We start from the raw sequence: 57,005 nt of genomic DNA, 5'->3' as shown, positions 1-57,005 counted from the left end.
GATTTATTTTTGACGGGTTCCCAAGAACTACTGCGCAGGCTGAAGCTTTAGATGTGCTTTTAGAAGAGAAAGGAACTCAAGTTGCAGCAATGATTGCTCTAGAAGTAGATGATGAGATCTTAGTAAAACGTCTTCTAGAGCGCGGAAAAACTTCTGGTAGAAAAGATGATGCAGACGAGGCTGTTATACGTAATCGTATTAAAGTGTATTATGATGAGACTGCCATTTTAAAAGGCTATTACCAGAAACAAGATAAATATTACGGAGTGGATGGTGTAGGTGAAATCAATGAGATCACAACACGTCTAAGCTCAGTTATAGACAAGCTGTAAATTATATAAATACAAGTTTTAGAAGCTGAGAATTCAGTTTTTAAAACTTAAAACTTTTAAATCCGGTATGACCGAAGGAAATTTTGTTGATTACGTAAAAATGCATGTGTCTTCAGGAAAGGGAGGTGCAGGTTCTGCCCATTTGCGACGCGAGAAATTCGTCACAAAAGGTGGTCCTGATGGTGGAGATGGTGGTCGTGGAGGACATATCATTGCGCGTGCAAATCCTAATTTGTGGACGTTATTACACCTCAAATTTAAAAGGCACATAAAAGCTGGTCACGGAGGTAATGGTAGTAAACAAACCAGTACCGGTGCAGATGGAGAAGATATGTATATTGAAGTTCCACTGGGAACAGTGATACGCGATACTGAAACTCAGGAAATACTTAAAGAGATCACCGAAGAAGGGCAAGAATATATCATTGCCGAAGGTGGTATGGGAGGTTTAGGAAATTCACATTTTAAGACCTCTACAAATCAAACTCCTCGCTATGCACAACCTGGTATAGGTGGCAAAGAAGTAGATGTTACATTAGAGCTTAAGGTTCTTGCAGATGTAGGTCTGGTAGGATTTCCTAATGCTGGGAAGTCTACATTACTTTCTGTAATCACGGCAGCAAAACCTAAGATTGCTAACTACGAGTTTACAACACTAAAACCTAATTTAGGGATCGTTCAGTACAGAGATTTTCAAACCTTTGTAATTGCAGATATTCCCGGAATTATTGAAGGTGCTGCTGAAGGTAAAGGACTTGGTTACCGTTTCCTTAGACATATAGAGCGCAATTCAACCTTGCTATTTATGATTCCTGCAGATGCACCTGACGTGTCTGAACAGTATCAAATTTTATTGCACGAACTCGAGAAATATAATCCGGAATTATTAGATAAAGACAAACTAATAGCTATAACAAAATGCGATATGCTTGATGAAGAGTTAAAAGCAGAACTTAAAACCGAACTGGACAAGAACTTACCCGTTGAGTATTTGTTTATTTCGTCTGTGGCTCAGCAAGGTCTTACGCAATTAAAAGATCGTTTGTGGGCGATGCTTAATCGTCCTGCAGTACAAGAATAACTTTTCTTATTTTAGGATTTTATTGACTCATAAGGTGCTTCATTTTATCTATTTTTAAAAGAAAAGATATGATGAAGCATTTTTTATTTTTAGTCCTTACAACTACGCTTTTCTCTTGCGGAAGTACCAAAGTGGCTTATGACTATGATGAGCAGATAAATTTCAGCACCTACAAGACTTATAACTACATAGGAGAAATGCAAACTGGTATGAGCCAGCTTGACGATAATCGCCTTATGGATGCAACTGATCTTGTGATGCAATCAAATGGATTTTCAAAATCTGAAACTCCAGATTTACTCATCAACATTGTCGTAGAGCAGTATGAGGCTGCACCTCAAAATTCAGTGGGAATAGGAGTAGGAGGGGGTAGTTATGGAGGCGGAGTAAGTGTAGGTGCCGGTATTCCGCTAGGCGGAAGAAAAGACCATCAGACCATCACGTTTGATCTAGTTGATGCACGTAAGGATATTTTAGTCTGGCAGGCTGTTAACGATAGTAATGTTGCCGTAAATACGAACCCTCAGGATCGGGTAGCGTATTTTACTAAAATCGTTCAAAAGGTCTTCTCAGAATTTCCGCCGGAGAAATAATAGTTCAGTTTCAAGATTCATTTACTATAGTGGTCTGCTTTTTGTTTAGATTTGACTCAAACAACCAGATATGCATTTAAGGATTCTTTTTTTTCTACTTTTTTCAGCAACAGTATTGGCTCAAAAAACAGATTTTCAAAAAGCTGAAGGATATTTTAAAGCTGAAAATTTTGATAAGGCAAAACCTATATTTTTAGCTTACTTAAAACAGCATCCTAATGATGCTAAAACGCGCGAATATCTGGGTGATATAGCTTCTTACAAAGAAAATTGGGACGATGCCATAACTTATTATGAGGAACTTTTAGAAGAGAATCCTTCTAGTGCTAATTTTAATTTTAAATATGGTGGAGCTTTGGGTATGAAAGCTTTAAATAGTAGCAAATTGCGCGCGCTTACTTATATAGACGATATCAAAAAACATTTTACCCGTGCTGCAGAATTAGATCCTAAACATATAGAAACACGCTGGGCACTTGTAGAATTATACCTTCAGCTTCCGGGAATCATCGGTGGAAGCGAGAAAAAAGCTGAAGCTTATGCGATGGAACTTCAAAATATATCTCCGGTAGATGGTTATCTCGCAAGAGGCTATGTAGCCGAATATAAGAAGGATATGAAAAATGCAGAAGCGCTTTATAAAAAGGCTATTGAAGTGGGAGGATCTCCTACCACTTATGAAAAGCTAATTAATCTGTATGAGAAAAAGAATGAGCCTAAAAAAGCCTTGGATACAGCAGCTTCTAGTCTGAAACTTCACAAGCGTAACCAGATCAATTATCAGATAGGTAAAATTGCAGCAGAATTTAATATCGAGCCCGATTTAGGGTTAGCAAGTCTTAAGCATTATATCGAAAATCATTCTGTAAAAGACGGGGTGCCGGTTAGTTGGGCACATTATCGTATGGCTCAGATCTATAAAAATAGGGGCGACAAGACTCACGCAATTCACTATATCAATCTGGCTCTTGCCGATAAGCCTGATTTTGAGCAAGCTTTAGAGGAAAAAGAACGTATTTCTAAATTATAGAATACTTGTATTTCGGTCGCTTTTGATGCTGTTGATTTCTTAACTTGCATCTTCTATTTTAACAGCAATTACAGACTATGCGTGTACATTTTATAGCAATTGGCGGTAGCGCTATGCACAATTTGGCTTTAGCATTACATCACAAAGGATATCAGATAAGCGGAAGCGATGACGCCATTTTTGAACCTTCTAAATCCCGTTTGGCAAACTATGATTTGTTGCCAGAAGAATTAGGTTGGTTTCCTGATAAAATTGAAGAGAATCTGGATGCTGTTATTTTAGGAATGCACGCGAAGCCTGACAATTCAGAATTGCTAAAAGCGCAAGAACTCGGACTTAAAATCTACAGTTATCCGGAATTTTTATTCGAGCAGGCTAAAGAAAAAACCCGCGTTGTAATTGGCGGTTCTCATGGTAAGACCACAATTACATCGATGATTTTGCACGTGTTGCATTATCACGATCGCGAAGTTGATTTTATGGTTGGTGCCCAGTTACCGGGTTTTGAGACAATGGTTCATTTAACTGAAGAGAACGATTTTATTTTGCTTGAAGGTGATGAATATCTCTCTTCACCAATAGACCGCAGACCCAAATTCCATTTATATAAACCTAACATTGCTTTGATAAGTGGTATTGCCTGGGATCACGTGAATGTGTTTCCTACTTACAAGAATTATGTTGAGCAGTTTGAGATCTTTGCAGGTTCTATTTCACGAGGCGGAATTTTAGTTTATAATGAAGAAGATGCTGAGGTTAAACGCATTGCTGAAGCTGCTACAGCTCCCACCAGAAAGCATCCTTACACCACACCAGAATATACGATTGAGAATGGAGAAACGCTGTTAGAAACTCCAGAAGGCCCCATGCCAATATCTGTTTTCGGAAAGCACAATCTGAGCAATCTTGCCGGCGCAAAATGGATTTGTCAGCATATGGGTGTTGATGAAGATGACTTCTATGAGGCTATCGCCAGTTTTGAGGGGGCGGCAAAACGTCTGGAAAAAATAGGGGAGACCGCTGATAATATTGCCTTCAAAGATTTTGCACACTCGCCTAGTAAGGTAGCGGCAACTACCCAAGCAGTTAAGAATCAGTTTCCAGATCGTAAACTTATTGCCTGCTTAGAATTACATACATACAGTAGCCTTAACGCCGAATTTATAAAAGGATATAAAGGAGCTTTAGACGCTGCTGAAGAAGCGGTGGTTTTTTATTCCCCTGAAGCAGTTGCGGTAAAAAAACTCGATGCGATCAGTAAAGAGCAAATAGCAGCAGCTTTTGAGCGTGAGGATCTTATAATTTTTACAGATTCCGCTGATTTTAAAAATTATCTAAACGAGCAGGAATTCAAAAATTCTGTGTTATTACTTATGAGTAGTGGTAATTATGGTGGGTTAGATTTTGATAGTGTGCAAAATATGCTCTAGCCCTTTTTTATGTGGTTAGCATAAACCGAATCTAGATAGGTAGGAATGACTTCTGTATAATTTGTTGCAAGCTCATGTTTAGCAGCGGTTTGATCTTTTTTGTTTTTGTCTTGCGATAATTTAAATTTCCCTTCCCAGGCTGTAATTTCTAGTTCAAAACCGGTAACATAATTTACAAAGGCTTCCATCCGGGGGTCTTCTTTTTCTAGAATATATTTTTGATCAGAGCCCTCAAGAAATTTAGTGAGTTCTATCAGCTCCATTTTAAGTTCGTCATTACTTAAAATCCGGTTTACTTTTCCTTCTAAATGTACTTTGATATAATTCCAGGTAGGTAGTTGTTTAGTGCTATAAATACTGGGTGAAATATAGATGTCAGGCCCATTAAAAACAAGTGTAGAAGTAGCTCCCTGTTTTAAATTCTTGAGTTGGGGGTTAATGTTATCTATATGTCCGCTGAGAGTCCCGAACTTTTCATTTCTAGAATATCTTAATGGCAAATGTGTGATTATAGGTTTGTTGTTATAAACTGAAATCAACTGAGCCAGAGGAAATGTTTCAATCGTTTTGATGACGTTTTCAAACTGAGATTCCTGATGGTGTTGAGGTGGATATAAACTCATACTCCGAATTGTCTAAAGTGATGATCCAGGTGTTTGTATTGCATTTTACCCCATTGCTCTGGTGTAAAGTTTCCAAAAACCGGATGTGGTGCCCAATTTTTTTTGTTTTTCAGGCTGTAGAAAGATTCAATAAGCGATTTTAAACTTTCTTTTTCAGTAGAAAAATCTTTGGATTCAGATACTTTAAATCCTTTTGGGGTTGGCATATTTTTTCGGAATGCATTATCATCATACATAGGCTTTTTGAAAAAAGTACGAATTAGAAAATTAGATTTGAGTCCAAAGTCCTTGTTGTAAATCGCAATTTCCAAAGGTTTTTGGCAATGATTGAGCATCTGCCCTACATTCATTTTTCCCCAATGGGCACTACTTTTAGGTGAAAGATTATCCATTCGTTCTAGAATAGCGTTGTAAGTGTCTGATTCAAAAAGGTTTTTCATGCTTTTTAAAAGTTTAAAGATGTGATTAAAGGTACGTTTTTTTTAATTTTGGATTTCAATACGCTCCCTTACAGCTGTTTGTTAAATTCAATCATTAAGGTCTTTTGATGAGATCTTAAACCCAACTCATTTTTATGGAGCATAAAGCTGAACATTTTTCAATTAAGAATTGGTCTTTAGATGACAGACCCAGAGAAAAATTACTACAAAAAGGTAAAGACACTTTAACCGATGCAGAGCTCATTGCGATTTTGATAGGTTCAGGAAGCCGCAATGAAAGTGCGGTGAGCTTAAGCAAACGCATTTTAGCTTCCGCAGAACATAACTTGACAGCTTTGGGAAAGTTGAGTATATCTCAGTTAATGGAGTTTAAAGGTATAGGAGAAGCGAAAGCTATAACCATTGCTGCAGCGATGGAACTGGGTCGCAGACGCCGAGCAGAGAGAACCGAAGACGTTAAGAAAATTACCGGCAGTAATGCAGTATATGAGCTTTTGAACCCAATACTAGGCGAACTCGGTCACGAAGAATTTTGGATTTTATATCTTAATAATTCTAATAAGGTGATGACGATGCATCAGCTTAGCAAAGGTGGAATGACCGGCACCTTAGTTGACGTGAGATTGGTGTTGCGCAAAGCTCTTGAGACGGGGGCGGTATCTATAATTTTAGCACATAATCACCCTTCTGGTAGTTTGCGTCCCAGTCAGGCTGATAAAGATATCACGGTAAAACTCAAAACCGCAGCAGCAAGTCTTGATATAAAAGTGCTAGACCATCTAATCATTACCGAAAATGCTTACTTTAGCTTTGCTGATGAAGGTTTGCTTTAAGATCTTCAGTGCTTGTAGTAAGAAAAAAAATTTGATGGTTAAAACCATAGGGTTTTACTTCAATGTAATTAACTGTAATTCTTGCACCTTTACTGGAAAATTGCAGAACCTGCCATTAAGAATTTGTAAATGCTCCTAATATATACTCATAAAATAACCCCGCGCTTACGTTATACGTTTAAGCATATTTGTACAAATATTTTGGGGATTCCTGTCAAGTTTACGACTGCGGTAGATGAGTTTATCGTGCATGACAGTCTTAAGCTTTCTTATACTAATAAACCGCTTGGTAAAGAATTGCATATTAAAAGTCAAGAGGTGCTCTTTGAGCAGGGAATAACAGATATAGAGGTCAAAGTACAAGAATGGCGTGATACAAAATGCTTCTTTGTTACTGGTCCTAAAAGTTTTTTACCTTTCGATATTTTTGCAGCAGCTTTTGTTCTTTTAAGCAGGTATGAGGAGTTTTTACCACACGTAAAAGACGAGCAAGGTAGGTTTCCTGCAGGAGAAAGTTTAGGGTTTCAGAACAAGTTTTTAACACAGCCTGTTATCGATATCTGGGCGTATTATTTCAAAGAAGTTCTAGAGGAAAAATATCCTGATTATGATTTCGCAAAGCGTAAATTTTCTTTTCAGGCATTAGTTGATGTTGAGCAGGCTTATGAAATGTATGGCATAGGTATAATGCGCTGGTTAACTAGTTTTTTAAGTGACTTGGTACATTTTCAGTTTCAACGTATCTGGTTACGCTTTAGGGTAAATATTGGTCTGCGAAAAGATCCGTACGATACCTTTAGTTGGTTGATAAATGTTCAGAAAAATGCCAAATTTAAGTTTGTCTTCTTCTTTATGGTAGGTAACTATTCTACCTATACCAAGAACATCAGATACAATAAAAAAACTTTCAGAGAGCTCATAAAAATGGTGGGCGATTACAGTGAGATTGGCTTGTTACTTTCTAAAGAAGCTTTGTCTAGTAAAAAACAAATGAAGCTAGAAAAGAAACGGATCGAAGGTATTACTAATAAAGAACTCAATGCTGTACGTTGCAGTGCGCATATGGGGAGTTTGCCTGCGCATTACCGGGAGATGATTCAGCAGGAAGCCAAGAATGATTATTCAATGGGGTATCCTGATGTTTTGGGTTTTAGAGCCGGTACTTGCACACCTTTTAACTTTTATGATCTTGATTATGAGAGTATAACTCCATTGGTTGTTCATCCTATTTGTGCACAAGCAAGTGCTTTTGAATCCCGAAGAGTAGATGTTAAAGAATTGAATCATGAACTAGATATTTTCTTTAAAATGAAAGAAGAAGTCGAGCGAGTAAAGGGTGATTTTGTGTTCAGTTTTAAAAATAAATCAGTCACTGGTAAAGGTCAGGATGAAGGCCAGTGGAAACAATTTTTCAGAGAATTAGTCAATGACTAAATTTAAAGGTATTAAGCACGTTTTTTTTGATCTGGATCATACCCTTTGGGATTTTGATCGCAATTCAGAATTGGCGTTTCAGGATATATTTGAGAAGAACAGCATCAGTGTGAATGTTGAAGATTTTCTGCAGGTTTACGTTCCTATCAATTTTGAATATTGGAAATATTATAGAGAAGCTCGCGTGACGAAAGAACAATTACGTTATGGGAGGTTAAAGAAATCTTTTGATGCTTTGCAGATAAACATTGATGATTTTTTGATAAATAGGCTCTCTGTAGATTATATAGATTATCTGCCAAAACATAACCATCTTTTTGATGGTGCTATCGAGCTACTTGAAGAACTCAATGAGAAGTATCATCTGCATATTATAACCAACGGTTTTGAGGAAGTTCAAACCTTAAAGCTTCAGAATTCAAAAATAGATCACTTTTTTAAGACGATGACTAGTAGTGAAGCTGCTGGTGTTAAGAAACCTGACTCTAAAATTTTTTACCATGCTTTAAATGCTGCTGCCGCAACGGTGACTGAAAGTATAATGGTGGGTGATACTTATGAGGCAGATATTATAGGGGCGCAAAATATAGGGATGCGAACAATCTGTTTTAATTATCACAAAGCAGATTTACATGTTGATGAGATTGCAGTAGATGATATCAAGTCTGTTCGCTTATTTTTGTAAATTGAGAACGATAACAAAACAAAAATTAGTTCGTTAGACTAATAGATTATAAAAACATGATGAAAAAGAATTTAATACTAGCCTTAGCATTACTATTAGGAGTTGTAAGCCTTTCGGCTCAAGAATTAGGAGATTATAAATACATCGTTGTTCCTCAAAAATTTGAGTTTCAAGATGAAGCCGGTGAATATGATGTAAATGCACTAACCCGCTTTCTATTTATAAAATATGGTTTTGATGCATATATGGAAAACGAAGAGTTGCCTGCAGATTTAAATGAGAATGGTTGTAATACATTATACGCTAGGGCTACCGTTAGTGGATTTTTAAGTATTAAAGCCTTGATTTCTTTAGTGAATTGCAGAGGTAAAGAAGTCTTTGTTTTACCCGAAGGGAAAAGTAAAATAAAAGAGTTTAAGGCAGGTCATCAGGACGCATTTAGAGATGCGTTTGAAGAGTTTGAGGAAGAATATGGTTATACGTATTCTGATGAGATTGTAGACCGCGCTGAGCTAATTGAGGAAGATGAAGATGTAGCCGCAGAGTTGGTGCCGGAAATAAGAAAAAAGCAGGAGTCTAAGGTCGTCGCTGTGACTGCTGCTGTTAAGAATACAGGCAAAGAAATAAAAGAAGAAGTAAGCACAGCTATTGATGTTGAGACTACGTCTCCCAGCACAAATGAATCTGTAATAGAAGAAGATATTACAACTGTTTTAACTAGTGAAGATGGTTCATTTAGTATGAAAGCTACAGCTTCTGGATTTGATGTTTACGAAGAGAATTCTAAAATAGGGACCGCTGTAAAAACCTCAGCAGGATCTTATTTAGTAAGTACTTCAGAATTCACAGGAGTTGGTTATTATAATGGTACAGAGTTTACTGTAGAGCGTGAAATAAAAGGAGTTTCCGGATTGGTGAAAATGATTTTCACTAAAAAGTAAATAAGAATATTTTTCAATAAAAAAACTCCATTCTAAACTTAGGGTGGAGTTTTTTTTATTGGCACTGCTTAAGTATTTAATATCTAAAGGTTTGTTGCGAAATTGAGAATTTAATTCTAAATAATGCCTCTTGACCTTGCTGTGAGATAGTTTACTGGAGTTAAAAGAATCAATCTAAAGCTTAGTAGTCGTATTTATCTCCCCAGCGATTTTTAAGAAATTTGCGAATGCCGTCTTCTCGTGCATTGTTTCCCGGTTCATAGAGCTTTTGATTTTTAATCTCTTCGGGTAAGAATTCCTGGTAAATAAAATTTCCGGCACCATCGTGAGAATATTTATACTCATCTCCATATCCCAATTCTTTCATCAACTTTGTAGGGGCGTTACGTAAAGCAAGCGGCACAGGTAGATCTCCGGTTTGTTTTACCAATTGCTGAGCTTTGTTAATCGCCATATACGAAGCGTTGCTTTTTGCTGAGGTTGCCAAATAGGTCACACATTGACTCAATATGATTCTAGATTCTGGGTAGCCTATAGTTGTTACTGCGGTAAAAGCATTTGTAGCCATAATTAAAGCGGTTGGGTTGGCATTGCCAATATCTTCTGAAGCGAGAATGATCAAGCGTCTTGCGATAAATTTGAGATCTTCTCCGCCTTCAATCATTCGGGCTAGATAGTAAACTGCCGCATTGGGATCGCTACCTCTAATTGATTTTATAAATGCCGAAATAATATCATAGTGTTGCTCGCCGGTTTTGTCATACATCACCGTGTTTTGTTGCACCTTTTGCTGAACCATTTCGTTAGTAATAACTACTTTTTCAGAATTTGTGGTAGTAACAAGCAATTCAAAAATATTAAGCAGTTTACGCGCGTCACCACCACTTATGCGCAGAAGCGCTTCAGTCTCCTCGAGTATAATTTCTTTTTTAGCGAGAATTGCATCTTGAGTCATTGCGCGTTTTAAAAGCGCTCTCAGGTCATCTGCAGAAAACGGGTTGAGTACATAAACCTGACAACGGGACAAGAGAGCAGGTATAACTTCAAAACTGGGATTTTCGGTAGTTGCACCTATCAACGTTACCCAGCCTTTTTCTACCGCTGCAAGCAGCGAATCTTGTTGCGATTTGCTAAAGCGGTGTATCTCGTCTATAAATAGTAACGGATTTTTTTGAGTGAATAACCCACCGGCATTTTTTGCTTTATCAATAACTTCACGTACATCTTTAACCCCACTGTTTATAGCACTTAAAATATAAAAAGGACGCTTTGATTCTTCCGCTATAATAGAAGCTAGAGTAGTTTTACCAACTCCCGGAGGTCCCCATAAGATTAATGAAGGGATAATGCCAGATTTTATCGAAGAAGTGAGTGAGCCTTTATCACCCACAAGATGTTCTTGACTTAGATAGTCGTCTAGAGTTTTAGGACGTAAACGTTCTGCTAGTGGTGCATTCATTCTTCAAAATTATTTATTTAGCACTGATTAACTCAAAAACTCAACTTAAAATTGAGAAATGTTTCGGCATTATTAGTAACCGGTAGTTAATGGTGCAAATTACTGCCAGTATTTCCTGTTTTCGATTTTTGGTTAAACAATTGCATATTAGAAATCATTATGCGTGTGAACGATCAAAGAACAGGTTTTCAATTTAGTACAGGTGTGGTTTTGTATCCCGTATTATTTGTGCTGTTCATGTGGCTTGTCTTTTGGTTTGAACTTCGTTTTGGATACAATTTTACAGATTTTGGTGTTTTGCCCAGAACGCTTTCTGGCCTACGAGGTGTTATTTTTTCACCATTTATTCACGCTGGTTTGAGTCATTTGTGGCATAACAGCGTTCCTACTTTAGTTTTAATGGGTGGCCTTTTTTACTTCTACAGACCAGTGGCTTGGCGCGTATTGCTTATTTTAATACTTATTTCAGGTTTAGGAACATGGTTAATTGGCAGACAGGCTTACCACATTGGAGCAAGCGGTGTAATTTATGGTTTGGCTTCCTTTTTATTTTTTAAAGGAATCTGGTCTAAACATTATAGGCTTACGGCCTTCTCGCTAATTGTTGTTTTTCTCTACGGAAGTCTTATTTGGGGAACGATGCCTATTCAGGAAGGTATGAGCTGGGAAGGACATTTGTCTGGTTTTCTGGGCGGACTTTTACTGGCTTTTGTTATTAAAAATAAAATACCGAAACCCGTTAAATATCATTGGGAAACCGAAGCTTATAATCCTGAAAATGATCCTTTTTTGCGACAATTTGACGAACACGGAAATTTTATAGATCCGCCAGAAGAATCTGATGAAGATTCGGAAGACGATTCAATTGTTTAGCTTCGTTGTCTTACAATTTCATATAAAAAAGCACCGCAAGCAACTGAAACATTAAGTGAGCTGATTGTTCCGACCATTGGTAATTTTGCTTTTTGATCTACGAGTTTTAAAACTCCTGCAGTTACACCTTTTCCTTCGCTACCCATAACTAAAGCAGTGGGAGTCGTGTAGTCTAAATCGTAAACTGAGCTTTCAGTTTTTTCTGTTGCAGCCACAACCTGAACTCCTGATCCCTGTAAGTAAAAAAGTGCATCTTTAATATGATCTACTTTACAAATGGGGATATTGAAAATAGCTCCGGCTGAAGTCTTAACCGTATCGTCAGTTACTGGTGCTCCCCCAGATTTGGGTACGATTATAGCATCAACACCTGTGCAAACTGCTGTACGGATAATTGCGCCAAAATTTCGAACATCGGTCAGTTGGTCTAATAATAAAAACAGTGCTGGCTTATCTGCTGCCAAAATAGCTTCAGCAGTAGCTTCAAATTCAGCAAACCGAATAGGGGAGATGGTAGCAATCGCTCCCTGATGGTTCTGATCTGATAATTTATATAATTTTTCCTGAGGAACGTAAGAAACTGAAATTCCGTGTTCGCGGATTAAACCTTCCAACTCTTTAGAAAGCGGGTTATTCAATCCTTTTTGAAGATATATTTTACCTATTTCTTTACCGGCATTTATCGCTTCTATAATCGCCCGTGTACCGTAAATGTGAGTGCTTTTTGACATACGGCAAAGATAGGTTTGTTTTGGTGGATGCAGAAATAAAAAAGCCATCTGTAATACAGATGGCTTTTAAATCAAATAATAACTAGAGAACTTAGTTTACATCCCAGAAAATAGGAGTATCTAACTCGTCACCACCTATTGCAGAAGCAGCAGCTGAGTAACCAGAGTTGTTTAAGTTTTGTTCAATTACAGGATATGTGAAACGTAGCGGAACGGCATCAAAAGCAGAGGCAGCTGGCGCTTCTAATTGTGGGTAATCTAAACGACGAAACTCAGTCCATGCTTCAAAACCACGATTGTAAAGACCAATCCATTTCTGGATACCTATCTTTTGCTTATAAGTGCCTTCTGCAGTTGCATAAGCAACAGATGGTTGAGCAAGATATGTTGCAGCATCCGTATCGCTTACACCCCAATAAACCATACTAGCAGTAATAGCGTCATTGTAATAATCAGCAGCAACACCCGTTATAAACCCACGTTCTACTGCTTCAGCTAATAAGAAGTTCCCTTCTGCTGCGTCAAAAATTACACCTTCTAAAGTTGGAGTAAAAAATATGTCTCCTAAGTGAGAATAGTCATCATAAGTAATAGTGCTTCCGTAAGGAGCCCCTAAATACTCACCATCAACAGGGTCAGAGAGAAAAACATCACGACGAGGATCTTCAAGATCATTTACTGTTTCAACAAATGTATCTGCTGGTACAAAATCTCTACGGTTACTCTGTACTAAATCAACCCAAAGTGGATTAGTATTTGGAGTAGATCCAAAATAAGAAATGGTAGCATTTTGATCGTTTGATATAATCACATTGTTTGCTGCTTCAGAAACTAATTGAGCTGCTAATGTAGGGTTAACATCTGCTAGATGCATACCAAGACGTAATTTTAAAGAGTTACCAAAAGTAATCCAGCTTGCAACGTCTCCACCGTAATATAAATCCTGATCACCAAAACTACCATAAGTAGGATCTAGTGCATCTAAAGCTGAATTTAAATTATCAATAATAGTAGTATAAATAGCTTCGTCATCTGTATATGCAGGATTAATATTATCTACATCTAAAGCTTCAGTAAAAGGGATATCACCAAAAGTGTCAACTAATATTTGCCAAGCTAATGTTTCCTGAATCTGAATTATAGCCAATTTATTAGATTTAACTGCAGTGTCTTCAGTAAACTGAGCTGGAGAAACATTTAAAATTTCTTCTGCTTCAATATTAATGGATGCTTCGTCAAAATCTTTAAGAATATCACGATACATTATATTCCAATGTCTTTCAGGGATAGAACGTGTGATTATATTATAGCGCGCTTCGTCAACATAAGTTGCTTCACTCCATTGCTGTGCAAAAAGGCGAAATACATTTGTATTAACATTTGTATTTACTAATTGATCAGCTAATTCACGCTGGGCATTAGACATTAAAGTCTCGCCGGGTACATCTGTAAAAGCCTTTCCATTATCGTTAAGGCCCTCTAGATCGCTAGAACATTGTGCAAGCACAAGCCCAAGACCTATTAAAATTATCTTTTTTATCATCATTATTTTTTTTAGAATTGAAGACTTACATTAAATCCATAATCTCTGGTTGTAGGTAAAACACCACTCTGATATCCTTGAAGGTTACCAGAACTTAAACCAGCTTCTGGATCAGCATAAGGAACATTTTTGTGAATGATCCAAAGGTTAGATCCTGTTAATGTAAATGTTGCTTTAGTAAAGAAAAGGTTATCTAAAAAGCGTGATGGCAAATTATAGCTCAAAGCTACTTCTCTAAGTTTTACATAAGAAGCATCATAAACAAATTCAGAATTAGGGAATGTTTGATAACCAAAAACTCCAAAAGAACTAACATCAACACGAGTTGTATTTGGAGAACCATCAGAAGTTACACCGTCAAAAATCACACCACCACCATCTGCAAGTGAATTACGTACAGGGTTTCCTAAGTCATTTGTAAATGCGGTATTAGGATATAAACCTGTTGCCTGACCATAATATTGGTCAAGAGAAAATACGCTTCCACCTTTTTGAACATCTATTAAGAAACTAAGGCTAAGATTTTTATATTTAAATGAGTTGAACACACCACCTGTATAGTCTGGGTTAACATTTCCAATAACTGAATTAGAACTTGTAGTAGTGTAGTAACCATCTTCATCAATAATTCGGTTTCCGTTATTGTCACGAGCATAGTCTGTACCTTTTATAATTCCGTAAGGCTGACCTACAGATCCATTAAGAGTTACACCACCTTGAAAAGAACCAAGTACTAGGTTGTCTGTACCTTCAAATAAAGAAAGCAACTTGTTGCGATTACGAGCAAAATTTACTCTAATATCCCAGCTAAAGTCTTCAGATAGTATTGGAGTAGCATTTAAAGAAACTTCAACACCTTTGTTCTGCAATTCTCCAGAGTTAACAATTTTTGTAGTGTAACCTGTAGAACCAGAAACGCGTAAAGGTAAAACCTGATTAGTGGTATTTGTTTTGTAAACAGAAAGATCTAAACCAAGTCTTCTCTTGAAAAAGTCTAACTCTAAACCTCCTTCATAACTCGTTAAACGCTCCTCTTTTAAGTCTGGATTACGTCTTGTGCTTGATACAGAAAAAAGATTTGCTGTTCCAAAAGGTGTTGGTTTAGCAAAAACATTTTGCAATTGAGCAAATTCAGCACCTGTACCAACTTCTGCATAGTTCAAACGAATCTTACCGAAACTTAACCAATCTGCATGGATGTCGTTAGAGAAGATATAAGAACCTGTCACAGAAGGATAGTAAAAAGAGTTATTGTTCTCAGGAAGAGTAGAAGTAGCATCACGTCTTATTGTACCTTCTAAGAAAAACTTATTGTAAAAACCAAAGCTTGCTTGTGCATAAACCCCGTCAACGCCTATTTGCTCATCTTGTTCAATTGGAGCTTCAATAGGGTTTTCAGAATTTGCCAGAGAGTAAACACCAGGAACTACAAGGCCACCGTTAGTTATTGCGTAAACAGACTTAATATCATTTCTTCTGATGTTTGTACCTAAAATACCATTGAAGGAAATGTCCTCTGTAATATCAGTGTCAAAGTTCATAATTAAGTCGTAGTTATATTCTCTAAATGTTCTGTTGAAACGAGAATATTTTGCTACAGGGTTACTTCCTACAGAAGTGCGTTCTTCTTGAAATTCATCATAAGAATCCATTGTTACACGACCTACAATGTTGAACCAATCTGTAACGTCATAAGTCAATGCAACATTACCATACACACGGTTACGTTCATCATTTTGATAGTTTTCATTACGCACATAATAGGGGTTATCCCAGAAAATAGGCGTTGAGTTATTCGCAGAAGTGTAATTCCATGTATAGTTTTGTCCTGTTCTTTCATAAGCTCTTCTTTGATCTTCAAAGTTTACGTTAGTTTGAGCCCACTGGCGGAAGTTAGATATAATGTTATCACTATACCCAGTACCGTTACGACCTAAAGTCTTCTGATTAATAAAGTTAATGTTTGTAGAAACAGTTAGCTTATCTGAAAAATCGTGAGAACCATTAAAGTTGATCGTATTCTTATTTTGCTCACTATTTGGCATAATACCAGTAGCGTCAAACTTAGAGTAATTTAAACGGAAAGCAGATTTATCTGTACCTCCAGAAACTGCGATGCTGTTTGTTAAAGTAACAGCTGTGTTAAAAAAAGAAATTGGTCCATTGTCACCAGCGAAGGTCCAAGGTGTAGCTTGACCAAAGTTTGGATTAGTAGGGTCAAAGAATGCATCCCACTGATAAACCATTAAACTAGAATCAAAAGGAGCACCATATGATGCATCTTCAGAAAGCGGAGTGATTAAATCTGTAGTGCCGTCACCGTTTACATCACCGTCAAAAAAGTATGGGTTTGTGTCGCTATAAAAAGCACCATAACCAGCACCATATTGACTTTGATATGTAGGGAAAGTCTCTTTGTTAACACGACCAATCTGAACTCCAGAATTGATAGAAACACCTATGCCTTCATTTTTAGCCCCTTTTTTTGTGGTGATAATGATTGCACCATTTGAAGCACGGTTACCATAAAGAGCTGTTGCAGCTGCACCTTTAAGTACGTTAACTGAAGCAATATTATCTGGGTTAATATCAGATGCAGCATTACCATAATCAAAACCTCCTCCAGCTTGTGTTTGAGAAGAACTGTTAGTGTTTGAGTTGTCAATAATAACACCGTCAACAACAAACAAAGCCTGGTTGTTACCTGTCAATGAGTTTGTACCACGCAGTAATACGTTTGTAGAACCACCAATATTACTGTTACGCTTAATCTGTAGACCAGAAACCTTACCTGATAAAGAGTTTGCAATGTTACCTCCTTGTGTAACAGTACTTACTTGATCTCCAGAAACTTCTTCAGTAGCATAACCTAAAGATTTTTTCTCTCTAGAAATACCTAATGCTGTTACTACAACTTCATCAAGTGCTTCACCTGCTTGTAATGTTACATTAATAGTGTTTGAAGTTCCTACTTCCTTTTCTGAGTCACCAAAACCAACATACGAGAAAACCAAAGTTTCTCCTATAGAAGCAGAAATTGCATAGTTTCCATCAAAATCAGTTTGGGTTCCTGTAGTGGTTCCTTTAATGACGATGTTAACGCCTGGAAGGGGAACTCCACTTCCATCAGTAACCGTACCGGTTACTTCTTTCGTTTGTGCAAACGAGATTTGCACTACTAACGCTAATAGTAGCGTTAGCAATCCAGTAAATTTAATTTTCATGTTATTGTTTATTTGAATTAGCCAATCGCGAATTTGTATAAATAATATTCAATAAACAATTTATTTCTCTTAAAAGTTTAACGAAGCCTTGATAATAATTTGCTTTAAAGCTTCAAATAGTAGGAATAATTCAATTTTATATGGTTTTTTAAGTGTTCAATTGCGTATTCTTAATGTAGCGTTAAATAGAATTTATAAATATCTGTACTTTAGACTTTTCTGCGTATAATTTTTGGTAATTATAGGTTTGTATATATCGATTTCGTTTTGCTGTTCGTTTTAATAATGTGTCAATTTGAATATATCGTATTAAATGAGGTTAATTTTTTATGGTATACTACTTCATTTAGAAATAAGAAAGCCTGCAATCTAGATTGCAGGCTTTCTATTCGACTATTGGCTGATAGTCTACGTGGTTAATTTTGATTGTCTATTGAGCACAAACGGTAATTGGTAGTAAACCAGATGCTTGCTCTCCAAAGTCACCAGAGTCATAAACTAAATCACCATTAGGAGCATAAACTTCAAATCTTATTTCGCCATAATTATCTCCTGGGAAATTCCATTCTGCGCTTAATGTTCCTTCTGGTATAGTGACGGTTGCTACTCCTGAAGATCCATCATTTGGTGTACAGCCTCCGGTGCTATTATTTAAAAAAGCACCGTCACAGCCACTATAAGGAGAGCATAGCCCTACTTCTAATGTGCTGTTATCAAGAACTATAGTAATACCAGATCCTCCGTTACCACAATCTGTTTGCCAGCCGTCTCCATACGAATCAAACATTCTAACTGTGTAATCTCCTGGTTCAGGGGAACAAGTTAATAGTGCATTGTATTGAAAAGGAGCCTTAAAGAAGACGCCTGTTAACACTCCGGAGCTACTCTCTGGGCCTAATGAACGTCCGTCTGTAAGATTAAGAACAAGATCTACTATAAAAACATCACCTGCGGTGTAATCACTATCAGAGATTCCCATTGCTGCAACTGCTTCTCCGAATGTAACGGTTAAAGTCGCTCTAGGTAATCCTACTGGCCCTTCTGAAAATTCTGAGGCTGCAATTGTTTTTACAAGACTTCTGTTTGGATCTGTAGTTCCGTTGTCTGGAGAAAGATCTCTAAGAGCGACATAGATGTCTACACTTTCCATAAGACCTCCATCTTGAGCGTCCTGTTCTTCAACAGTTACAGCAAAAGTGGAGCTTGGATCGCTTGAATTTAATGAGGCATTGATTACTTCAATAGTTCTCAAAGCGGCACCTTTCTCATAATCTAATACTGTGTAAATTGCATTATCAGGATCTTCGTCACATGAGATTGCATTGAAGACAAGCCCGAGCATTAATATGTATTTATATATGTTTTTCATCTTCATTAAATTTTTAGTTTGCAGGATTAGTTACTCCAGAATCCCAAAATACCTGAGTTAGGTTATCCTGTCTCTGATTTAAGTTAGGATTTGCGTTTACTTCATCAGAAGGGTAAAGTAACGTTCTGGGGAAAGGGCCTGGGTTTGGATCTATGTTTCGGGCAAGAGTTCTTGGATACCCTGTGCGTCTGATAAAATTAAAGCCGTCAGCTCCGCCACCATACATTGCGATAAAGAATTGTTCTCCTAAAATATCCAATTTTGCTTTTTCTATTGGCCAGCCTTGAGCATCTAAACCTGTTGTTCGTGGTGCATCAGTAAATTCTTGAACAGTGGCGTCAATGAAATCAGAAATTTCGTCTGCTGTAGGTTCTAGTGATAGATCAGCTGTTGTGTCTTTAAAAGAAGTTACATAATTAACTGATTCTGTAACCCCGGCTTCTATTGCACTTGCGGCTTCTGCATCTCGTTGAAGCATCGTGTAAGCTTCAGCTCTCCAAAACTCTACAAATGAAGAAAGGATAATAGGTTCTATTCCAGCACCACCTGCTCCAAGGCCTAAACCTACTGCTGCATCGTAAAAAGTTAATTCTGTTTGGGCTGCATTTAGAATAATCCAATCTAAATTATCGTCGAATCTTCCACCTGCTGGATAAACGCCAGTAGCAGTTCTACCGAATGAATCTGGTGGAATACCTTCGTTATTACCATGCACTCTTCCCCAATAGCCAAGTCTCATAGAACACCAGTAATTTTCTTCCTCAGTGAACTGAAGGTGAGCAGGTGTGTCTTGAACTGAGCAGGCTAATGTTTGTGCATCTTCAGTTGAAGCTCCTAAAGCATCAGGGTAGATATAGAATAGATTATTCCCTTCAAAAAGCATATTGGTAAAACTTCCTGGTGTAACACCGGCTTGTCTATAGAAGTAATACCTTCTGCGAGGATCATCATCTCCGGTAATATCACCTAGTTCTCCGGCCATCAAGTTCATTAGCCAATTTGATCTATAAAGATTAGCGCCACTATCTGTGTAATCACTGGCATAATCAGGGTGTCTGGTATCTGGCTGTTGAAGGTTTGTTCCGTATGCAAATGCAAAATTATCCTCTTCAGTTTCAATAACATTAGTGGCATTTATGACTCCAGTGTAATCTCCAGTTGTTAATGCTGCACGCATTTTTAAAGTGTTGATAAACTTAATCCATTTGGTAGAGTCTCCCTCGTAATAAAGGTCTGTAGCTGTACCTAAACTTGCGCCTTGCATAAGTGAGGTGGCGTCGTCTAAAAGAGCTAGAGCTGCTTGATAAACTGCTTCATCATCATCGATAGCCGGATCTGGAAATTCTAATGGCATATTTGCTTGGCTCCATACAATATCACCTAGATAGTCAACTAATAACATCATTAAGTGGGCTTGCATCGCCTTAGAGGCTCCTAGTAAATAATCATATGAACCATCTTCATTTAATTCTTCAATTACACTTATGTCTGGATTCATACTGCTGAATAAATTGTTCCAGGCACCATTCAGGGAGCCTCCTCCATAATTATTAAAATATATTCGCCCACTCATTTGATCTATTCGTGATAGCTGAGCTCCTATATTATTGAAAGAGCTTACGCCGTTTCTGTAACTCAATTGCACATTGTTGAACAATAACGTGGGATTGGCCTGGTCTGGGCTCAAAGAGTTAGGGTTTTCTAATTTTTCCAATTCAACCGTTTCACAGCTTTGAAAGACGGTTAATCCTAAAAGAAAAACTATAACTAAAATATTATATGTTTTTTTCATGTTTAAATTTTTTGAGTAGATGCTTTAATTAAATATTTGCCTCTACGTTTTCTTAGAATGTAGCTTTAACACTTAAACCATATCTTATAGAACTAGGTCCGTTTAAGTAGTCAAACCCTCGTCCATTACCAACACCAATTCCAGCTACGTTAGGATCAAAGTTTGCACGTTCTGGAGTGTTATAGGCATCATACCATAAGTTATATCCTGCAGCCGTAATTGAGAGATTTCCAAATGGAGTGCTTTCCAACCATTTCTTTGGCATATTATAACTAAGAGATAGTTCTTTTAAGCGTATAACCGATGCGTCATATATTTGTAACTCACTAGGACCAAAAAGAACATTGTCAAAATAGAATGAAGAGTTATCTAATTGTTTTCTATTTGGTGTTCCGTCAGCTAAAACTCCCGGAAGTATAAATGGCTCTCTACGATCTGGATTGATTAAACCACGGCCTAATAATGTAGCAATGGTTTGAGAATAGATATCTCCACCGCTCACATGGCTTATTTGAAAACCTAATGTTAAGTTTTTATAAGAAATAGAATTGATGAAGTTCATTACATAATCCGGGTTGGGATTACCGATGATTGGAGCAATTGCACGTGAACCTTCAGTTCCTACAGGAACTTCATTGTTATTAGCATCAATTGCGATTTGTGTCTCAGATACATAAAAGCCGTCATTACCAACAACAAAATTGCCATTATCGTCTCTTAATACTCGACTACCTACAATTACACCTAACTGTTCTCCTTCAATAGCGGCATTACCTAAGTCAGAAAAGCCTGCATAGACTATTTGATCACTAGCTTGTTCTGTTACGATCTGTTTGTTTGTGGTGAAATTTACACGAGAATTCCAATTAAAGCCTCCAGCTTCAGAACTTTTAAAGATGTCAATGCCTAAATCAGCTTCCCAGCCTGTGCCTTCAACTTTTCCAATATTATCACTTGTTCCAGTATATCCTGATGACGGAGATAATGGTCTACCTACAATCAGGTTTTTTGTTGTGCGATCATAATACGATAAGCTAATATCTAAGCGATTTTTTAATAATCGAGCATCAAAACCAACTTCCCATTCGCTGATAAGTTCTGGTAGCAATTGTGGGTTTGCTAAGCTGTTACTAACAGTATTGGTTACAATTCCTGAAGGTCCGCCTATGGCCCCACCTCCAACTTGAGTTGACTGACCTATTGTGTTAACGGTAGGGTATCCAGAAGGGAAGCCAGCCGAAGAGCCAAGACCTGCTCTTAATTTAAGGTAGTTAAGTCCTATACTATTACCATTTCCAAAACCTTCAAAAGCTGATGTGGGAATAAAAGAGGCGCTTACACTTGGATAGAACTGACTGTTGTTTTCTGCAATTAAGTTTGAAATCCAGTCATTTCTTCCTGATAAAGAAAGATATAAGAAACTGTCATATTCAAACGACAAATCACCGAATAAACCTATAGTATTTCTCTCTACAGTACTTTGAATAGGAAGTTGGTTTTCAAAGTTGAAATGTCTTTGAACATTGTATACTATCTGGCTTGAGCTTGCAACACCTTGTTGGTCAAAATACTCTCCTAAAGAACTTCCTCCCAAAAGAAAGCTAACGTTTAGCTTTTGATCTGCAGTTAAATCATAGTTACCAGATATAGCAGCATAATGATTAAATGTTGTTGAGTTATTATCCCAAGTGTTATAATATCCAAATCTATCTGCGTCACTATTTACACCACCTTTGTTTGAATATGAGTGGTTTCTTTCATTATAGATATCAATACCTCCGCGATATAAAACACTTACATTATCGTTAAACTCATAAGATAACTGAGCATTACCAAATACACGGTTGGTTAGCTGCCCGTTCTGAGCATTAGCAACAATCCATCGTGGATTTACAATATCATTACCATTACGATAATAAATACTTCCTCCTGTTTCAGGAATTTCAAAAGGAAGGTTCATTAAGTCAACACTAATAGGGGTAAAGAATACTTGGCCAAAAACTGAAAGACCATAGTTGGCATTACCATCACTTGCAGCCACTGGTGGGGTTACAAAATTACTTCTAGAGTAGTTTAATATACCGGTTACTGTAAATCTATTACTTAGTTTAGCGCGACCACCTACTGAAAGCGTATTTCTTGTAAGGCTGTTTCCGGGTGTAAACCCTTCGTCGTCAGTATGACCAAAGTTTACATTGAAAGACATATTGCCGTCATCAGAACCTCCCCTAATGTTTAAAGAGGTGTTACTTACGCTTCCTGTTCTGAAGAAATTTTTAACACTCGCATATGGTTTATAAGCGTAATCTACGCCTTGAAAAGATTGGAATAGTTCATTGTCTCCGCCAAGAAAGTTACTTAGAAATGAGTTTGTAGAATATGGATGAGGAACATTCCCGTTAGCGTCAACTATTCCTGCAGGATCATTTAGATAGCCATCAACTCCATTAGGACTGAAATTTGGACCATAGTTACTAAAGAACCACCCAAAAGACTGATTGAATCCCCCTCCATACGATTGTTGATAATCCGGGAGAGAAGCAATTTCATTGAAAAAGAAAGATTGATTTAAAGTGATTTCAGTCTTCTTTTTGCTTGCTTGCCCGCTATTTGCTTTTGTTGTTATCAATATGACACCATTTCTACCGTCTGTTCCATAAAGCGTTGCAGCAGCAAGTCCTTTAAGAACGGTTATGCTGGCAATGTTGTTAGGGTCGATGTCTAAGAATCGACTTGAACCTACGTTACCGTTAACAAAGTTGTCTTGAGAGTTTGTTCCACTGCTAAAAGGAACTCCATCTACAACAAAAAGTGCTTGATTGCTCCCATTGATAGAAGTGTAACCCCTAATTACAACGTTAGTTGCGGATCCTGAGGTTCCGTTTTGAGCAGTAATCTCAACCCCGGAAGCTTTACCGGAAAGAACCCTTGCGACATCAGATTCAGGCCTTTGCTCTAAATCCTCAGAAGCAACCTCGCTAACTGCATAACCAAGAGCTTTCTTTTCTCTCTTGATACCTTGTGCAGTAACTACTACTTCTTCAAGAGATTCTCCAGCTTGCATCTGAATATTCACCGTAGATGAAGCTCCAATTTTTGCATCCTGTGGTGTAAATCCAACATAACTAAAAGTAAGCACATCACCTGTTGATGCTTCAATAGAATACAATCCGTCAAAGTCAGTTTGAGTTCCGGTAGTTGTTCCAGAAATTAGGACATTAACACCAGGTAGTGGAACACCACTATCATCGGTTACCGTTCCAGAGATTGTTCTGGTTTGTGCAAAAGAAAACTGCACAACTAATACTAAGAATAGCATTAGAAATCCTTGTAATCGTTTTTTCATGTTTAATATTTATTTGAATTAGCCACGCTAAAAATGATTAAAAAAAAGAATCAAAACAAATAAATAGATGTTATTTTTTAAATTTTTGTTAATTTAATGAAGCTAAAGTGTTAATTAAAGATATTTTTAAATTTTAGCATATTAAGTTGAGAATGTATTAATATTAACGATTATTAACGTATTTTTTACATTAAAAATGGTTATTTAACTAATTATTTAGTTGGGGTGTTTTTTTAATTAATAATGCTTTTTTAGTTAAAAATTAGCGATTAATGTTAAGTGTAGAATTGAGTTTGATAACTCGAATTTTTGATTATTGTGAATGCCGGTAGCTAAGTTTAGTTTTAATATTCCAGCTTTTGTTAAAAGAGAAGTTCCTAACCCAAAACTGTATAATATAGCTTCTTGATTGTTGAGGTTATTTTCGTAGTACGCGGCATCAATGATCGTGTTTACGTAGATTTTTTGATTTGGGGAATATCTGTACTCTGTTTGAAGGGTTGTGTATAAATTTGCAGATAGGCTGTTTTCTTTAAATCCTCTAATGTTGTTGATTCCGCCAAATCGAAATAATTCATTATCAAGGTAATTAGTGGATTTTAATATCGCTGTTTGATTGTTTAGGTAAAGGCTGTGGCTTGAGTTTAATTTGAAATTATATGCTGCATTTAAACTGGCGATAATTTGATTGGTGGTGTTGCGGGCTTGTGTTTTTCTAAAAGCAGTTCCTGTGATAAATTCTAGGTAAGCTGATTGTGGTTGCAGGGGTGAGTTTCTTTTTTTGCTATAGCTGAGTTTTCCTGAATAGATTTGTTTTTTGTAAGGTTCAGTATATGTATTCTCTGTGTTTTGTGATGTCGTTGATTGTTCAAGCTCTAGTGAGGTTGAGATGAATGTGTTTTTAGTGATGCTTAATGAGGTTTCTAAAGTTTGTGATGCGTTAGAAAATGTGCTGTCTTGTCTGAAGATGTTAATTCCTGCAGAAAGGCTGATTGGGCTTTTAAAAAGAAAGGGGAGGTTTGTGTTTAGGTTTAAAATTTGTTGGTTCTCGCCATTGCTTTTGTAAGTTAGGTTTATTCGTTCTCCTTGATTGAAGTTGTTTAGTAGGTTTAAGTTTAAGTAGCCGGCGAGTCTCAAAATTGATTCATCTTCGTTAGAGCTAAAACCTAAAAATCCCTCAAGTGTATTTGCGTTTTTTTTGTCTATATATAGGTATAATGATGTGCTGTCTTTTTTGAATTGTAACTCAGGGGCTTTGCTGAATAATATAAAGTCTAATTCTTCCAAGGTTTTTGTCTTGTCTAGGATTTTCTTTTTTTGAAAAAGAACTGGGGTTTTTAGTTTGGCTTGGTGTTTAATAAAGCTTTGCGGGAACTTGGTGTATCCTTTGATGACGACCTTTGTAAGGTTTCTGTTGTCTTTTCTGTTGACTTTTAGCTCTGCAGAAATGCCTTTTTTTGATGCTAAAATATTTATTACTTGAAATGTGGTTAGCGGGTTGCCTGTTTCTGCGGCGTTTTGCGTTAGTCTGGGGAGGATTTCGCGGATTTCTTGAGGATTTATTTCGATTGAGTTTTTAGAAATAGTGTAATCAAGATCTGATAAATAATCCAATGTTTTTATGTCATATATATATAAGGTAATCTGGTTAGTTTTTTTTTTGCTTAAAAATTCTACACTATAGTTCTCTTTTGACTTCTTTTTTAGGTTGTAGAACTTATGTTGAAGATAGCCTTCTAGGTAAAGTTTATTCTTTGTTTGGTTTATTTCTTCGGTCATCTCAATAAAAGAGGCAAATTCAATATTTTGAAAATATTTTGAGATGAGGCTGTCTTCTGATTTAGAATTAGTGATAATTTCTAAAGAAATATTCTGTGAAAAAGCCGAACATAGGCTTAATAGGTAGGTAGCTAAAAGTAGATTGCGTGAAAATTGCTTTTGCTTCAAGTGTTTATTTTGGATTTGGTTTGTAGTGTTTTTTGGTAAATACCTATTATAATAAAATACCTTTGAAAATTAATGATTTATGTGTTGAATTACTCAATTTATTTTATACCTTTGCGAGCCCTTAGAAAAGGGGCTATTAGAATAACTATAATTTAGGTAAAGGAAATTATGCCAACAATTTCACAATTAGTACGAAAAGGAAGAGCCAAGATAACCAAGAAGAGTAAATCGGCTGCTTTAGATTCGTGCCCACAACGCCGCGGGGTTTGTACCCGTGTGTACACTACTACACCTAAGAAACCTAACTCTGCGATGCGTAAAGTAGCGCGTGTTAGATTGACTAACGGTAAAGAGGTGAATGCATACATTGGTGGTGAGGGTCACAATTTACAAGAGCACTCGATAGTATTGGTTAGAGGCGGAAGGGTAAAAGATTTGCCAGGTGTTAGATATCACATTGTACGTGGAGCTTTGGATACCGCAGGTGTTCAGGGAAGACTACAGCGTCGTTCTAAGTATGGAGCAAAACGCCCTAAGAAGTAATTAAAAACTTTTAAAGAGAAGAAATGAGAAAAAGACAGGCCAAAAAGAGACCACTTTTACCAGATCCTCGTTTTAACGATCAGCTGGTTACGCGTTTTGTAAACATGATGATGTGGGACGGTAAAAAGTCGGTAGCCTTTAAAATCTTTTACGATGCAATGGATATCGTAGAGGAAAAGAAAAACAACGACGAGAAAACAGCTTTAGAAGTTTGGAAAGATGCGTTATCTAATGTTATGCCTCACGTAGAAGTGCGTAGTCGTAGAGTGGGTGGAGCAACCTTTCAAATCCCAATGCAGATTAGACCAGATCGTAAGATTTCTACTGCAATGAAGTGGTTGATTAGCTTTTCAAGAAAGCGTAATGAAAAATCGATGGCTTCTAAATTAGCTGCAGAAGTATTAGCTGCTGCTAAAGAAGAAGGTGCTGCTGTTAAGAAGCGTACAGATACTCATAAAATGGCAGAAGCAAACAAAGCATTCTCTCACTTTAGATTCTAAAAAAAAATGGCACAAAGAGATTTAAAATTTACTAGAAATATAGGTATTGCGGCTCATATTGATGCGGGTAAGACCACAACAACAGAGCGTATACTTTATTATACCGGTGTAAGTCATAAAATAGGTGAGGTGCACGATGGTGCAGCTACTATGGACTGGATGGAGCAAGAGCAGGAGCGTGGTATTACAATTACTTCGGCTGCTACAACTTGTACGTGGAAGTTTCCTATGGAAAATGCTCAGCCGCTTCCAGAGACTAAAGATTATAACTTCAATATTATTGACACTCCGGGACACGTTGATTTTACTGTAGAGGTGAACCGTTCTTTACGTGTTCTTGATGGTTTAGTGTTTTTGTTTAGTGCGGTTGATGGTGTTGAGCCACAGTCTGAAACAAACTGGAGACTTGCAGATAACTACAAAGTCCCTCGTATGGGCTTTGTGAATAAAATGGATCGTCAGGGGTCTAATTTTCTTGAGGTTTGTAAGCAGGTAAAAGAGATGTTAGGTTCTAATGCGGTGCCTATCGTTTTGCCTATTGGTGATGAAGCGGATTTTAGAGGGATTATTGACCTCGTTAAGAATCGTGCTGTAGTATGGCATGATGAGACTCAGGGTGCTACCTTTGATGTTGTTGAAATTCCTGAAGAGCTTAAGGCTGAAGTAAAGAAATACCGTGGTATGCTAATCGAAGAGGTTGCTGCTTACGATGAGAATTTACTTGAGAAATATATGGAAGATGAAGATTCTATTACTGAAGATGAAGTGCATGCTGCTCTTCGTGCTGCTGTAATGGATATGTCTATCATTCCAATGATTTGTGGTTCTGCCTTTAAGAATAAAGGTGTGCAGTTCTTGTTAGATGCTGTATGTCGTTATTTGCCATCTCCAATGGATAAGGAGGGTATTAAAGGTGTTAATCCAAATACTGAAAAAGAAGAAATCCGTAAGCCAGATGTGACTGCTCCATTTGCTGCTCTTGCATTTAAAATTGCTACAGATCCTTTCGTGGGTCGTTTAGCATTTTTCCGTAGCTACTCAGGTAGGTTGGATGCTGGATCTTACGTATTGAACAATCGTTCAGGAAATAAAGAGCGTATCTCTCGTATTTATCAAATGCATGCTAATAAGCAAAATGCAATTGACTTTATCGAAGCTGGAGATATAGGTGCTGCAGTAGGGTTTAAGGACATCAAGACCGGTGATACTTTGTCTGATGAAAAGCATCCAATCGTTCTTGAAAGTATGGACTTTCCTGATCCTGTAATTGGTATTGCTGTTGAGCCTAAAACTAAGGCGGATGTTGATAAGTTGGGTATGGCTTTAGCTAAATTAGCTGAAGAGGATCCTACTTTCCAGGTTCGTACGGATGAGGCGTCAGGTCAGACTATTATTTCTGGTATGGGCGAGTTGCACTTAGATATTATTGTAGATCGTCTTAAGCGTGAGTTTAAGGTGGAAGTGAGTCAAGGTCAGCCACAAGTAGAATATAAAGAAGCTATTACAAGAGTTGCTGATCATAGAGAGGTTTACAAGAAACAATCTGGTGGTCGCGGTAAATTTGCTGATATTGTATTTACTCTAGAGCCTGCAGAAGAAGGTAAAGTAGGTCTTGAATTTGTGAATATGGTAAAAGGTGGTAACGTTCCTAAAGAATATATACCATCTGTAGAGAAAGGTTTTAAAGCTGCGATGATCAATGGTCCTTTGGCTGGTTTTGAAGTTGATGCAATGAAAGTTACACTTAAGGATGGTTCTTTCCACCCTGTGGATTCTGATGCATTGTCTTTTGAGCTTGCTGCTAAAATGGGATTCAAGGCTGCTGCTAAAGCTGCTGGTGCTGTTGTGCTTGAGCCTATAATGAAAGTTGAAGTTATTACTCCTGAGGAAAATATGGGTGATATCGTAGGTGACCTTAACCGTCGTCGTGGTCAGATGAGTAGTATGGGTGACCGTGCTGGTGCAAAAGTTGTGAAAGCAACTGTACCATTGTCTGAGATGTTTGGTTATGTTACTACATTACGTACGCTCTCTTCTGGTCGAGCAACTTCTACTATGGAATTTTCACATTATGCAGAAACTCCTTCTAATGTATCTGAAGAAGTTATCGCTGCGGCAAAAGGAACTGCTAACGCTTAATTTACTAAGAAATGAGTCAGAAAATCAGAATAAAACTTAAATCTTACGATCATAACTTAGTAGATAAGTCTGCTGAAAAAATCGTAAAAACGGTAAAAAGTACCGGTGCTGTAGTGACTGGGCCAATCCCACTCCCTACTCACAAAAAAATCTTTACTGTATTGCGTTCTCCACACGTAAACAAGAAATCTCGTGAGCAGTTTGAGCTTAGCTCTTATAAGCGCTTACTTGATATCTACAGTTCATCTTCAAAAACCATTGATGCGTTAATGAAGCTTGAATTGCCTAGTGGGGTTGAAGTAGAGATTAAAGTATAGTTTGATTTCCGCATGGCGGAATAAACATGTCCTAAGCTGCGGGCGAGGGAAAAACGGATAAAAATACATTCAGGGTCGAACGTATTTTGACCCTGTTTTATTTCGGCGAAAGCCAAACAATAAATAAGTAAACTAGTAATAATCAATATTAATTAATATGTCTGGGTTAATTGGAAAAAAAGTAGGTATGACCAGCATCTTTGACGAGAATGGGAAGAACATTCCTTGTACTGTGATCGAAGCAGGTCCCTGCGTTGTTACCCAAGTCAGAACCGAAGAGGTTGACGGGTATAGTGCCCTTCAGTTAGGTTTCGATGACGCAAAGACTGCAAATAAAGCTGCTCAAGGTCACGCCAAGAAAGCAGGTACAGTTGCAAAGCGCAAAGTTGTCGAGTTCCAAGAATTTGAAGGTGAGTACAAATTAGGAGATGCAGTAACTGTAGAAGTCTTTAAAGAAGGTCAGTTTGTAGATATAGCTGGTACCTCTAAAGGTAAAGGTTTTCAAGGTGTAGTAAAGCGTCATGGATTTGGTGGTGTAGGTCAGTCTACCCACGGTCAGCATAACCGTTTGAGAGCTCCTGGTTCTATCGGTGCGGCATCTTACCCAGCTCGTGTATTTAAAGGTATGCGTATGGCTGGTCAAATGGGGAATGAGCGAGTAAAAGTTCAAAATTTAAGAGTTTTAAAGGTGGTTGCTGAAAAGAACCTGCTTGTGGTGAAAGGTTGTGTGCCAGGTCACAAAAATTCTTATGTAATTATTGAAAGATAATGAAAGTAGCAGTAGTTGATATCAAAGGAAAAGAAATAGGGAGAGAGGCAAACCTTTCTGACGCTATTTTTGCAATAGAGCCTAATGACCATGCTATTTATTTAGATGTAAAGCAACACCTTGCCAATAAAAGACAAGGTACGCACAAATCTAAAGAGCGTGCAGAGATCGCAGGTAGTACACGTAAGATAAAGAAACAAAAGGGTACGGGTACAGCTCGTGCTGGTAGTATCAAATCTGGTGTGTTTAAAGGTGGTGGTAGAATGTTCGGTCCTAGGCCTCGTAATTATTCATTCAAATTGAATAAAGGTCTTAAGCGTTTAGCCCGCCGTTCTGCTCTTACATTGAAAGCAAATGATAAAGCGATTTTAGTAGTTGAGGATTTCAATTTTGATGCTCCAAAAACTAAAGATTTTGTTGACGTTGTAAAAGCCTTAGGCTTAGATAATAAAAAGTCTTTGTTTGTGTTGGGCGCTTCAAATAATAATGTATATTTGTCGTCACGCAATTTGAAGACCTCTGAGGTTATAATGAGTTCAGAATTAAGCACTTACAAAATTATGAATGCAAATAATGTGGTGTTTTTGGAAGGATCTCTAGAAGAAATTGAGCAAACTTTAAGTAAGTAACAACATGAGTATTTTAATAAAACCCGTGATTACCGAAAAAGCTACATCGGATAGTGAGCTTAACAGCCGTTATACCTTTGAAGTAAATCCCGGTTCGAATAAGATCGAAATTAAAAACGCTGTAGAGGCGACTTATGGTGTTTCGGTAATTAAAGTAAGAACAATGAACGTTCGCCCAGATCGTAATACCAAGTTTACAAAATCTGGTATGATCACTGGTAAAACAAAAGGCTTTAAGAAGGCTATTGTACAGGTGGCGGAAGGTGATGTGATTGATTTTTATAGTAACATTTAAGACAAACAAATGTCAGTAAGAAAATTAAAACCGATCACTCCAGGACAGCGATTTAGAGTAGTTAATGGGTTTGACGCCATTACTACTGATAAGCCGGAAAAAAGCCTATTGGCTCCGATTAAAAAGTCTGGAGGGAGAAACAGTCAAGGAAAAATGACCATGCGCTATAAGGGTGGTGGTCATAAAAAACGCTACCGCGTTATTGATTTTAAAAGAAATAAAGAAGGTGTTCCTGCAACTGTAGCGAGCATTGAGTATGATCCTAATCGTACTGCTTTTATTGCGCTTTTGAATTATCAAGATGGAGAGAAGCGTTACATTATCGCGCCAAATGGTTTGCAGGTGGATCAGAACGTTGTTTCTGGATCTGGTTCGGCTCCTGAGATAGGGAACGCTATGCCTTTGTCTGATATTCCATTAGGTACTATTATTTCTTGTATAGAATTACGTCCGGGGCAAGGAGCTATTATGGCTCGTAGTGCTGGGGCGTTTGCACAGTTAATGGCTCGTGACGGAAAATTTGCAACTGTTAAGTTGCCTTCTGGTGAAACAAGATTGATTCTTGCTAACTGCATGGCTACTATTGGTGCAGTTTCTAACAGTGATCATCAGCTTATCGTTTCTGGTAAGGCTGGTAGAAAGCGTTGGTTAGGTAGACGTCCACGTACAAGACCGGTTGTAATGAACCCTGTTGATCACCCAATGGGTGGTGGTGAAGGTCGTGCTTCTGGAGGTCACCCACGTTCTAGAAACGGTATACCTGCTAAAGGTTATAGAACCCGTACTAAGACGAAAGCGAGTAATAAATATATTGTAGAACGTAGAAAGAAATAATAAGATATGGCACGTTCATTAAAAAAAGGACCTTACGTTCACTATAAATTAGAGCAAAAAGTTGCTGCTAATGTAGAGGCTAATAAAAAGACAGTAATCAAAACTTGGTCAAGAGCTTCAATGATTACTCCTGATTTCGTTGGTCAAACTATAGCTGTTCATAACGGTCGCCAGTTTGTTCCAGTTTATGTAACTGAGAATATGGTAGGTCATAAGTTAGGAGAATTTTCGCCAACACGATCTTTTAGAGGTCATGTAGGGTCAAAAAATAAAGGTAAAAAATAATTGAAGCTATGGGAGTTCGTAAAAAAGAAAGAGCAGAGCAGAGAAAAGAGGCTAAGAAAACTGTAGCCTTTGCAAAACTGAACAACTGCCCTACTTCTCCTCGTAAGATGCGCTTAGTTGCAGATCTTGTACGTGGTCAGAAAGTAGAAAAGGCGCTTCAAATATTAAAATTTAGTAATAAAGAGGCTTCTCGTCGTGTAGAAAAGTTGGTTCTTTCTGCTATATCAAACTGGCAAGAGAAAAACGAAGATGCGAGTATTGAAGATGCTGATTTAGTTGTTAAAGAGATCCGTGTAGATGGAGGTAGTATGTTGAAAAGACTTCGTCCGGCACCACAAGGTCGCGCACATAGAATAAGAAAACGCAGCAACCACGTTACAGTTGTGCTTGGTGCTAAAGATAACACACAAAGCAAATAATAAATGGGACAGAAGACAAATCCAATCGGGAATCGCCTAGGTATTATCAGAGGATGGGAATCTAACTGGTATGGTGGTAACGACTACGGTGATAAACTTGCCGAAGACGATAAGATTAGAAAGTATATTCACGCTCGTTTATCTAAAGCTAGTGTGTCTAGAGTAATTATTGAGCGTACGCTTAAGCTTGTAACCGTTACTATCACTACTGCTCGTCCTGGTATCATTATCGGGAAAGGTGGTCAAGAGGTAGACAAGTTGAAAGAGGAACTTAAACAAATTACAGATAAGGAGGTTCAGATCAATATCTTTGAGATTAAACGTCCAGAACTTGACGCATTTTTGGTTGCTTCCTCAGTAGCCCGTCAAATTGAAAATCGTATCTCATATCGTCGTGCTACTAAAATGGCAATTGCGGCTGCAATGCGTATGAACGCAGAGGGGATTAAGATACAGATTTCAGGTCGTCTGAATGGTGCTGAAATGGCGCGTTCAGAATCTTACAAAGATGGTCGTATTCCATTATCAACATTCAGAGCTGATATAGACTATGCTTTGGTGGAAGCTCATACTACTTATGGTAGATTGGGTATTAAAGTATGGATTATGAAAGGTGAGGTTTACGGTAAAAGAGAATTATCTCCTTTAGTAGGTCTTGCTAAGAAGCAAGGAAAGGGCGGTCGTGGATCTGGTGCTCCAAAATCACGTCGTAGAAAGTAATTTTTTAAAGTAAAACAAGATGTTACAGCCTAAAAAGACAAAATTCCGTAAGCAACAGAAGGGTCGTATGAAAGGTAATGCCGGAAGAGGGCATCAGCTTTCTAATGGTACTTTTGGTATCAAATCATTAGATTCTAACTTTCTTACGTCAAGACAAATAGAAGCTGCACGTATTGCTGCCACACGTTTTATGAAGCGTGAGGGTTCATTATGGATTAGAATATTTCCTGATAAGCCTATCACAAAGAAGCCTCTTGAAGTACGTATGGGTAAAGGTAAAGGTGCTGTTGAATATTGGGCAGCTGTCGTTAAACCTGGCAGAATGCTTTTTGAAATAGGGGGTGTTGCTGAGCCTGTAGCGCGTGAGGCGTTACGTTTAGCTGCTCAGAAGCTTCCGGTTAGAACAAAATATGTAGTGGCTCGGGATTATCAAGCTGACTAAATTCTAGAAAAATGAAACAATCAGAAGTAAAAGAACTATCTGTAGCAGAATTACAGGAAGAGTTAGTAAAAGCTAAGAGAGCTTATTCAGACTTAAAAATGGCTCACGCTATTTCTCCTTTGGAAAATCCCATTCAGCTTAGAGGTCTAAGAAGATCTGTAGCGCGTATCGCTACTGAGCTTACAAAACGAGAATTACAATAATGCTGCTTAAGATGGAAAAAAGAAATTTAAGAAAAGAACGTATAGGTGTCGTTACCAGTAATAAAATGCAGAAATCTATTGTGGTTTCTGAGGTTAAGAAAGTAAAGCACCCTATGTATGGTAAATTCGTTTTAAAAACGAAAAAATACGTAGCACACGACGAGCAAAATGACTGCAATATTGGAGATACAGTAAAGATCATGGAGACTAGACCTTTAAGTAAATCTAAGAGTTGGAGACTTGTAGAAATCATTGAAAGAGCTAAGTAATTATGTTACAACAAGAATCAAGGTTAAGAGTAGCTGACAACACCGGGGCAAAAGAAGTTTTGACTATCCGTGTGTTAGGAGGTACAAAGAGAAGATATGCTTCTGTAGGTGATAAGATTGTTGTTTCTGTAAAGGATGCAACTCCAAACGGCCAAGTTAAAAAAGGTGCTGTTTCTACTGCAGTAGTTGTGCGTACACGTAAAGAAGTGCGTCGTCCTGACGGATCTTACATCCGTTTTGATGATAATGCTTGTGTACTTTTAAATGCTCAGGGAGAAATGCGCGGTACTCGTGTATTTGGTCCTGTTGCAAGAGAGCTTCGTGAGAAACAATTCATGAAGATTGTATCATTAGCACCAGAGGTGCTTTAATACAGTATTAAGATGACAAAGCTTAAAATAAAAGTTGGAGATACCGTTCGTGTTACTGCAGGTGATCATAAAGGTCAGGAAGGTAAGGTGCAGCGTGTATTTAAAGATAAGAACAAAGCGATCGTTGAGGGGATTAATTTAGTTTCTAAACACGAGAAGCCAAGTGCTTCTAATCCTCAAGGTGGTATCGCAAAGAAGGAAGCTGCTTTACATATTTCTAACCTGTCATTAGTTGATGGTAATGGTGATGCTACTCGTGTAGGTTATCGTGTGGAAGGTGATAAGAAAGTGCGTTTTTCTAAAAAATCAAATGAAGTAATTTAGTTATGGCTTACATTTCAAGACTAAAGACAGAATATAAAGAGCGCGTTATTACGGCTCTTACTGAAGAATTTGGGTATAAGAATGTTATGCAAGTACCTAAATTGAAAAAGATTGTAATCTCTAGAGGTGTTGGTGCTGCTGTTGCTGACAAGAAGTTGATAGATTATTCTGTAGAAGAATTAACTACTATCGCTGGTCAACGTGCAGTTGCTACAATGTCTAAGAAGGATGTTGCTGCTTTTAAACTTAGAAAAGGTATGCCAATTGGAGCTAAAGTTACTTTGCGTGGTGAGCGTATGTATGAGTTCTTAGATCGTTTGATCACATCGGCATTACCTCGTGTAAGAGATTTTAACGGTATAAATGCAACGGGTTTTGATGGTCGTGGTAACTATAGTTTAGGTATCGAAGAGCAAATCATATTTCCTGAAATAGATATTGATAAAGTGCGTAAAATTGAAGGTATGAATGTTACCTTTGAAACTTCTGCTGAAACCGATAAAGAAGCAAAAGCATTATTAACTCAATTGGGGCTACCCTTTAAAAAGAAGTAATTATGGCAAAAGAATCAATGAAAGCTCGCGAGAGAAAACGTGAGAAACTTGCAGCCAAATATGCTGAAAAAAGAAAAGCCTTAAAAGAGGCTGGTGATTATGAAGCATTGCAAAAGCTGCCTAAAAACGCATCTCCTGTACGTCAACATAACCGTTGCAAACTAACAGGGCGTCCTAAGGGATATATGAGAACTTTTGGTATTTCACGTGTTATGTTTCGTGAGATGGCTAATCAAGGTCTTATACCAGGTGTTAAAAAAGCCAGCTGGTAAACTAAGAATAAACTGGTTTTAGGTTCGTTATTAAATAGTTTAGTGATGAAAACCAAAACCGCAATCTAATATAAATGTATACAGATACTATTGCAGATTTTCTAACTAGGATTAGAAACGCAGCGGCAGCAAACCACAGAGTTGTGGAGATACCTGCTTCAAACTTAAAAAAAGAGATAACTAAGATCTTATTTGATCAAGGTTACATTTTGAGTTACAAATTTGAAGACAAAACGGCTCAAGGCACAATTAAAATTGCTTTGAAGTATGATAAAGAGACTAAAGAGTCTGTTATCAAAAATATTCAGAGAATAAGTAAGCCTGGTTTACGTAAATATTCATCTTCTAAAGATGTGCCACGTATTCTTAACGGTTTAGGAATCTCTATTGTTTCTACTTCAAAAGGAGTAATGACAGGAAAGCAAGCTCAAAGTGAGAATGTTGGAGGCGAAGTACTTTGCTACGTATATTAATCAGTTAAAAGAACAGAGCAATGTCAAGAATAGGAAAAAACCCAATTACAATACCTTCTGGAGTTACTGTAGAAGTAGCTGAGGGTATGATTACTGTAAAAGGAAAGTTAGGAGAGCTTAAGCAAGAGTATTCTAACATAGATATTAAGATTGAAGAAGGTGTTATTACGTTAGAGCGTTCTTCTGAGAAAAAAGATGATAAAGCTAAGCATGGTCTTTATCGTGCACTTATTGCTAATATGATTGAAGGTGTGGCTAATGGTTATACTAAATCTTTAGAATTAGTAGGTGTAGGTTATAGAGCTAGCAACCAAGGTCAGAAATTAGATATGGCTCTTGGATTCTCTCACAATATTGTGTTAGAGGTAGCTCCTGAGGTTACAGTCGAAACTGTAACTGAAAAAGGAAAAAATCCGATAGTAAAATTAACTTCTTACGACAAACAATTAGTTGGTCAGGTTGCTGCTAAGATTAGAGGCTTCCGTAAGCCAGAGCCTTATAAAGGAAAAGGTATCAAGTTTGTAGGAGAACAAATTAGAAGAAAAGCAGGTAAGTCTGCATAATATATAGCGATATGGCATTTTCAAAATACACAAGAAGAAATAAGATACGTCGCAGAATTCGTAAGTCACTTACTGGTACTGCAGAGCGCCCGAGACTTTCTGTATATAGAAGTAATAAAGAGATTTACGCACAAATTATAGATGATACTACTGGTAAGACTTTAGGTGCTGCGTCTTCAAGAGATAAGGATTTTTCTGCAGAAGGAAATAAGGCAGATGTTGCTAAGCTGGTAGGTAAGGCGATTGCGGAGAAAGCTAAAGAAGCTGGTATAGAAGCTGTAGCTTTTGACAGAGGTGGGTATCTATATCATGGAAGAGTAAAACAATTAGCAGAAGGAGCCCGAGAAGGCGGATTAAAATTCTAAGAAGTTATGTATCAAAAATATAAAAACGTAGAGTTAGTAAAACCAAGTGGATTGGATCTTAAAGATCGTTTAGTTGGTGTTCAACGTGTTACTAAGGTAACAAAAGGTGGTAGAGCTTTTGGATTTTCTGCTATTGTTGTTGTAGGTGACGAGAGTGGTGTTGTAGGTCAGGGTCTTGGTAAATCTAAGGATGTTGCTAGTGCAATTGCTAAGGCAGTAGAAGACGCTAAGAAAAACTTAGTACGTATCCCTCTAAATAAGAGTACTATTCCTCATGAGCAAAAAGGAAAATATGGTGGAGCTCGTGTTCTGCTGATGCCAGCTGCTCCTGGTACCGGTGTTATTGCTGGTGGTGCAATACGTTCAGTTCTTGAATCTGTAGGTATTCATGATGTACTTTCAAAAAATCAAGGATCTTCTAACCCGCATAATGTGGTAAAAGCTACCTTTGATGCTTTATTGCAATTACGTAGTGCAGAGACTGTGGCTAAACAAAGAGGGATTTCTCTTGAAAAAGTTTTTAAAGGATAATTTTTAAGACAATGGCAAAAATTAAAGTAACTAAGGTAAAGAGTGCTATTAATCGTACTCAAAACCAGAAGAGAACTCTAGAGGCGTTAGGTCTTAGAAAAATGGGCCAGGTTGTTGAGCATGAAAACACTCCGAACATCTTGGGAATGATTAATAAAGTAAGTCATTTAGTTTCTGTAGAAGAAGCTTAAATATAAATAGAAATGGGTTTAAACAGTCTAAAACCGGCAGCAGGCTCGGTAAAAAAGAACGACAGCAGGCGAGGTCGTGGTGAAGCTACAGGAAATGGTGGAACCGCTGGCCGTGGGCACAAAGGTGCGAAGTCAAGATCAGGATATTCTAAAAAAGTAGGTTTTGAAGGTGGGCAAATGCCCCTTCAAAGACGTGTTCCTAAGTTTGGTTTTACAAACATTAACCGTAAAGAGTTTACAGGAGTAAACCTTGATACACTACAAGAATATGTTGACGCTGGTAGAATCAAAGATGAAGTTACCATTGATGTTTTAGTACAAAACAGACTTGCCGGGAAAAATGATCTTGTGAAGATATTAGGTCGTGGTGAGTTAAAAGCTAAATTGAAGATTACAGTTCATAAATTTACAGCCTCAGCACAAAAAGCTATAGAAGCGGCAGGCGGAGAAGCAGTAACTTTATAACACAATCAGCATGAAGGCTATAGAAACGATTAAAAATATTTGGAAGATTGAAGAGTTAAAGAATCGTATTCTTTTAACCCTAGGTTTACTTTTAGTATACCGTTTTGGGGCTCAAATCGTACTTCCGGGTATTGATGCATCTCAGTTAGCCAATTTGTCTGCTCAAGCAGACGGTGGATTACTTGGATTATTAAACGCATTTACAGGAGGGGCATTTTCTAATGCCTCTGTATTTGCATTGGGTATTATGCCTTACATATCTGCCTCAATTGTAGTGCAGCTTATGGGTATAGCGGTACCTTACTTACAGAAACTTCAAAAGGAAGGTGAGAGTGGCCGTCGTAAAATTAATCAGATTACACGCTGGTTAACCATTGCGATTACGCTTATTCAGGGTCCTGGTTATATTACAAATTTGTTCAACATTCTTCCTCCGGAAGCATTTGTTATGGGAAGTAATGTAACTTTTATAGTTTCTTCGGTTATTATTCTTACTACAGGTTGTATTTTTGCAATGTGGTTAGGGGAAAAGATCACTGATAAGGGTATTGGTAATGGTATCTCACTATTAATTATGGTGGGTATTATTGCGCGTTTACCTCAGTCTTTTCTTCAGGAATGGGTTTCAAGAGTTTCAGAATCTAATGGAGGATTAATTATGATCCTTATAGAATTAGTGATTTGGTTTGTAATCGTTTTGCTATCTGTACTCCTTGTAATGGCCGTACGTCAAATACCTGTGCAATATGCTCGTAGAACTGCTAGTGGTAGTTACGAGCGTAATGTTTTTGGTAGCCGTCAGTACATTCCTTTAAAATTGAATGCTTCAGGAGTAATGCCTATCATTTTTGCTCAGGCAATTATGTTTATTCCTGGTGCGGTTATTGGACTTTCAGAATCTCCAATGGCTCAAAGCATAGCATCTCAATTTACTAACATCTTTGGATTTTGGTACAACTTAGTATTTGGTTTATTGATAATCATTTTTACGTATTTCTATACGGCGATTACAGTGCCAACTAATAAAATGGCTGATGATCTTAAAAGAAGCGGAGGTTTTATCGCGGGTATTAGGCCGGGTACTGAGACTTCTGAGTATTTAGATCGAATTATGTCTCAGATTACACTTCCGGGTTCTGTGTTTCTAGCCCTTATCGCTATTTTCCCAGCAATTGCAGTTAGTGTTTTAGGGATGCAACAAGGATGGGCTTTGTTTTACGGTGGAACGTCATTGCTTATCTTAGTAGGTGTAGCTATCGATACTATGCAACAAGTGAATTCATACTTGTTGAATAGACATTATGATGGCTTAATGAAAACTGGTAAAAACAGAAAAGCAGTAGCATAATGGCAAAACAACAAGCAATAGAACAAGACGGTTCAATTATTGAAGCATTGTCTAACGCAATGTTTCGCGTTGAGCTAGAAAATGGTCACATCGTGACTGCGCATATCTCAGGTAAGATGCGCATGCATTATATAAAATTACTACCTGGGGACAAAGTAAAACTTGAAATGAGCCCATACGATTTATCTAAGGCTCGTATAACTTATAGATACTAGTAAGATGAAAGTAAGAGCATCAGTAAAGAAAAGAAGTGCAGACTGCAAAATTGTGCGTCGCAAAGGAAGATTATACGTTATTAATAAAAAGAACCCTAAGTTCAAACAAAGACAAGGTTAAGGATTATGGCTAGAATTGCAGGGGTAGATATCCCAAAACAAAAAAGAGGTGTAATCGCTTTGACGTACATCTTTGGAATCGGAAAAAGTAGAGCTGAGAAAATATTATCTCAAGCTGACGTTGATGAGAATTTAAAAGTAAACGAGTGGGATGATGATCAAATAGGTCGTATTCGTGAAGCTGTAGGTACTTATAAGATTGAAGGTGAACTTAGAAGTGAAGTTTCTATGAGCATCAAACGTCTTATGGATATTGGTTGCTACCGTGGAATCAGACATCGTTCTGGTTTGCCATTACGTGGACAACGTACTAAGAATAACTCAAGAACCCGTAAAGGGAAGCGTAAAACGGTTGCTAACAAGAAAAAGGCAACTAAATAATAAGTAACAATGGCAAAGCAAAACACTAAAGGTGGAGGAAAAAACGCGAAAGCTGGTAAAGGAACCAAAAAGCGTAAAGTAATTGTTGAGTCTGTAGGTGAAGCACATATTGCGGCATCTTTCAACAACATATTGATTTCTTTGACTAATAAGAAAGGTGATGTTGTTTCTTGGTCTTCAGCCGGTAAAATGGGTTTTAGAGGTTCTAAGAAAAATACTCCTTACGCTGCACAGCTAGCTGCGGAAGACGCTAGTAAAGTAGCTCACGAAGCTGGTTTACGTAAAGTAAAAGTTTACGTTAAGGGGCCAGGTAACGGTCGCGAATCTGCAATACGTTCTATCCACAATAGTGGTATCGAAGTAACGGAAATTATTGATGTTACTCCATTACCGCACAACGGATGTCGTCCTCCTAAACGAAGAAGAGTTTAATTAATTTTTTTATATCACTCGGGGAATATTGATTTTGCGAAGGACTAGACCTTAATTCCTTAATCACCCCACTAATAAACATTATAATGGCAAGATATACCGGTCCCAAGACTAAAATCGCTCGTAAATTTGGTGAAGCGATTTTTGGAGATGACAAATCTTTTGAGAAAAGAAACTATCCTCCAGGTCAACACGGAAACAACAGACGCCGTGGTAAAAAGTCTGAATATGCTATACAGCTTCAAGAGAAGCAAAAAGCAAAATACACTTATGGAATTTTAGAAAATCAATTCCGTAATATGTTTGAAAAAGCAACACGTGCTACCGGAATTACTGGGGTTGTATTATTGCAACTTTGTGAGTCTCGTTTGGATAACGTTGTTTTTAGAATGGGTATTGCTCCATCAAGAAGAGCAGCTCGTCAATTTGTTTCACACAGACATATCACTGTTAATGGTGAATTAGTGAATATCCCATCTTATCAAATTAAGCCTGGAGATGTTGTTGCTGTACGTGAAAAATCTAAATCATTAACTGCAATCCAAGATTCTCTTGCTAATGCAAGTCACGTTTATGAGTGGATTACTTGGAACAATGATTCAAAACAAGGTACTTTCGTTTCTATACCTGAGCGTATTCAGATTCCAGAAAATATCAATGAGCAGTTCATTGTAGAATTGTACTCTAAATAATAATAACAACTCTTAGAAAACATAATATGGCATTACTAAATTTCCAGAAGCCTGATAAGGTCATAATGATTGACTCTACTGACTTTGAAGGTAAGTTTGAATTCAGACCTTTAGAGCCAGGTTACGGTTTAACTGTGGGTAACGCGTTACGTAGAGTTTTGCTTTCTTCATTAGAAGGGTTTGCAATTACTTCAGTACGTGTTGAAGGAGTTGACCATGAGTTTTCAACTATTGCAGGAGTTGTAGAAGACTTTACAGAAATCATTCTTAATCTTAAACAAGTACGTTTTAAAAGACAAATTGATGAGATTGATAATGAAACTGTAACTATTTCGGTTTCTGATAAAGAACAATTAACTGCAGGAGATTTTCAGAAATTTATTTCTGGTTTCCAAATTCTTAATCCTGACTTGGTGATTGCCAATATGGAGAAGAAAGTTAATATCAATATGGAGATCACGGTAGAAAAAGGTCGTGGTTATGTTCCTGCGGAAGAGAACAAAAAGCAAAATGCACCTGTCGGTACTATTTTTACAGATTCAATTTATACTCCAATAAAGAATGTAAAGTATAGTATAGAAAATTATCGTGTTGAACAAAAAACTGATTATGAAAAATTAGTTTTTGAAATCATCACTGACGGTTCTATTCATCCTAAGGATGCTTTGACTGAAGCTGCAAAAACTTTGATTCACCACTTTATGTTATTCTCTGATGAGCGTATCACCCTTGAGGCTGATGAAATTGCTCAGACTGAAACATATGATGAAGAGTCATTACACATGCGTCAGTTGCTTAAGACAAAATTAGTTGACATGGATCTTTCTGTTCGTGCTCTTAACTGTCTTAAAGCTGCAGAAGTAGAAACTTTAGGAGACTTAGTTTCTTACAACAAAAACGATTTGATGAAGTTCCGTAACTTCGGTAAAAAATCTCTTACAGAGCTTGAAGAGCTTGTAAATGTAAAAGGTTTGAATTTCGGAATGGACCTATCAAAATATAAATTAGATAAAGACTAGTAATACTCCATAATTTGCTCCTCAAAAAGGGTTGAGCAAGATGGATGTTAAATTTTAAAATGTCATGAGACACGGAAAAAAGAATAATCATTTAGGACGTCAGACAGCACATAGAAAATCTATGCTAGCTAATATGGCTTGTTCACTAATTGAACACAAGCGTATTAATACAACTGTGGCAAAAGCAAAAGCTCTTAAGCAATTTGTTGAGCCTTTAGTTACAAAATCTAAAGAAGATACTACTCACAATCGTCGTATTGTAATGAGTAAATTGCGTCAAAAGGATGCAGTTGCAGAACTCTTTAGAGATGTTGCTGTCAAAGTAGGTGACCGTCCAGGTGGTTATACTAGAATTATAAAATTAGGAAATCGTCTAGGAGATAACGCTGATATGGCGATGATCGAATTGGTTGATTATAATGAAATTTATAACTTAGGGAAAACTAAGAAAAAATCAACTCGTAGAGCAGGTAAAAAAGCTGCAACATCTACAACAACTGAAGCTCCTGCTAAAGAAGTAAAAGCTAATGACGAAGAAGAATAAAAACATATTTGTTTTTTAACTTTAAAAAAAGGATAAGCCTTAGGGCTTATCCTTTTTTTATTTTATATAACCTTAAAATCTAACTATTATGCGCAAAAGTTTTTTTATCGTTTTTGTATGTCTATTCTCTTATTCGCTGGTACTTGCTCAAGAAGAAGACCAAGCTAGATTAGTAAATAATCCAGATCAATTACTTTCTGTGTCTAATGGTGTTAGAAACTCATATGGATCTTTACGAAGTATACCTCCTGTAACCCGAGTTGAAGGTTCTCCTTATCTTTTTGATGACTGGCTTCATACTGCAAGAGTATATGCTAAAAATGGGCAATTGTATATGGTTGAGAATGTTAATTTAGATATGCAAAATCAAGCTTTTGTAACTAAAGTTGCAAAAGACTCCCTTTTTACTTTTCAATTTAACGAGATCAATTTTTTCGAAATTAACGGGAAAAAGTTTGAAAGTATTTTTACAAAAGATGGTAGAAGAATTTATGAGATAGTATCAGATAATGGAGAAGAGCGTTTATTAAAAGCTTACTCGGTGAAGCTCGTACCCAGTTCTCCAGATCCTATGAAAAATAGACCATTTGATAAATATGTTCAAAGAGAAAACTACTATTTTGAAAAAGATGGTAAGGTTTCTATGCTTTCTTTGAGGAAAGGAAAGGTTTTAAGAACTTTTGATTTAGAAAAGAACAATCAAAAAACATTAGAAAAATTTGTTGAGAAAAATGATTTATCCTATAGTGATGAAAAAGATGTCATAAAAATGATAGATTTTATTAGCACGTTGTAGGTGTATAATTTTTCTTTTTATCACACTTGAATTAATTTTGCCAAAAATTTATAGATGAAATACCAAACCAATAGAAAAGCCCTTTTGATTTTAGCTGACGGAACAATATTCTACGGAAAATCTGTGGGTAATAAAGAAGGAACTGCCTTTGGAGAAGTTTGTTTTAATACCGGTATGACCGGTTATCAAGAAATATTTACAGATCCTTCTTATTTTGGTCAGCTTATGGTGACTACAAATGCTCACATAGGTAACTATGGAGGTAATAACGAAGAGACAGAATCTGATACTGTAAAAATTTCAGGACTAATCTGTAAGAATTTCAGTTATAACTATTCAAGAATTCGTGTTGACGAATCTTTAGAAGATTTTCTTAATAAGAATAAGTTATTTGTAATTTCAGATGTAGACACCCGCGCCCTTGTTTCATATATAAGAGACCATGGAGCTATGAATGCTGTAATCTCAACAGACGTTAATAATATTGAATCGCTTAAAAAACAATTAGCATCTGTGCCTAATATGCACGGTCTTGAGTTAGCCTCAAAGGTTTCAACTAAAGAGCCGTATTATTTCGGAGACGAAAATGCTAGTTATAAAGTAGCAGCGATAGATCTTGGTATTAAGAAGAATATTTTACGCAATATGGCTAAGCGTGATATGTATATCAAAGTATTCCCTTATAATGCCTCTTTTGAAGAAATGAAAGCTTGGAATCCTGATGGTTTCTTTTTATCTAATGGACCTGGAGATCCAGAACCTTTACACGAGGTTATTGAGACAGCAAAGCAAATATTAGATGCAGATATGCCATTATTCGGCATATGTCTGGGGCATCAAATTATTGCTTTGGCAAACGGAATAAGCACTTTTAAAATGCATCATGGCCATAGAGGTATTAATCACCCTGTTTTAAATCATGGTACAGGCAAAGGAGAGATTACTTCTCAGAACCATGGTTTTGCTGTAAATTATGAAGAAGCAATTCAGAATCCTAATATTGAAGTAACCCATAAACATCTTAATGATCAGACCGTAATGGGGCTGAAAATGAAAAATAAAAATTGTTTTTCTGTTCAGTATCATCCTGAAGCTGGTCCCGGACCAAACGACGCTACATACTTATTTGATGAGTTTGTGCAACGTATGACTATAGAAACTGTTTAAACAAAAAATCCCGACTACTTGCCGGGATTTTTTTTGTGTTAATTCTAATGCATTTCAATCAATTTGTTGAATTCCTTTCTGTGATTTAGTAGGAGGGTAGATGCATTTTAAATAATCATTAAAATAATCCAAAAGGGGCTTAGCTTCCTTATAAATAGTCAAGTATTCCTTATATTGCGGGAGCTAAATGAACTAATCAATTTTTAATAATAATGAGTATAATTATCAATATCCACGCACGTCAAATTTTGGATTCCCGTGGAAATCCCACAGTTGAAGTAGATGTTTTAACCGAAAACGGTGTTTTAGGAAGAGCTGCGGTTCCTTCTGGAGCATCAACTGGAGAGCATGAAGCTGTTGAATTGCGTGATGGTGGTTCTGATTATATGGGTAAAGGAGTTTTAAAAGCTGTTGAAAATGTAAATGCGGTTATAGCTCAAGAACTTTTAGGAGTTTCTGTTTTTGAACAAAATCTAATCGATCAAACTATGATTGATCTAGATGGTACTCCAAATAAATCTAAGCTAGGAGCAAATGCGATTTTAGGTGTTTCTTTAGCGGTTGCTAAAGCAGCAGCAAATGAATTGAATATGCCATTATATCGTTATGTAGGTGGTGTAAGCGCAAATACCCTTCCGGTACCAATGATGAATATCATTAATGGAGGTTCTCATAGTGATGCTCCTATCGCTTTTCAGGAATTTATGATTATGCCTGTAAAAGCTGAAGATTTTACTCAGGCTATGAAAATGGGTACTGAAATTTTTCACAACCTTAAAAAAGTACTTCACGATCGCGGTTTGAGTACAGCTGTAGGTGATGAAGGTGGTTTTGCACCAACATTAGATGGTACTGAAGATGCTATTGAAAGCATTCAAAAAGCTGTTGAAAATGCAGGATACAAGTTTGGAGATGAAGTAATGATCGCTTTAGACTGTGCTGCAGCAGAATTCTACGTAGATGGTAAATATGATTATACCAAATTTGAGGGTGATAAAGGTGTGGTGAGAACTAGCGAAGAGCAGGCTTCTTATTTAGCTGAATTAGCAGGTAAATACCCAATTATTTCAATTGAGGATGGTATGGATGAGAACGACTGGGATGGTTGGAAATCGTTAACTGAAAAGATTGGAGATAAAGTACAATTAGTAGGAGATGATTTATTTGTTACTAATGTAGAACGCCTTTCAAGAGGTATCGAAAATGGTATAGCTAATTCAATTTTGATTAAAGTAAATCAAATAGGTACGTTGACTGAAACTATTGCAGCTGTGAATATGGCGCATAATGCAGGTTATACTTCTGTTATGTCTCACCGTTCTGGAGAAACAGAAGATAATACTATTGCAGATTTAGCTGTAGCATTAAATACAGGACAGATCAAAACAGGTTCTGCTTCACGTAGTGATCGTATGGCAAAATATAATCAACTGCTTCGTATTGAAGAAGAATTAGGTACTGTTGCTTATTTTCCTAAGCTTAAAGCTTTTAAAGTGAAATAATCAGCTTTTAATAGTTCAAATAAAAAAGGCATTGTTTTCAATGCCTTTTTTTATTTGAGTAATGTTCAGATAAAAATCGATTTTTAATTCTTAATTTTTTTACTTGTATAATGACATTAAAATGTTATATTTTAACGATTAAATGCTTAAATTGTTTCTTTAATTTATTCTTAGTAAGAAAAAAACTATTAATTTAGCTTTAATATTAAGAAGATTTTTACCACGCTTCAAATTAGATAGTTAACCTGACGAAATCTAATTTAACAGATTTGAAAATTTGAAGTTGGGTGAAAGAGCGATTCTGAATTAAGTAGGTGTCGCTCTTTTAGTCCAAATAAAGATATCTAAATTTTGAAGTTGGGTGAGGGGTGACATGCTGCTAGGTATGCACCCCTTTTTATTTGTATTTTTTTAACCTTGGTAAAGCCCGAATTCCTTTATAAATTCCTTTGTATTTCGTAATTTAGCAACTCTTGAAAATTTTGATAATCAGCTAAAACATATTTGAAAAATGGCAGATAATGCTAAATTAATAATAGGTGAGAAATCCTACGAATTTCCTATAATTACAGGTACTGAAAATGAAAGTGCAATCGATATCGCCAGTTTACGAGCTGTAACAGGTGGAATTACCACAATTGACCCGGGTTTTAAAAATACGGGTAGTTGTGAGAGTGCTATAACTTTCTTAAATGGGGAAGAGGGAATTTTGAGGTATAGAGGGTATTCTATAGAAGATTTAGCTGAGAAAGCTTCATTTTTAGAAGTTGTTTATCTTTTAATATTTGGTGAGTTGCCTACAGAAGAGCAGTTGACTAAATTTCATAACGATATAAAAGAAGAGAACCACGTTGATGAGGATGTTAAAAAGATCTTAAATGGTTTTCCTAAGTCTGCTCATCCTATGGGAGTGTTAGCTTCTTTAACCTCTGCATTAACAGCATTTAATCCAGATGCAGTAAATGTAGATTCTGAGGAAGATATGTATGCAGCCATTGTTAAACTATTAGGTAAGTTTCCGGTTCTTGTAGCTTGGACTATGCGTACAAAAATGAGTAAGCCCCTTGATTATGGTGATGACAGTTTAGATTATGTGCAGAACTTACATAAAATGATGTTCTCGAAGCCTAACAGTGAGTATAAAGTTGATAAAACTATTATAGATGCTATTGATAAGCTTTTAATCTTACATGCTGATCACGAGCAAAACTGTTCTACTTCAACTGTACGAATTGTGGGCTCTTCTCACGCCGGACTGTTTGCTTCAATATCTGCTGGTATTTCTGCATTATGGGGGCCACTTCACGGTGGAGCTAACCAAGCGGTGATCGAAATGCTTGAAGCCATTAAAGAAGATGGGGGTGATACTAAAAAATATATGGCTAAGGCAAAGGATAAAGAAGATCCTTTCCGTTTAATGGGTTTTGGCCATAGAGTTTATAAGAACTTTGATCCTCGAGCTAAAATCATTAAAAAAGCTGCTGACGAAGTTTTAGAACAGCTAGGTGTAGAAGATGAAGTTTTAGCTATAGCTAAAGGATTAGAAAAAGAAGCTTTAGAAGACGATTATTTTGTTAAACGTAAACTATATCCTAACGTAGATTTTTATTCAGGTATTATTTACAGAGCATTAGGTATTCCTGTTGAAATGTTTACTGTGATGTTTGCGATGGGGCGTGTGCCGGGATGGATTGCTCAATGGCGTGAAATGCGTTTACGTAAAGAGCCTATAGGAAGACCTCGCCAAGTTTATATTGGTGAAACCTTGAGAGCCTTTAAACCTATGAAAGAACGATAGAAATCCTAAAGATTTTAAATAATGAAGCGGGTTTTTGGCAATAGTTCAAAAACCCGCTTTATGTTTTTATATTTGCGACAACTTCAATTTTATGATAAAGCTGAATATTAACGATGAGACGTCTCGACTTCGCTCTGTGATTCTAGGAACAGCAAAAACAAACGGTGGTACTCCTGCTGTAGAAGAGGCTTATGATCCTAAATCTTTATTACACATCAAAGCGAATACATATCCTAAAGAAGAGGATATGATTCAAGAGATGGAAGCTGTTGAGGAGGTTTTTAATAAATATGGTGTTCAGGTTTTTAGACCTAAACTGATCGATAATTATAACCAGATTTTCACAAGAGACATTGGTTTTGTAATTGATGATATTTTTATAAAAGCAAATATTTTACCAGATCGCGAGCAGGAAATAGAAGCTATTGAACATGTACTGACTCAGATTGATCCAGAAAGAATCATAAGATTTCCAGAAGAAGCACATATAGAAGGTGGTGATGTGATGCCTTTAGGAGATTACATTTTTGTAGGTGTTTATCGTGGCCCTGATTATGCAGATTATATAATTGCACGAACAAATATGCTTGCTGTAAAATATCTTCAAGAGACATTTCCTGAAAAGCAGGTGAAATCTTTCAACTTGAGAAAGTCAAATACAAATCCTTACGAGAATGCTTTGCACTTAGATTGCTGTTTTCAGCCGGTAGGAGAAAAATACGCTATTCTGCATAAAAATGGATTTCTTGAAGAGGAAGAGTATCAATGGCTTGTAGATCACTTTGAGCCTGAAAACATTTTTGAGATCACCTCAGAAGAAATGTTTAGTATGAATTCTAATGTCTTTTCCATTTCACCTAAAGTAGTCATTTCTGAAAGGAATTTCACGCGATTGAATACTTGGTTACGCAGTAAAGGAATTACAGTTGAGGAAGTGCCATATTCTGAAATCTCAAAGCAAGAAGGTTTATTACGTTGCAGTACGCTGCCTCTTGTACGTGAGTAATTATTCAATTATAATAGTCCGGAATTTCTCTTTTTATTCAATCTCAAAGAATCCCTATGAAACAAGTTACAGATACTGTATTAATGGTACGCCCTGCTGCATTCAGAATGAATGAGCAAACCGCTGTAAATAATTATTTTCAGGAAGATGTTTCCCTGAAAAATGATGAAATTAATCTTAAGGCTCAGCAAGAGTTTGATACGTTTGTAGATAAATTAAAAGCTGCTGGTGTCGGGGTTTTGGTACTTCAGGATAAAAAAGAACTGGATACACCAGATTCAATTTTCCCTAATAATTGGGTGAGTACTCACGCAAATGGAGATGTGGCAGTCTATCCTATGTATGCCGAAAACCGAAGGAGAGAGCGCAGGAACGAGTTCTTTGAGTTGCTTGAAGATTCTGGTTTTGAAATCAAAAATGTTGTTGATTATACTGAGGCAGAGGAGGAAGGTGTCTTCTTAGAAGGAACTGGGAGTATTATTTTAGATAGGGAGAACGAAAAAGCGTACTGCGCACTTTCGGCTCGTGCAGATGAAGATTTGTTTATTGAGTTTTGCGAAGACTTTGGGTACCTACCGGTTATTTTTACAGCCTATCAGTCTGTAGCAAGTAAACGTTTGCCTATTTATCACACCAATGTGATGATGTGTATTGCAGAGGAGTTTGCGGTAATTTGTCTGGAAAGTATAGATGATAAGAAGGAGCGTAAACTTGTTATTAAACAGTTGAAAGAATCAGGCAAAGAAGTGATAGCAATTTCAGAAAAGCAAATGCATCAGTTTGCAGGTAATATGCTTCAGGTAAAAAATAATGCTGGAAAAAAGTATTTAGTAATGAGTGCCAGCGCGCACAATGCTTTAAAAGAAAATCAGGTAGAAGCTATTACTAAATATTGTGATATTTTAAGCAGTGATCTGGAAACTATCGAAACCTGTGGTGGTGGAAGTGCCCGTTGTATGATGGCAGAGATTTTTCTTCCTAAACCCAATTAGTTTTCTTTTTTATTGAGATTTTGAATCCATTTAAAACTCATCAAGATCATAAAGAAACTTAGTGGTAGAGATGTGATGATTAAAAGCTTTTGCACAGCGCTCAAAACATCTTCCTCTTTTTTAGCAAGACTTAGCAGCACTATTCCAATAGCGCAAATTGTAAGTAAGGTGCTCCAGACTATTCGATGTTTTTTAGAAGGGGTGTCGGTATTTTTTGAAGTAAACAGGCTCAAAACCAAGATCGCTGAATCTAGAGATGTAACTAAAAAGCTTACTAATAAGATCACAACAATTGTGTTTACAATACTTTGAGCAGGATAGTGAGAAAGAAATATAAATAGCGAAGTAAAAACATTGTCAAATTCCCCTTTGTATTCTCCTGCGGCATTAATCATTTCAAAAGCAGATTGCCCAAAAACGGTAAACCAAAAGAAACTGCCCAGAGAGGGAACAAGTAAAACTCCCAGTATAATCTCTCTGATTGTTCTTCCTCTTGAGATTCGGGCAATGAATATTCCGGTGAAAGGAGCCCAAGCTAACCAAAAAGCCCAGTAATAATAGGTCCAGTCAGTAAGGAACTTTTTACCGGGATCAAAAGCTCCCAACGCTAAGCTCATGGGTATAAAGTCTATAAGATACCTATACAATGCATGAACATACTGCTTCAGTATTAAAAGCATATCTGTTTGTAGAAATACAAAAATCAGTAAGGCAAGTGTTAGATAAATATTTGCAGTAGATATTATTTTTATTCCTTTTTCTACTCCACTTAATGCGGAAAGCAATGCCAAAAAGCCAATAAAGAGTATCAGCATAATACTGTAATTTGCATTTAAAGTCAGCCCCAATAAATGATCCATACCGCCTTTTATTTGACTAGAGCCTAGAGCTACCGCAGCTACTAGACCAAAAACTGTAGTAAGAATGGTTAATAGGTCCGTCAGCGCAATTCCGAGATTTTTAAATCTACTTTTTGTAGAATATTTTTTGGTATCAAAAACAGTACTGCTTGTAATTAATGGTCTCCCGTACTTAAAAGCTACCGTGCCTATTGCGAGTGCAAAAAGTGCATAAAATGCCCAAGCTGTAAAACCCCATTGATAAAAAGTAAATTCTAGTGCTCTGATTTCTGTAGAAACATTGTTTTGAATTGGAGGGTTTTGTTGCATAAAAACGGGTTCTTGTGCCGCTCGTAATAAGATGCCCGCGCCCATACCTGCGCTATACAACATCGAAATCCAAGCAATGTTAGAGAAAGCTGGTTTTTCATCAATTTTACCCAATTTATAGGTTCCCCATTTTGAAAAGGCAACGACAACAAGAAGCACAACCGAAAGAAGACCGAGGACCAAATAAAACTGACCAAACCATTCCCTAACCCCTATTGAAAGTGTTTCAATAAGCTGATAACTTTCAGCGGTAAAGGCATAAAACATTGTAGAGATGCTCAATAGGAGCACTCCGGAAGAAAAAAGCAGAAGGTTTTTATTTATAAACTTTAGGTGTTTAATAGCTTTTTTCTTTTGGTTGGTAACTCACAATATTGCGTATCATTCCGCCGAAAATAAAATAATGAAAGGGTAACATACTAAACCAATACAATCGTCCCCAAAGCCCTCGAGGTCTAAAAGTTGCTGTCTGATGTAATATATTATTGTTATCTATTTCCCAGTCTAGCCAGGCTTCTCCGGGCACTTTCATTTCAGCGAAAAGGAGCAATCTTTTTTCTTCTTTATCCGCCAGTAATACGCGCCAGAAATCAAGAGAGTCTCCTTCGTATAATTCATTGTCATGTGTACGGCCACGTCTGAGGCCTACACCGCCAGCAACTTTGTCCAGAAATCCACGAATTTTCCACAACGTATTTGCGTAATACCAGCCGCGGTTGCCGCCGATTGACCAGATGTTTTTGAGCGCCTGCTCCGGGTTTTCCAATTTGATGGATTGCCTGTCTTTAAGACAGCCATATTCTGGTACTTTGATATAATGGTTGAGATCTTTTCTAAAACGACCACTCACCATAGAATCTTTCCAGCTAGAAACAACCTGATTTTGTTCAATTTTCTCAAAAGCCAGACGTATCGCATCCATGTAATTTATGGGCTTTACCTGAAGCATTTTTTGCAAGCGCGTGTCTTTGCTTATAACCTCAATACGCATACTGTCTACCAAATTCAAAGCCAGTTTATAGCTCGTGGAAGTTACAAAATACAACCAGTAAGAAGAAACTTTAGGTGTCATCACCGGGACATCGATAATCGTGAGTGAAAGTTCTCGCACTTTTGCATACAATAACATCATTTGTTTATAAGATAAGATGTCTGGGCCGCCTATATCAAAAGATTCGTTATAACATTTTTCATTTCCTAAAACGCCGCTTAGGTATTGCAGAACATTACGTATCGCAATAGGTTGACACCTTGTTTTTACCCATCTCGGTGTGATCATAACGGGTAATTTTTCGCATAAATCTCTTATGATTTCAAAAGAAGAACTACCAGAACCTACTATAATTGCAGCTCTTAAAACGGTAAGATTAAACCTTCCTTTATAGAGCGTATCTTCAACTTTTTTGCGGGAACTTAAGTGTTTGCTTAAATTTTCTTCATTTACAATGCCGCTTAAATAAATGACCTGTTTGCAATTAGTTTCAGCCAGATATTTGTTAAAATTTTTAGCGGAAAGTTCTTCTTTCTCATCAAAATCAGAGGTGGAAGAAGTCATCGAGTGAATGAGGTAATACGCAGCATCCAGATTTTCAGGAAGCTTACAAGTGTCAGGTTCCGCAAGAAAATCAATTTCTAAAATTTGAATTTTCTCTCGTATTTTAGGACTTACGGAAAGACGTTTAGAGTCTCTGACGGCGCAAATAACTTTGTGTCCCTGCTCCAAAAGAAGAGGAAGCAGCCGCATACCGATATACCCGTTAGCTCCGGTTAATAATATTTTCATAGCGCTTTTCTTTAAAGATAGCCATTTGAAAGATTTTTTAGGTGAAACAAATACTAAAGGGTTAACTTATCCCTTCTAAAAGTTGAAATACTATGAATAAAACAATGCGTACGATAACTCTTGTAGTAGGAGTGGTTTTAATAGGTCTGGGTATATATCAAGCTTTTGTGCCACAAAAAGTTGTTGACTTTGCAGGTCTTAGCGTTAGTGCAAAAGACGGACTCACAACAGAATCTTTACTTCTAATCGGTATTGGTGTAGTTGCACTGATCGCGAGTTTTTATAAACGCAATTAAAGGTCTTTTGGGCCTAGTGGTAGATTTTCGGCTTTATAATCCATTATTTTTTTAATGAATTTATGGGTTGATTTATCGTTAGCTTTTGCACGTATTTTGATAAAATAATGATCCCGGTAAATGCCGTATTCTTCGGCTTTGCCTTTATAAAGGCTTAATTTATAGTAGGGAATAATCAGCGCATACGATTCTAGAAGCGACCTAAAACCTATAATAATTCCATTCGGACGCATTTCTATAGTACAGGTATTGATATAACTGTCAAGAATAAGCAAGTTATGAATTTCTACACTTGTGCCGGTAATAATGAGTTTAGAAGAACCAATACCTTTCCTTTTGAGGCGCTCTCGTATGGTAAAAGGTGGGCCAACTTCGGTGTCTATTTTCCGTTTAACTTCAGGATTATTGTATGAGACATTGAGCAGCATTTTTTTCTTTTAAAGATAAACTTTTTATCAAAGATCAATTTTGAAGCCTCTGTGGTATTTTAGCTTTGTCAACGCTAGGTTTTACGTATCTTTGCGCCTTCAGAAAAAGCACTCATGAATTTATCAGATAAACTTACACAAGCCGTAAAAGATGCGGTGCAACGTATTTTTAATGCCGAATTAGAAACCGTTGAGATTCAACCTACCCGGAAGGATTTTGAAGGTGATCTTACAGTTGTTGTTTTTCCGATTCTGCGCGTTGCCAAAGGTAATCCTGCTGTGATTGGAGAGCAAATAGGAGCTTATGTGAAAGAGAACCTCGCTGAAGTTTCAGATTTTAATGTGGTTAAAGGTTTTTTAAATCTGGTGATTGCAGACTCTTTTTATATTGATTTTTTTGAAAGTATACGTACACAGGAAAACTTTGGTCACGAAGCAGCGTCTGGTAAAGCTGTGATGGTTGAATACTCTTCGCCTAACACAAATAAGCCGCTTCATTTAGGACATGTGCGCAATAATTTATTAGGGTATTCGGTTGCTGAGATATTAAAAGCTTCCGGGAAAAAAGTTTACAAAACCCAAATCATCAACGATCGCGGGATTCATATTTGTAAGAGTATGTTAGCTTGGCGAAAATTTGGTGATGGTGAAACTCCAGAGTCCACAGGAATGAAAGGTGATAAGCTGGTAGGAAACTACTATGTGAAATTTGATAAAGCCTACAAAGAAGAGCAATCGTATTTAATTGCACAAGGAAAAACCAAAGAAGAAGCAGAAAAAGAAGCTCCGTTGATTTTGGAAGCTCAGGATATGTTACGCAAATGGGAAGCTGGTGATGCAGAAGTAGTAACGCTTTGGGAGAAAATGAACGGCTGGGTTTATGAGGGGTTTGAACAAACTTATAAAAGTCTGGGTGTTGATTTTGACAGTTATTATTATGAGAGCAATACCTATTTATTAGGAAAAGACAATATTGAAGAAGGCCTTAAAAAAGGTGTTTTTTACAGAAAAGAAGACGGGTCCGTTTGGTGTGATTTGACCGAAGATGGTCTTGATGAAAAAATAGTTTTGCGCAGCGATGGCACAGCCGTTTATATGACTCAGGACATAGGTACCGCGATTCAGCGTGTGAAAGATCACCCAGATGTAGGTGGAATGATTTATACGGTAGGTAATGAGCAAGATTATCATTTTAAAGTTTTGTTTTTAATACTGAAAAAACTGGGCTACGACTGGGCAGAAAATCTGTATCACCTGAGTTATGGGATGGTAGACTTACCTAGTGGAAAAATGAAAAGTCGTGAGGGTACTGTAGTTGATGCTGATGATCTTGTTGAAGAGATGACAACAACTGCCGGAAACATCGCTAAAGAACTGGGGAAACTTGATGGGTATAGCGAAGCAGAAAAACAGGAGCTCTATAAGATCATTGGTCTTGGAGCGTTAAAATATTACATTCTTAAAGTAGATCCTAAGAAACGCATTCTGTTCAACCCTGAAGAGTCTGTAGATTTTCAAGGAAATACGGGGCCGTTTATTCAGTACACTTATGCGCGAATTCAATCTATTTTAAGAAAAGCTGCAGATACGGGTGTGCCAGAAAGTGTTCCGCATAAAGAACTGCATCCTAAAGAAAAGGAACTTATCAAGCAAGTTGCGCTGTATCCTGAAACGGTTCAGTTGGCAGCAGAAAATCACAGTCCAGCGTTAATCGCAAATTACACCTATGATATGGTAAAAGAGTTCAACTCATTTTATCAGCAGGTTTCGATATTAGGGGCAGATACAGAAGAGGAGAAAAGTTTCCGCGTAGCGCTATCTAAAAAGGTGGGGGATGTTATTGCCTCTGCATTTAGTTTGTTAGGAATTCAGGTTCCTGAACGTATGTAATTATTTGGAGCATTTTAAAAGAAGAAAATCATCAACCGAACTAAATTGGATTAAATGAATATCTTCTGATTTGAAACTATTATTCTTGTATTCAAATCATTAAATTTGCAACCTTGAATCCATAAAGTGGAAGATTGAGTTCAGGTATAAAACCTGATACATTAAAAGAATACAAAATCCCTCGCGATTGATTCACGAGGCTGTTTATTATAAGATCTATGTTTGATAATTTAAGTGATAAGTTAGATAAGGCGATGCACGTGCTTAAGGGGCACGGTCAAATTACCGAAGTTAATGTTGCCGAAACCCTTAAAGAAATACGTCGTGCGCTTGTTGATGCAGATGTTAATTATAAAATAGCCAAAGATTTTACCAGTACGGTTAAAGAAAAAGCGTTGGGTCAGGATGTATTGACCGCGTTAAAACCGGGTCAATTGATGACTAAATTGGTAAAAGATGAACTAACCGAATTGATGGGTGGTGAGGCAGAAGGTCTCAACCTTTCGGGAAATCCATCAGTTATTTTGATGTCTGGTTTGCAAGGTAGTGGTAAAACTACATTCTCTGGTAAACTGGCAAACTTTCTTAAGACTAAAAAAACTAAAAAACCGCTTCTTGTTGCTTGTGATGTTTATCGTCCAGCGGCGATAGATCAGCTTCACGTTGTAGGTGATCAGATAGGAGTTGAGGTTTACTCTAATAAAGAAGAGAAAGATCCAGTAAAAATTTCAGAAGCAGCAATTGCACACGCAAAAGCAAATGGTTTTAATGTAGTGATCATTGATACCGCCGGTCGTCTTGCAGTTGACCAAGCGATGATGAATGAGATTGCTGCGATACATAAAGCTATTGAGCCACAGGAAACCTTGTTTGTAGTAGATTCTATGACGGGTCAGGATGCTGTTAATACGGCAAAAGCTTTTAACGATGTTCTTAATTTTGATGGGGTAATCTTAACCAAATTAGATGGTGATACACGCGGTGGTGCGGCACTTTCTATTAAAACGGTTGTAGATAAACCCATTAAATTCATTGGTACCGGTGAGAAGATGGAAGCGATAGATGTGTTCTATCCTTCTCGTATGGCAGATCGTATTCTTGGGATGGGGGATGTAGTGTCTCTTGTAGAACGTGCTCAGGAACAATTTGACGAAGAAGAAGCGCGTAAGCTGCAAAAGAAAATCGCTAAAAATCAGTTTGGTTTTGACGATTTTTTAAAGCAGATTCAGCAGATTAAGAAAATGGGTA

At 37.1% G+C, this 57,005-nt stretch carries 64 protein-coding genes (2 of these 64 cut by a window edge); 51 read left to right on the top strand and 13 right to left on the bottom strand.

Going from position 1 to position 57,005, the window contains the following annotated elements:
* From DSM03_RS13595 to DSM03_RS13575, 5 genes are all read left to right on the top strand, one after another.
* A protein-coding gene (locus tag DSM03_RS13595; protein ID WP_128763237.1) for an adenylate kinase crosses the window boundary here: on the top strand, positions 1-332 show its final stretch. The gene continues 775 nt to the left of window position 1, outside the view; 332 of the gene's 1,107 nt are visible here — the last part of the coding sequence; its start codon lies off the left edge, out of view; the stop codon is at positions 330-332.
* 67 nt (positions 333-399) lie between these two features.
* A complete protein-coding gene (gene obgE / locus DSM03_RS13590; protein ID WP_128762298.1) occupies positions 400-1,413 on the top strand; it encodes a GTPase ObgE in 1,014 nt (337 codons plus the stop codon).
* Positions 1,414-1,481: 68 nt separating this feature from the next.
* Positions 1,482-2,006 carry a DUF4136 domain-containing protein gene (locus DSM03_RS13585; RefSeq protein WP_236643951.1) on the top strand — a complete coding sequence of 175 codons (525 nt, stop codon included), beginning with the start codon at positions 1,482-1,484 and terminating at the stop codon, positions 2,004-2,006.
* A gap of 70 nt (positions 2,007-2,076) precedes the next feature.
* Complete coding sequence (locus tag DSM03_RS13580; RefSeq protein ID WP_128762297.1) at positions 2,077-3,036, top strand: tetratricopeptide repeat protein; 960 nt, start codon at positions 2,077-2,079, stop codon at positions 3,034-3,036.
* 77 nt (positions 3,037-3,113) lie between these two features.
* Positions 3,114-4,466: a UDP-N-acetylmuramate--L-alanine ligase gene (locus tag DSM03_RS13575; RefSeq protein ID WP_128763236.1), complete on the top strand. Its 1,353-nt coding sequence runs from the start codon at positions 3,114-3,116 to the stop codon at positions 4,464-4,466.
* Here the strand turns inward: DSM03_RS13575 and DSM03_RS13570 are convergent.
* Positions 4,463-5,089, bottom strand: coding sequence for an FMN-binding negative transcriptional regulator (locus tag DSM03_RS13570; protein ID WP_128763235.1), 627 nt, complete (start codon positions 5,087-5,089; stop codon positions 4,463-4,465). The genes DSM03_RS13575 and DSM03_RS13570 overlap by 4 nt on opposite strands.
* Complete coding sequence (locus DSM03_RS13565) at positions 5,086-5,529, bottom strand: DUF1569 domain-containing protein (protein WP_128762294.1); 444 nt, start codon at positions 5,527-5,529, stop codon at positions 5,086-5,088. The genes DSM03_RS13570 and DSM03_RS13565 overlap by 4 nt, the downstream gene beginning before the upstream one ends.
* A 134-nt stretch (positions 5,530-5,663) precedes the next feature.
* On the opposite strand from DSM03_RS13565, the gene radC reads away from it, so the two are divergent.
* The 4 genes from radC (at position 5,664) to DSM03_RS13545 (ending at position 9,422) form a co-directional block, all read left to right on the top strand.
* Positions 5,664-6,362: a RadC family protein gene (gene radC / locus DSM03_RS13560; protein WP_128762293.1), complete on the top strand. Its 699-nt coding sequence runs from the start codon at positions 5,664-5,666 to the stop codon at positions 6,360-6,362.
* 129 nt (positions 6,363-6,491) lie between these two features.
* Complete coding sequence (locus tag DSM03_RS13555; RefSeq protein WP_128762292.1) at positions 6,492-7,796, top strand: polysaccharide deacetylase family protein; 1,305 nt, start codon at positions 6,492-6,494, stop codon at positions 7,794-7,796.
* A complete protein-coding gene (locus DSM03_RS13550; protein WP_128762291.1) occupies positions 7,789-8,481 on the top strand; it encodes a YjjG family noncanonical pyrimidine nucleotidase in 693 nt (230 codons plus the stop codon). Before DSM03_RS13555 ends, DSM03_RS13550 begins: the two co-directional genes overlap by 8 nt.
* Positions 8,482-8,540: 59 nt before the next feature.
* Positions 8,541-9,422, top strand: a complete 882-nt coding sequence (locus DSM03_RS13545) for a hypothetical protein (RefSeq protein WP_128763234.1) — start codon at positions 8,541-8,543, stop codon at positions 9,420-9,422.
* A gap of 181 nt (positions 9,423-9,603) precedes the next feature.
* Here DSM03_RS13545 and DSM03_RS13540 read toward each other — a convergent pair whose 3' ends face one another.
* Positions 9,604-10,881, bottom strand: a complete 1,278-nt coding sequence (locus DSM03_RS13540; RefSeq protein ID WP_128763233.1) for a replication-associated recombination protein A — start codon at positions 10,879-10,881, stop codon at positions 9,604-9,606.
* Positions 10,882-11,040: 159 nt separating this feature from the next.
* Between DSM03_RS13540 and DSM03_RS13535 the strand changes: the two genes are divergently transcribed.
* A complete protein-coding gene (locus tag DSM03_RS13535; protein WP_128763232.1) occupies positions 11,041-11,754 on the top strand; it encodes a rhomboid family intramembrane serine protease in 714 nt (237 codons plus the stop codon).
* On the opposite strand, the gene rlmB is transcribed toward DSM03_RS13535, so the two are convergent.
* The 7 genes from rlmB to DSM03_RS13500 all read right to left on the bottom strand — a co-directional run bounded on the left by rlmB (position 11,751) and on the right by DSM03_RS13500 (position 25,706).
* Positions 11,751-12,485 (bottom strand): 23S rRNA (guanosine(2251)-2'-O)-methyltransferase RlmB, encoded by a 735-nt coding sequence (rlmB, locus tag DSM03_RS13530; protein WP_128762287.1) that lies wholly within the window; start codon positions 12,483-12,485, stop codon positions 11,751-11,753. The two genes, DSM03_RS13535 and rlmB, sit on opposite strands and share 4 nt — an antisense overlap.
* Positions 12,486-12,576: 91 nt before the next feature.
* Positions 12,577-14,028, bottom strand: coding sequence for a SusD/RagB family nutrient-binding outer membrane lipoprotein (locus DSM03_RS13525; RefSeq protein WP_161568064.1), 1,452 nt, complete (start codon positions 14,026-14,028; stop codon positions 12,577-12,579).
* Positions 14,029-14,039: 11 nt separating this feature from the next.
* Positions 14,040-17,252, bottom strand: a complete 3,213-nt coding sequence (locus DSM03_RS13520; RefSeq protein WP_128763230.1) for a SusC/RagA family TonB-linked outer membrane protein — start codon at positions 17,250-17,252, stop codon at positions 14,040-14,042.
* A 430-nt stretch (positions 17,253-17,682) separates the two neighbouring features.
* On the bottom strand, positions 17,683-18,621 hold the full coding sequence (locus DSM03_RS13515) for a hypothetical protein (protein WP_128762284.1): 939 nt from the start codon (positions 18,619-18,621) through the stop codon (positions 17,683-17,685).
* 13 nt (positions 18,622-18,634) lie between these two features.
* Positions 18,635-20,413: a SusD/RagB family nutrient-binding outer membrane lipoprotein gene (locus DSM03_RS13510; protein WP_128763229.1), complete on the bottom strand. Its 1,779-nt coding sequence runs from the start codon at positions 20,411-20,413 to the stop codon at positions 18,635-18,637.
* Between the two features lie 52 nt (positions 20,414-20,465).
* Positions 20,466-23,759, bottom strand: a complete 3,294-nt coding sequence (locus DSM03_RS13505; RefSeq protein WP_236643950.1) for a SusC/RagA family TonB-linked outer membrane protein — start codon at positions 23,757-23,759, stop codon at positions 20,466-20,468.
* Between the two features lie 255 nt (positions 23,760-24,014).
* On the bottom strand, positions 24,015-25,706 hold the full coding sequence (locus DSM03_RS13500) for a BamA/TamA family outer membrane protein (protein ID WP_128762282.1): 1,692 nt from the start codon (positions 25,704-25,706) through the stop codon (positions 24,015-24,017).
* 168 nt (positions 25,707-25,874) lie between these two features.
* Here DSM03_RS13500 and rpsL point away from each other — a divergent pair, with 168 nt between their 5' ends.
* The 38 genes from rpsL to ctlX all read left to right on the top strand — a co-directional run bounded on the left by rpsL (position 25,875) and on the right by ctlX (position 50,191).
* The gene (gene rpsL, locus DSM03_RS13495) at positions 25,875-26,249 is read left to right on the top strand and encodes a 30S ribosomal protein S12 (protein ID WP_009779177.1); all 375 of its coding nucleotides are present in this window, start codon (positions 25,875-25,877) and stop codon (positions 26,247-26,249) included.
* 23 nt (positions 26,250-26,272) lie between these two features.
* Positions 26,273-26,749, top strand: a complete 477-nt coding sequence (gene rpsG / locus DSM03_RS13490; RefSeq protein ID WP_073100077.1) for a 30S ribosomal protein S7 — start codon at positions 26,273-26,275, stop codon at positions 26,747-26,749.
* Positions 26,750-26,755: 6 nt separating this feature from the next.
* Positions 26,756-28,888: an elongation factor G gene (gene fusA / locus DSM03_RS13485; RefSeq protein ID WP_128762281.1), complete on the top strand. Its 2,133-nt coding sequence runs from the start codon at positions 26,756-26,758 to the stop codon at positions 28,886-28,888.
* Between the two features lie 11 nt (positions 28,889-28,899).
* Positions 28,900-29,205, top strand: coding sequence for a 30S ribosomal protein S10 (gene rpsJ, locus DSM03_RS13480; RefSeq protein WP_009779180.1), 306 nt, complete (start codon positions 28,900-28,902; stop codon positions 29,203-29,205).
* Positions 29,206-29,362: 157 nt separating this feature from the next.
* A complete protein-coding gene (rplC, locus tag DSM03_RS13475; RefSeq protein ID WP_128762280.1) occupies positions 29,363-29,974 on the top strand; it encodes a 50S ribosomal protein L3 in 612 nt (203 codons plus the stop codon).
* On the top strand, positions 29,974-30,603 hold the full coding sequence (rplD, locus tag DSM03_RS13470; protein ID WP_128762279.1) for a 50S ribosomal protein L4: 630 nt from the start codon (positions 29,974-29,976) through the stop codon (positions 30,601-30,603). Before rplC ends, rplD begins: the two co-directional genes overlap by 1 nt.
* Positions 30,604-30,607: 4 nt before the next feature.
* Positions 30,608-30,898, top strand: coding sequence for a 50S ribosomal protein L23 (rplW, locus tag DSM03_RS13465; RefSeq protein WP_128762278.1), 291 nt, complete (start codon positions 30,608-30,610; stop codon positions 30,896-30,898).
* Positions 30,899-30,907: 9 nt separating this feature from the next.
* Positions 30,908-31,732 (top strand): 50S ribosomal protein L2, encoded by an 825-nt coding sequence (rplB, locus tag DSM03_RS13460; protein ID WP_128762277.1) that lies wholly within the window; start codon positions 30,908-30,910, stop codon positions 31,730-31,732.
* A gap of 6 nt (positions 31,733-31,738) precedes the next feature.
* On the top strand, positions 31,739-32,017 hold the full coding sequence (gene rpsS, locus DSM03_RS13455; protein ID WP_128762276.1) for a 30S ribosomal protein S19: 279 nt from the start codon (positions 31,739-31,741) through the stop codon (positions 32,015-32,017).
* A gap of 8 nt (positions 32,018-32,025) precedes the next feature.
* Positions 32,026-32,436 (top strand): 50S ribosomal protein L22, encoded by a 411-nt coding sequence (gene rplV / locus DSM03_RS13450; RefSeq protein ID WP_073100084.1) that lies wholly within the window; start codon positions 32,026-32,028, stop codon positions 32,434-32,436.
* Positions 32,437-32,439: 3 nt separating this feature from the next.
* Complete coding sequence (rpsC, locus tag DSM03_RS13445; RefSeq protein WP_128762275.1) at positions 32,440-33,156, top strand: 30S ribosomal protein S3; 717 nt, start codon at positions 32,440-32,442, stop codon at positions 33,154-33,156.
* Between the two features lie 19 nt (positions 33,157-33,175).
* Positions 33,176-33,598 carry a 50S ribosomal protein L16 gene (gene rplP / locus DSM03_RS13440; RefSeq protein WP_072984087.1) on the top strand — a complete coding sequence of 141 codons (423 nt, stop codon included), beginning with the start codon at positions 33,176-33,178 and terminating at the stop codon, positions 33,596-33,598.
* 11 nt (positions 33,599-33,609) lie between these two features.
* Positions 33,610-33,801 carry a 50S ribosomal protein L29 gene (rpmC, locus tag DSM03_RS13435; protein ID WP_009779189.1) on the top strand — a complete coding sequence of 64 codons (192 nt, stop codon included), beginning with the start codon at positions 33,610-33,612 and terminating at the stop codon, positions 33,799-33,801.
* Positions 33,802-33,812: 11 nt separating this feature from the next.
* Positions 33,813-34,070 (top strand): 30S ribosomal protein S17, encoded by a 258-nt coding sequence (gene rpsQ / locus DSM03_RS13430; protein WP_040533212.1) that lies wholly within the window; start codon positions 33,813-33,815, stop codon positions 34,068-34,070.
* 2 nt (positions 34,071-34,072) lie between these two features.
* Positions 34,073-34,441, top strand: coding sequence for a 50S ribosomal protein L14 (gene rplN / locus DSM03_RS13425; RefSeq protein WP_009779191.1), 369 nt, complete (start codon positions 34,073-34,075; stop codon positions 34,439-34,441).
* A 12-nt stretch (positions 34,442-34,453) separates the two neighbouring features.
* Positions 34,454-34,765 carry a 50S ribosomal protein L24 gene (rplX, locus tag DSM03_RS13420; RefSeq protein ID WP_128762274.1) on the top strand — a complete coding sequence of 104 codons (312 nt, stop codon included), beginning with the start codon at positions 34,454-34,456 and terminating at the stop codon, positions 34,763-34,765.
* Between the two features lie 2 nt (positions 34,766-34,767).
* Positions 34,768-35,319 carry a 50S ribosomal protein L5 gene (gene rplE, locus DSM03_RS13415; protein WP_128762273.1) on the top strand — a complete coding sequence of 184 codons (552 nt, stop codon included), beginning with the start codon at positions 34,768-34,770 and terminating at the stop codon, positions 35,317-35,319.
* 2 nt (positions 35,320-35,321) lie between these two features.
* Complete coding sequence (gene rpsN, locus DSM03_RS13410) at positions 35,322-35,591, top strand: 30S ribosomal protein S14 (RefSeq protein ID WP_128762272.1); 270 nt, start codon at positions 35,322-35,324, stop codon at positions 35,589-35,591.
* Between the two features lie 74 nt (positions 35,592-35,665).
* Complete coding sequence (gene rpsH / locus DSM03_RS13405; RefSeq protein WP_073100089.1) at positions 35,666-36,064, top strand: 30S ribosomal protein S8; 399 nt, start codon at positions 35,666-35,668, stop codon at positions 36,062-36,064.
* 20 nt (positions 36,065-36,084) lie between these two features.
* Entirely contained in the window at positions 36,085-36,627 is a 543-nt protein-coding gene (gene rplF / locus DSM03_RS13400; protein WP_128762271.1) for a 50S ribosomal protein L6, read from the top strand.
* 11 nt (positions 36,628-36,638) lie between these two features.
* Entirely contained in the window at positions 36,639-36,992 is a 354-nt protein-coding gene (rplR, locus tag DSM03_RS13395; protein ID WP_128762270.1) for a 50S ribosomal protein L18, read from the top strand.
* A 6-nt stretch (positions 36,993-36,998) separates the two neighbouring features.
* Positions 36,999-37,523: a 30S ribosomal protein S5 gene (gene rpsE / locus DSM03_RS13390; RefSeq protein ID WP_073100092.1), complete on the top strand. Its 525-nt coding sequence runs from the start codon at positions 36,999-37,001 to the stop codon at positions 37,521-37,523.
* 11 nt (positions 37,524-37,534) lie between these two features.
* Positions 37,535-37,714: a 50S ribosomal protein L30 gene (rpmD, locus tag DSM03_RS13385; RefSeq protein WP_128762269.1), complete on the top strand. Its 180-nt coding sequence runs from the start codon at positions 37,535-37,537 to the stop codon at positions 37,712-37,714.
* Positions 37,715-37,726: 12 nt separating this feature from the next.
* Positions 37,727-38,179, top strand: a complete 453-nt coding sequence (gene rplO, locus DSM03_RS13380; RefSeq protein ID WP_128762268.1) for a 50S ribosomal protein L15 — start codon at positions 37,727-37,729, stop codon at positions 38,177-38,179.
* 10 nt (positions 38,180-38,189) lie between these two features.
* Positions 38,190-39,527: a preprotein translocase subunit SecY gene (gene secY / locus DSM03_RS13375; RefSeq protein WP_128762267.1), complete on the top strand. Its 1,338-nt coding sequence runs from the start codon at positions 38,190-38,192 to the stop codon at positions 39,525-39,527.
* Entirely contained in the window at positions 39,527-39,742 is a 216-nt protein-coding gene (gene infA, locus DSM03_RS13370) for a translation initiation factor IF-1 (RefSeq protein WP_028376332.1), read from the top strand. Before secY ends, infA begins: the two co-directional genes overlap by 1 nt.
* A 4-nt stretch (positions 39,743-39,746) precedes the next feature.
* A complete protein-coding gene (gene ykgO / locus DSM03_RS13365) occupies positions 39,747-39,863 on the top strand; it encodes a type B 50S ribosomal protein L36 (RefSeq protein ID WP_009779203.1) in 117 nt (38 codons plus the stop codon).
* A 5-nt stretch (positions 39,864-39,868) separates the two neighbouring features.
* Positions 39,869-40,243 carry a 30S ribosomal protein S13 gene (gene rpsM, locus DSM03_RS13360; protein ID WP_128762266.1) on the top strand — a complete coding sequence of 125 codons (375 nt, stop codon included), beginning with the start codon at positions 39,869-39,871 and terminating at the stop codon, positions 40,241-40,243.
* A gap of 9 nt (positions 40,244-40,252) precedes the next feature.
* Positions 40,253-40,675 (top strand): 30S ribosomal protein S11, encoded by a 423-nt coding sequence (gene rpsK / locus DSM03_RS13355; protein ID WP_073100097.1) that lies wholly within the window; start codon positions 40,253-40,255, stop codon positions 40,673-40,675.
* Positions 40,676-40,761: 86 nt separating this feature from the next.
* The gene (rpsD, locus tag DSM03_RS13350) at positions 40,762-41,367 is read left to right on the top strand and encodes a 30S ribosomal protein S4 (RefSeq protein WP_128762265.1); all 606 of its coding nucleotides are present in this window, start codon (positions 40,762-40,764) and stop codon (positions 41,365-41,367) included.
* 26 nt (positions 41,368-41,393) lie between these two features.
* Complete coding sequence (locus DSM03_RS13345; RefSeq protein ID WP_072984068.1) at positions 41,394-42,386, top strand: DNA-directed RNA polymerase subunit alpha; 993 nt, start codon at positions 41,394-41,396, stop codon at positions 42,384-42,386.
* Positions 42,387-42,450: 64 nt separating this feature from the next.
* Positions 42,451-42,930 (top strand): 50S ribosomal protein L17, encoded by a 480-nt coding sequence (gene rplQ / locus DSM03_RS13340; RefSeq protein ID WP_128762264.1) that lies wholly within the window; start codon positions 42,451-42,453, stop codon positions 42,928-42,930.
* An 88-nt stretch (positions 42,931-43,018) separates the two neighbouring features.
* A complete protein-coding gene (locus tag DSM03_RS13335; RefSeq protein WP_128762263.1) occupies positions 43,019-43,726 on the top strand; it encodes a hypothetical protein in 708 nt (235 codons plus the stop codon).
* Positions 43,727-43,780: 54 nt separating this feature from the next.
* Complete coding sequence (carA, locus tag DSM03_RS13330; RefSeq protein ID WP_128762262.1) at positions 43,781-44,893, top strand: glutamine-hydrolyzing carbamoyl-phosphate synthase small subunit; 1,113 nt, start codon at positions 43,781-43,783, stop codon at positions 44,891-44,893.
* 212 nt (positions 44,894-45,105) lie between these two features.
* The gene (gene eno, locus DSM03_RS13325; protein WP_128762261.1) at positions 45,106-46,395 is read left to right on the top strand and encodes a phosphopyruvate hydratase; all 1,290 of its coding nucleotides are present in this window, start codon (positions 45,106-45,108) and stop codon (positions 46,393-46,395) included.
* A gap of 511 nt (positions 46,396-46,906) precedes the next feature.
* Complete coding sequence (locus tag DSM03_RS13320; protein WP_128762260.1) at positions 46,907-48,193, top strand: citrate synthase; 1,287 nt, start codon at positions 46,907-46,909, stop codon at positions 48,191-48,193.
* Between the two features lie 91 nt (positions 48,194-48,284).
* Positions 48,285-49,199 (top strand): dimethylarginine dimethylaminohydrolase family protein, encoded by a 915-nt coding sequence (locus DSM03_RS13315; RefSeq protein WP_128762259.1) that lies wholly within the window; start codon positions 48,285-48,287, stop codon positions 49,197-49,199.
* Between the two features lie 56 nt (positions 49,200-49,255).
* Entirely contained in the window at positions 49,256-50,191 is a 936-nt protein-coding gene (gene ctlX / locus DSM03_RS13310) for a citrulline utilization hydrolase CtlX (protein WP_128762258.1), read from the top strand.
* Here the strand turns inward: ctlX and DSM03_RS13305 are convergent.
* Positions 50,188-51,651, bottom strand: a complete 1,464-nt coding sequence (locus DSM03_RS13305; protein WP_128762257.1) for a BCCT family transporter — start codon at positions 51,649-51,651, stop codon at positions 50,188-50,190. The two genes, ctlX and DSM03_RS13305, sit on opposite strands and share 4 nt — an antisense overlap.
* Positions 51,652-51,697: 46 nt before the next feature.
* The gene (locus DSM03_RS13300; protein WP_128762256.1) at positions 51,698-53,143 is read right to left on the bottom strand and encodes an SDR family oxidoreductase; all 1,446 of its coding nucleotides are present in this window, start codon (positions 53,141-53,143) and stop codon (positions 51,698-51,700) included.
* A gap of 92 nt (positions 53,144-53,235) precedes the next feature.
* Here DSM03_RS13300 and DSM03_RS13295 point away from each other — a divergent pair, with 92 nt between their 5' ends.
* On the top strand, positions 53,236-53,439 hold the full coding sequence (locus DSM03_RS13295; protein ID WP_128762255.1) for a hypothetical protein: 204 nt from the start codon (positions 53,236-53,238) through the stop codon (positions 53,437-53,439).
* On the opposite strand, the gene DSM03_RS13290 is transcribed toward DSM03_RS13295, so the two are convergent.
* On the bottom strand, positions 53,436-53,867 hold the full coding sequence (locus tag DSM03_RS13290) for a hypothetical protein (RefSeq protein WP_128762254.1): 432 nt from the start codon (positions 53,865-53,867) through the stop codon (positions 53,436-53,438). The genes DSM03_RS13295 and DSM03_RS13290 overlap by 4 nt on opposite strands.
* Before the next feature lie 114 nt (positions 53,868-53,981).
* Here DSM03_RS13290 and argS point away from each other — a divergent pair, with 114 nt between their 5' ends.
* Together argS and ffh are read left to right on the top strand one after the other, a co-directional pair.
* On the top strand, positions 53,982-55,757 hold the full coding sequence (gene argS, locus DSM03_RS13285; protein WP_128762253.1) for an arginine--tRNA ligase: 1,776 nt from the start codon (positions 53,982-53,984) through the stop codon (positions 55,755-55,757).
* Positions 55,758-55,975: 218 nt separating this feature from the next.
* Positions 55,976-57,005, top strand: the 5' portion of a protein-coding gene (gene ffh / locus DSM03_RS13280) for a signal recognition particle protein (protein ID WP_128762252.1). The gene runs 299 nt beyond the window's last position; 1,030 of the gene's 1,329 nt are visible here — the first part of the coding sequence; it begins with the start codon at positions 55,976-55,978; its stop codon lies beyond the right edge, outside the window.

This window comes from Leeuwenhoekiella aestuarii (genome assembly GCF_004104055.1).
GTDB classification, from domain to species: Bacteria; Bacteroidota; Bacteroidia; order Flavobacteriales; family Flavobacteriaceae; genus Leeuwenhoekiella; species Leeuwenhoekiella aestuarii.
This window is presented reverse-complemented; position numbering and strand designations above follow the sequence as displayed.

Coding starts and splice junctions, on each gene's coding strand:
- radC (WP_128762293.1), top strand. CDS start 5,664: ATGGAGCATAAAGCTGAACATTTTTCAATTAAGAATTGGTCTTTAGAT.
- rplB (WP_128762277.1), top strand. CDS start 30,908: ATGTCAGTAAGAAAATTAAAACCGATCACTCCAGGACAGCGATTTAGA.
- DSM03_RS13555 (WP_128762292.1), top strand. CDS start 6,492: ATGCTCCTAATATATACTCATAAAATAACCCCGCGCTTACGTTATACG.
- rplV (WP_073100084.1), top strand. CDS start 32,026: ATGGGAGTTCGTAAAAAAGAAAGAGCAGAGCAGAGAAAAGAGGCTAAG.
- DSM03_RS13520 (WP_128763230.1), bottom strand. CDS start 17,252: ATGAAAATTAAATTTACTGGATTGCTAACGCTACTATTAGCGTTAGTA.
- DSM03_RS13505 (WP_236643950.1), bottom strand. CDS start 23,759: ATGAAAAAACGATTACAAGGATTTCTAATGCTATTCTTAGTATTAGTT.
- secY (WP_128762267.1), top strand. CDS start 38,190: ATGAAGGCTATAGAAACGATTAAAAATATTTGGAAGATTGAAGAGTTA.
- rpmD (WP_128762269.1), top strand. CDS start 37,535: ATGGCAAAAATTAAAGTAACTAAGGTAAAGAGTGCTATTAATCGTACT.
- rpsM (WP_128762266.1), top strand. CDS start 39,869: ATGGCTAGAATTGCAGGGGTAGATATCCCAAAACAAAAAAGAGGTGTA.
- DSM03_RS13335 (WP_128762263.1), top strand. CDS start 43,019: ATGCGCAAAAGTTTTTTTATCGTTTTTGTATGTCTATTCTCTTATTCG.
- DSM03_RS13345 (WP_072984068.1), top strand. CDS start 41,394: ATGGCATTACTAAATTTCCAGAAGCCTGATAAGGTCATAATGATTGAC.
- rplF (WP_128762271.1), top strand. CDS start 36,085: ATGTCAAGAATAGGAAAAAACCCAATTACAATACCTTCTGGAGTTACT.
- rpsL (WP_009779177.1), top strand. CDS start 25,875: ATGCCAACAATTTCACAATTAGTACGAAAAGGAAGAGCCAAGATAACC.
- DSM03_RS13290 (WP_128762254.1), bottom strand. CDS start 53,867: ATGCTGCTCAATGTCTCATACAATAATCCTGAAGTTAAACGGAAAATA.
- rplQ (WP_128762264.1), top strand. CDS start 42,451: ATGAGACACGGAAAAAAGAATAATCATTTAGGACGTCAGACAGCACAT.
- rplN (WP_009779191.1), top strand. CDS start 34,073: ATGTTACAACAAGAATCAAGGTTAAGAGTAGCTGACAACACCGGGGCA.
- DSM03_RS13575 (WP_128763236.1), top strand. CDS start 3,114: ATGCGTGTACATTTTATAGCAATTGGCGGTAGCGCTATGCACAATTTG.
- infA (WP_028376332.1), top strand. CDS start 39,527: ATGGCAAAACAACAAGCAATAGAACAAGACGGTTCAATTATTGAAGCA.
- rpsK (WP_073100097.1), top strand. CDS start 40,253: ATGGCAAAGCAAAACACTAAAGGTGGAGGAAAAAACGCGAAAGCTGGT.
- ctlX (WP_128762258.1), top strand. CDS start 49,256: ATGAAACAAGTTACAGATACTGTATTAATGGTACGCCCTGCTGCATTC.
- rpsS (WP_128762276.1), top strand. CDS start 31,739: ATGGCACGTTCATTAAAAAAAGGACCTTACGTTCACTATAAATTAGAG.
- rplE (WP_128762273.1), top strand. CDS start 34,768: ATGGCTTACATTTCAAGACTAAAGACAGAATATAAAGAGCGCGTTATT.
- DSM03_RS13510 (WP_128763229.1), bottom strand. CDS start 20,413: ATGAAAAAAACATATAATATTTTAGTTATAGTTTTTCTTTTAGGATTA.
- DSM03_RS13565 (WP_128762294.1), bottom strand. CDS start 5,529: ATGAAAAACCTTTTTGAATCAGACACTTACAACGCTATTCTAGAACGA.
- rplP (WP_072984087.1), top strand. CDS start 33,176: ATGTTACAGCCTAAAAAGACAAAATTCCGTAAGCAACAGAAGGGTCGT.
- rpsG (WP_073100077.1), top strand. CDS start 26,273: ATGAGAAAAAGACAGGCCAAAAAGAGACCACTTTTACCAGATCCTCGT.
- DSM03_RS13320 (WP_128762260.1), top strand. CDS start 46,907: ATGGCAGATAATGCTAAATTAATAATAGGTGAGAAATCCTACGAATTT.
- rpsH (WP_073100089.1), top strand. CDS start 35,666: ATGTATACAGATACTATTGCAGATTTTCTAACTAGGATTAGAAACGCA.
- DSM03_RS13300 (WP_128762256.1), bottom strand. CDS start 53,143: ATGAAAATATTATTAACCGGAGCTAACGGGTATATCGGTATGCGGCTG.
- carA (WP_128762262.1), top strand. CDS start 43,781: ATGAAATACCAAACCAATAGAAAAGCCCTTTTGATTTTAGCTGACGGA.
- rlmB (WP_128762287.1), bottom strand. CDS start 12,485: ATGTCAAAAAGCACTCACATTTACGGTACACGGGCGATTATAGAAGCG.
- rpmC (WP_009779189.1), top strand. CDS start 33,610: ATGAAACAATCAGAAGTAAAAGAACTATCTGTAGCAGAATTACAGGAA.
- DSM03_RS13295 (WP_128762255.1), top strand. CDS start 53,236: ATGAATAAAACAATGCGTACGATAACTCTTGTAGTAGGAGTGGTTTTA.
- DSM03_RS13540 (WP_128763233.1), bottom strand. CDS start 10,881: ATGAATGCACCACTAGCAGAACGTTTACGTCCTAAAACTCTAGACGAC.
- rplR (WP_128762270.1), top strand. CDS start 36,639: ATGGCATTTTCAAAATACACAAGAAGAAATAAGATACGTCGCAGAATT.
- rplW (WP_128762278.1), top strand. CDS start 30,608: ATGAGTATTTTAATAAAACCCGTGATTACCGAAAAAGCTACATCGGAT.
- DSM03_RS13580 (WP_128762297.1), top strand. CDS start 2,077: ATGCATTTAAGGATTCTTTTTTTTCTACTTTTTTCAGCAACAGTATTG.
- fusA (WP_128762281.1), top strand. CDS start 26,756: ATGGCACAAAGAGATTTAAAATTTACTAGAAATATAGGTATTGCGGCT.
- rplO (WP_128762268.1), top strand. CDS start 37,727: ATGGGTTTAAACAGTCTAAAACCGGCAGCAGGCTCGGTAAAAAAGAAC.
- DSM03_RS13315 (WP_128762259.1), top strand. CDS start 48,285: ATGATAAAGCTGAATATTAACGATGAGACGTCTCGACTTCGCTCTGTG.
- rpsC (WP_128762275.1), top strand. CDS start 32,440: ATGGGACAGAAGACAAATCCAATCGGGAATCGCCTAGGTATTATCAGA.
- rpsE (WP_073100092.1), top strand. CDS start 36,999: ATGTATCAAAAATATAAAAACGTAGAGTTAGTAAAACCAAGTGGATTG.
- DSM03_RS13550 (WP_128762291.1), top strand. CDS start 7,789: ATGACTAAATTTAAAGGTATTAAGCACGTTTTTTTTGATCTGGATCAT.
- rpsN (WP_128762272.1), top strand. CDS start 35,322: ATGGCAAAAGAATCAATGAAAGCTCGCGAGAGAAAACGTGAGAAACTT.
- eno (WP_128762261.1), top strand. CDS start 45,106: ATGAGTATAATTATCAATATCCACGCACGTCAAATTTTGGATTCCCGT.
- ykgO (WP_009779203.1), top strand. CDS start 39,747: ATGAAAGTAAGAGCATCAGTAAAGAAAAGAAGTGCAGACTGCAAAATT.
- DSM03_RS13535 (WP_128763232.1), top strand. CDS start 11,041: ATGCGTGTGAACGATCAAAGAACAGGTTTTCAATTTAGTACAGGTGTG.
- DSM03_RS13525 (WP_161568064.1), bottom strand. CDS start 14,028: ATGATAAAAAAGATAATTTTAATAGGTCTTGGGCTTGTGCTTGCACAA.
- obgE (WP_128762298.1), top strand. CDS start 400: ATGACCGAAGGAAATTTTGTTGATTACGTAAAAATGCATGTGTCTTCA.
- rplD (WP_128762279.1), top strand. CDS start 29,974: ATGAAAGTAGCAGTAGTTGATATCAAAGGAAAAGAAATAGGGAGAGAG.
- DSM03_RS13585 (WP_236643951.1), top strand. CDS start 1,482: ATGATGAAGCATTTTTTATTTTTAGTCCTTACAACTACGCTTTTCTCT.
- DSM03_RS13570 (WP_128763235.1), bottom strand. CDS start 5,089: ATGAGTTTATATCCACCTCAACACCATCAGGAATCTCAGTTTGAAAAC.
- rpsJ (WP_009779180.1), top strand. CDS start 28,900: ATGAGTCAGAAAATCAGAATAAAACTTAAATCTTACGATCATAACTTA.
- rplC (WP_128762280.1), top strand. CDS start 29,363: ATGTCTGGGTTAATTGGAAAAAAAGTAGGTATGACCAGCATCTTTGAC.
- argS (WP_128762253.1), top strand. CDS start 53,982: ATGAATTTATCAGATAAACTTACACAAGCCGTAAAAGATGCGGTGCAA.
- rpsQ (WP_040533212.1), top strand. CDS start 33,813: ATGGAAAAAAGAAATTTAAGAAAAGAACGTATAGGTGTCGTTACCAGT.
- DSM03_RS13545 (WP_128763234.1), top strand. CDS start 8,541: ATGAAAAAGAATTTAATACTAGCCTTAGCATTACTATTAGGAGTTGTA.
- rpsD (WP_128762265.1), top strand. CDS start 40,762: ATGGCAAGATATACCGGTCCCAAGACTAAAATCGCTCGTAAATTTGGT.
- DSM03_RS13515 (WP_128762284.1), bottom strand. CDS start 18,621: ATGAAAAACATATATAAATACATATTAATGCTCGGGCTTGTCTTCAAT.
- rplX (WP_128762274.1), top strand. CDS start 34,454: ATGACAAAGCTTAAAATAAAAGTTGGAGATACCGTTCGTGTTACTGCA.